General features: G+C 73.6%; 44 protein-coding genes, 1 tRNA gene and 1 pseudogene (2 of these 46 cut by a window edge). 14 read left to right on the top strand and 32 right to left on the bottom strand.

Annotation, left to right across the window (positions count from 1 at the left end; all coding sequences use genetic code 11):
• The 6 genes from AC07GB_RS16610 to AC07GB_RS16585 form a co-directional block, all read right to left on the bottom strand.
• Positions 1-347: the 5' end (the start) of an AfsR/SARP family transcriptional regulator gene (locus AC07GB_RS16610; protein WP_478845907.1), read on the bottom strand. The gene continues 2665 nt to the left of window position 1, outside the view; the window shows 347 of its 3012 coding nt (coding positions 1-347); its start codon is at positions 345-347; its stop codon lies beyond the left edge, outside the window.
• A 272-nt stretch (positions 348-619) separates the two neighbouring features.
• Positions 620-1093 carry a MarR family transcriptional regulator gene (locus tag AC07GB_RS16605; RefSeq protein WP_478845905.1) on the bottom strand — a complete coding sequence of 158 codons (474 nt, stop codon included), beginning with the start codon at positions 1091-1093 and terminating at the stop codon, positions 620-622.
• Between the two features lie 644 nt (positions 1094-1737).
• Positions 1738-3687: a sensor histidine kinase gene (locus AC07GB_RS16600; RefSeq protein WP_478845903.1), complete on the bottom strand. Its 1950-nt coding sequence runs from the start codon at positions 3685-3687 to the stop codon at positions 1738-1740.
• Between the two features lie 61 nt (positions 3688-3748).
• Positions 3749-4513: a response regulator transcription factor gene (locus AC07GB_RS16595; RefSeq protein WP_478845901.1), complete on the bottom strand. Its 765-nt coding sequence runs from the start codon at positions 4511-4513 to the stop codon at positions 3749-3751.
• Positions 4514-4607: 94 nt separating this feature from the next.
• Positions 4608-5054 (bottom strand): hypothetical protein, encoded by a 447-nt coding sequence (locus tag AC07GB_RS16590; protein ID WP_478845899.1) that lies wholly within the window; start codon positions 5052-5054, stop codon positions 4608-4610.
• Positions 5044-8319 carry a BTAD domain-containing putative transcriptional regulator gene (locus AC07GB_RS16585; protein ID WP_478846090.1) on the bottom strand — a complete coding sequence of 1092 codons (3276 nt, stop codon included), beginning with the start codon at positions 8317-8319 and terminating at the stop codon, positions 5044-5046. Before AC07GB_RS16585 ends, AC07GB_RS16590 begins: the two co-directional genes overlap by 11 nt.
• A gap of 577 nt (positions 8320-8896) precedes the next feature.
• On the opposite strand from AC07GB_RS16585, the gene AC07GB_RS16580 reads away from it, so the two are divergent.
• On the top strand, positions 8897-9814 hold the full coding sequence (locus tag AC07GB_RS16580) for an alpha/beta fold hydrolase (protein ID WP_478845897.1): 918 nt from the start codon (positions 8897-8899) through the stop codon (positions 9812-9814).
• 96 nt (positions 9815-9910) lie between these two features.
• Positions 9911-10045, top strand: a complete 135-nt coding sequence (locus AC07GB_RS16575) for a hypothetical protein (protein WP_478845895.1) — start codon at positions 9911-9913, stop codon at positions 10043-10045.
• A 242-nt stretch (positions 10046-10287) separates the two neighbouring features.
• Here AC07GB_RS16575 and AC07GB_RS16570 read toward each other — a convergent pair whose 3' ends face one another.
• Entirely contained in the window at positions 10288-10824 is a 537-nt protein-coding gene (locus AC07GB_RS16570; RefSeq protein WP_478845893.1) for a DinB family protein, read from the bottom strand.
• Positions 10825-10989: 165 nt separating this feature from the next.
• On the opposite strand from AC07GB_RS16570, the gene AC07GB_RS16565 reads away from it, so the two are divergent.
• Positions 10990-12204, top strand: a complete 1215-nt coding sequence (locus tag AC07GB_RS16565; RefSeq protein ID WP_478845891.1) for an RICIN domain-containing protein — start codon at positions 10990-10992, stop codon at positions 12202-12204.
• On the opposite strand, the gene AC07GB_RS16560 is transcribed toward AC07GB_RS16565, so the two are convergent.
• Together AC07GB_RS16560 and AC07GB_RS16555 are read right to left on the bottom strand one after the other, a co-directional pair.
• On the bottom strand, positions 12185-12952 hold the full coding sequence (locus AC07GB_RS16560; RefSeq protein WP_478845889.1) for a class I SAM-dependent DNA methyltransferase: 768 nt from the start codon (positions 12950-12952) through the stop codon (positions 12185-12187). The two genes, AC07GB_RS16565 and AC07GB_RS16560, sit on opposite strands and share 20 nt — an antisense overlap.
• A gap of 37 nt (positions 12953-12989) precedes the next feature.
• Positions 12990-13754, bottom strand: a complete 765-nt coding sequence (locus AC07GB_RS16555) for a hypothetical protein (RefSeq protein ID WP_478845887.1) — start codon at positions 13752-13754, stop codon at positions 12990-12992.
• A 136-nt stretch (positions 13755-13890) separates the two neighbouring features.
• On the opposite strand from AC07GB_RS16555, the gene AC07GB_RS16550 reads away from it, so the two are divergent.
• A complete protein-coding gene (locus AC07GB_RS16550; protein ID WP_478845885.1) occupies positions 13891-14565 on the top strand; it encodes a TetR/AcrR family transcriptional regulator in 675 nt (224 codons plus the stop codon).
• On the opposite strand, the gene AC07GB_RS16545 is transcribed toward AC07GB_RS16550, so the two are convergent.
• From AC07GB_RS16545 to AC07GB_RS16505, 9 genes are all read right to left on the bottom strand, one after another.
• Positions 14542-16092: an AMP-binding protein gene (locus tag AC07GB_RS16545; protein ID WP_478845883.1), complete on the bottom strand. Its 1551-nt coding sequence runs from the start codon at positions 16090-16092 to the stop codon at positions 14542-14544. The genes AC07GB_RS16550 and AC07GB_RS16545 overlap by 24 nt on opposite strands.
• 217 nt (positions 16093-16309) lie before the next feature.
• Positions 16310-16386, bottom strand: a tRNA-Thr gene (locus AC07GB_RS16540).
• Between the two features lie 109 nt (positions 16387-16495).
• Positions 16496-18124, bottom strand: coding sequence for an alpha/beta hydrolase (locus tag AC07GB_RS16535; protein ID WP_478845881.1), 1629 nt, complete (start codon positions 18122-18124; stop codon positions 16496-16498).
• 225 nt (positions 18125-18349) lie between these two features.
• A complete protein-coding gene (locus AC07GB_RS16530; protein WP_478845879.1) occupies positions 18350-19555 on the bottom strand; it encodes a DNA polymerase III subunit delta' in 1206 nt (401 codons plus the stop codon).
• A gap of 182 nt (positions 19556-19737) precedes the next feature.
• Positions 19738-23163, bottom strand: coding sequence for a dTMP kinase (tmk, locus tag AC07GB_RS16525; protein ID WP_478845877.1), 3426 nt, complete (start codon positions 23161-23163; stop codon positions 19738-19740).
• A 156-nt stretch (positions 23164-23319) separates the two neighbouring features.
• Entirely contained in the window at positions 23320-26142 is a 2823-nt protein-coding gene (topA, locus tag AC07GB_RS16520) for a type I DNA topoisomerase (protein ID WP_478845875.1), read from the bottom strand.
• Between the two features lie 336 nt (positions 26143-26478).
• Positions 26479-26676 carry a hypothetical protein gene (locus AC07GB_RS16515; protein ID WP_478845873.1) on the bottom strand — a complete coding sequence of 66 codons (198 nt, stop codon included), beginning with the start codon at positions 26674-26676 and terminating at the stop codon, positions 26479-26481.
• Positions 26677-27424: 748 nt separating this feature from the next.
• A complete protein-coding gene (locus AC07GB_RS16510; RefSeq protein ID WP_478846088.1) occupies positions 27425-28933 on the bottom strand; it encodes a DUF7059 domain-containing protein in 1509 nt (502 codons plus the stop codon).
• 32 nt (positions 28934-28965) lie between these two features.
• On the bottom strand, positions 28966-29565 hold the full coding sequence (locus AC07GB_RS16505; protein ID WP_478846086.1) for a TetR/AcrR family transcriptional regulator: 600 nt from the start codon (positions 29563-29565) through the stop codon (positions 28966-28968).
• 120 nt (positions 29566-29685) lie between these two features.
• Here AC07GB_RS16505 and AC07GB_RS16500 point away from each other — a divergent pair, with 120 nt between their 5' ends.
• On the top strand, positions 29686-30513 hold the full coding sequence (locus tag AC07GB_RS16500; RefSeq protein WP_478845871.1) for a class I SAM-dependent methyltransferase: 828 nt from the start codon (positions 29686-29688) through the stop codon (positions 30511-30513).
• Between the two features lie 86 nt (positions 30514-30599).
• Here the strand turns inward: AC07GB_RS16500 and AC07GB_RS16495 are convergent, their stop codons facing one another.
• From AC07GB_RS16495 to bldG, 4 genes are all read right to left on the bottom strand, one after another.
• Complete coding sequence (locus AC07GB_RS16495; protein WP_478845869.1) at positions 30600-31184, bottom strand: small secreted protein; 585 nt, start codon at positions 31182-31184, stop codon at positions 30600-30602.
• 205 nt (positions 31185-31389) lie between these two features.
• The gene (locus AC07GB_RS16490) at positions 31390-33792 is read right to left on the bottom strand and encodes a sodium-translocating pyrophosphatase (RefSeq protein ID WP_478845867.1); all 2403 of its coding nucleotides are present in this window, start codon (positions 33790-33792) and stop codon (positions 31390-31392) included.
• 886 nt (positions 33793-34678) lie between these two features.
• Positions 34679-35098 carry an ATP-binding protein gene (locus tag AC07GB_RS16485; protein ID WP_478845865.1) on the bottom strand — a complete coding sequence of 140 codons (420 nt, stop codon included), beginning with the start codon at positions 35096-35098 and terminating at the stop codon, positions 34679-34681.
• A 117-nt stretch (positions 35099-35215) separates the two neighbouring features.
• On the bottom strand, positions 35216-35557 hold the full coding sequence (gene bldG / locus AC07GB_RS16480; protein ID WP_030677886.1) for an anti-sigma factor antagonist BldG: 342 nt from the start codon (positions 35555-35557) through the stop codon (positions 35216-35218).
• A gap of 81 nt (positions 35558-35638) precedes the next feature.
• Between bldG and AC07GB_RS16475 the strand changes: the two genes are divergently transcribed.
• Positions 35639-38092, top strand: coding sequence for a DEAD/DEAH box helicase (locus AC07GB_RS16475; RefSeq protein WP_478845863.1), 2454 nt, complete (start codon positions 35639-35641; stop codon positions 38090-38092).
• 234 nt (positions 38093-38326) lie between these two features.
• Here the strand turns inward: AC07GB_RS16475 and AC07GB_RS16470 are convergent.
• The 7 genes and pseudogenes from AC07GB_RS16470 to ssd all read right to left on the bottom strand — a co-directional run.
• Positions 38327-38527 (bottom strand): annotated as a pseudogene (locus AC07GB_RS16470) (Rv3654c family TadE-like protein); the annotation flags it as partial.
• Positions 38528-38703: 176 nt separating this feature from the next.
• Positions 38704-39177: a TadE family type IV pilus minor pilin gene (locus AC07GB_RS16465; RefSeq protein ID WP_478845862.1), complete on the bottom strand. Its 474-nt coding sequence runs from the start codon at positions 39175-39177 to the stop codon at positions 38704-38706.
• Positions 39164-39334, bottom strand: coding sequence for a DUF4244 domain-containing protein (locus AC07GB_RS16460; protein ID WP_478845861.1), 171 nt, complete (start codon positions 39332-39334; stop codon positions 39164-39166). Before AC07GB_RS16460 ends, AC07GB_RS16465 begins: the two co-directional genes overlap by 14 nt.
• A 295-nt stretch (positions 39335-39629) precedes the next feature.
• Positions 39630-40445, bottom strand: a complete 816-nt coding sequence (locus AC07GB_RS16455) for a type II secretion system F family protein (RefSeq protein WP_478845860.1) — start codon at positions 40443-40445, stop codon at positions 39630-39632.
• Positions 40445-41365 carry a type II secretion system F family protein gene (locus AC07GB_RS16450; RefSeq protein WP_478846084.1) on the bottom strand — a complete coding sequence of 307 codons (921 nt, stop codon included), beginning with the start codon at positions 41363-41365 and terminating at the stop codon, positions 40445-40447. Before AC07GB_RS16450 ends, AC07GB_RS16455 begins: the two co-directional genes overlap by 1 nt.
• A gap of 8 nt (positions 41366-41373) precedes the next feature.
• Positions 41374-42543 carry a TadA family conjugal transfer-associated ATPase gene (locus AC07GB_RS16445; protein ID WP_478845858.1) on the bottom strand — a complete coding sequence of 390 codons (1170 nt, stop codon included), beginning with the start codon at positions 42541-42543 and terminating at the stop codon, positions 41374-41376.
• Positions 42540-43691, bottom strand: a complete 1152-nt coding sequence (ssd, locus tag AC07GB_RS16440; protein ID WP_478845856.1) for a septum site-determining protein Ssd — start codon at positions 43689-43691, stop codon at positions 42540-42542. Before ssd ends, AC07GB_RS16445 begins: the two co-directional genes overlap by 4 nt.
• Positions 43692-44204: 513 nt before the next feature.
• On the opposite strand from ssd, the gene AC07GB_RS16435 reads away from it, so the two are divergent.
• Positions 44205-45032, top strand: coding sequence for an HAD family hydrolase (locus tag AC07GB_RS16435; RefSeq protein WP_478845854.1), 828 nt, complete (start codon positions 44205-44207; stop codon positions 45030-45032).
• A gap of 558 nt (positions 45033-45590) precedes the next feature.
• On the opposite strand, the gene AC07GB_RS16430 is transcribed toward AC07GB_RS16435, so the two are convergent.
• Positions 45591-46418: a Fic family protein gene (locus AC07GB_RS16430; RefSeq protein WP_478845852.1), complete on the bottom strand. Its 828-nt coding sequence runs from the start codon at positions 46416-46418 to the stop codon at positions 45591-45593.
• Positions 46419-46519: 101 nt separating this feature from the next.
• Here AC07GB_RS16430 and AC07GB_RS16425 point away from each other — a divergent pair, with 101 nt between their 5' ends.
• A complete protein-coding gene (locus AC07GB_RS16425; RefSeq protein ID WP_478845850.1) occupies positions 46520-47500 on the top strand; it encodes an ATP-binding protein in 981 nt (326 codons plus the stop codon).
• Positions 47501-47557: 57 nt separating this feature from the next.
• Here AC07GB_RS16425 and AC07GB_RS16420 read toward each other — a convergent pair whose 3' ends face one another.
• Positions 47558-48856, bottom strand: a complete 1299-nt coding sequence (locus AC07GB_RS16420) for a polysaccharide deacetylase family protein (RefSeq protein WP_478845848.1) — start codon at positions 48854-48856, stop codon at positions 47558-47560.
• Positions 48857-49150: 294 nt separating this feature from the next.
• Between AC07GB_RS16420 and AC07GB_RS16415 the strand changes: the two genes are divergently transcribed.
• The 6 genes from AC07GB_RS16415 to AC07GB_RS16390 all read left to right on the top strand — a co-directional run bounded on the left by AC07GB_RS16415 (position 49151) and on the right by AC07GB_RS16390 (position 57311).
• Positions 49151-51547 (top strand): bifunctional SulP family inorganic anion transporter/carbonic anhydrase, encoded by a 2397-nt coding sequence (locus AC07GB_RS16415; RefSeq protein ID WP_478845846.1) that lies wholly within the window; start codon positions 49151-49153, stop codon positions 51545-51547.
• Between the two features lie 165 nt (positions 51548-51712).
• Complete coding sequence (gene acs / locus AC07GB_RS16410) at positions 51713-53713, top strand: acetate--CoA ligase (RefSeq protein WP_478845844.1); 2001 nt, start codon at positions 51713-51715, stop codon at positions 53711-53713.
• A gap of 324 nt (positions 53714-54037) precedes the next feature.
• Positions 54038-55435 (top strand): Na+/H+ antiporter NhaA, encoded by a 1398-nt coding sequence (gene nhaA, locus AC07GB_RS16405; RefSeq protein WP_478845842.1) that lies wholly within the window; start codon positions 54038-54040, stop codon positions 55433-55435.
• An 87-nt stretch (positions 55436-55522) separates the two neighbouring features.
• Complete coding sequence (locus tag AC07GB_RS16400) at positions 55523-56023, top strand: phage holin family protein (RefSeq protein ID WP_478845840.1); 501 nt, start codon at positions 55523-55525, stop codon at positions 56021-56023.
• Positions 56020-56967: an alpha/beta fold hydrolase gene (locus AC07GB_RS16395; protein ID WP_478845838.1), complete on the top strand. Its 948-nt coding sequence runs from the start codon at positions 56020-56022 to the stop codon at positions 56965-56967. Before AC07GB_RS16400 ends, AC07GB_RS16395 begins: the two co-directional genes overlap by 4 nt.
• Positions 56968-57122: 155 nt before the next feature.
• Positions 57123-57311 carry a hypothetical protein gene (locus tag AC07GB_RS16390; RefSeq protein WP_478845836.1) on the top strand — a complete coding sequence of 63 codons (189 nt, stop codon included), beginning with the start codon at positions 57123-57125 and terminating at the stop codon, positions 57309-57311.
• 71 nt (positions 57312-57382) lie between these two features.
• Here the strand turns inward: AC07GB_RS16390 and AC07GB_RS16385 are convergent, their stop codons facing one another.
• Positions 57383-57671, bottom strand: partial view of a MarP family serine protease gene (locus AC07GB_RS16385; protein WP_478845834.1) — the 3' end only. Its footprint extends 914 nt past the window's final position; the window shows 289 of its 1203 coding nt (coding positions 915-1203); its start codon lies off the right edge, out of view; it ends in the stop codon at positions 57383-57385.

Below are 57671 nucleotides of genomic sequence, written 5' to 3'. Positions count from 1 at the left end.
TGGGCGGCGCGGGCCGCGGCGGCGTGCCGTTCGAAGACGCGGACGTCGAGTTCGCCGTCGGCCACGAGCAGCCGGTAGCCCGGCGGCATGGCGTGCAGCCGGGCGGGGTCGTCCAGGAGGCGGCGCAGCCGGGTGACGTGGTTCTGGAGCGAGGCGCGGGCGGATGCGGGCGGCTCGGCGCCCCACAGCGCCTCCCTGAGCGCGTCGGCGGAGACCACGCGGCCCGGTTCGAGGAGCAGCGCGGTCAGCAGGGCGCGGGCCTTGGGGCTGCCGAGCGGGCGGGGCTCGCCGCCGGCGTCGTACAGGGCGGGCACGCCGAGGAGCCCGAACCGCAGCTCGCCTGCCATGCGTGCCCTACTCCCCCAGTGCTCGCAGCCCCCGTCGGCTGACACGGCCACGCCAAAACGGGGGCCGTTGGGCACATGTTAGCCATCTGTTGGCGCGGCCTGATCTGATCCCTGCATCGGACCTGGCCCCGCCGGTGCATGCGCTTGGCGCGTGGCTCGGGGGAGTGTCGCCGCCGCGGCCGGGTCCGCCCAAACGGGCAGCCGGGCCTCGGGCGAGGCGGAGTGAGCCTCTCCCCGAGGCGGGGTGGGACTTCCGGAGTCACCCCCTCCGCTCACGCCGCCGCGACCGCGCCGCCCGCGTTGCGGATCAGCCGCTGGAGCACCTTCACCGTGGTGACGTAGTCCGCGTCGTCGATGCCCTCGTGGAGGGCGGCGCGGATGGCGGGTGAGTTGCGCGAGAGGTCGACCCGGGCCCGCTCCCCCTCCTCGGTGAGCCACAGCCGGTCCTCGGCGTCCCGGTCCAGCCAGCCGCGCGCCACGAGCACCTCGGCCTCCGCCGCCAGGTCGTCCTCGGGCCGGATGTAGGAGGCCATGGCCGCCCGCAGCTCGGACACGGTCATGCCCTGACCGTCGGGCGAGATGTCGTCCTCCGACAGGTTGCGCAGCAGCCAGAACTGGGGCTGCGTGTAGCCCTTCTCGGCCTGCCGCGCCCGGGTGAACGCGATGAGTGCCTCGTAGGCGAGACCCGTCCAGTAGGCGGCGGGCTGCCGCGCGAGTCCGGCGTCGGGGTTCTGCTGGGTGGTCATGGGGGTCTCCTCTTGGTGCGTGACGGTCGGGGCCTGCGCGGGGCCGCGGTGCGCGGTGTTGCGCGGGCACACGGAGACCGTAGGACCTCAAGTTAAGTTGAGGGCAAGGGCTGCACTTCCCCCGCCCACCCGCCCCCGCTGGGCCGGCGCCCCACCAGGTCGCCAGGGAGACACCGCCGCGACAGCGGCAGGACCGGTGGGAAACGGCCCGCAGCCGCCAGGCCGGGGACCGGCCAGGCCGCCGGGGCAGGTACGGGCGGGCGGGTGGGAGACACCGCCGCGACAGCGGCGGGACAGACGGACGACGGCCCGCAAGCCGCCAGGCCGGGCCCCGGCCAGGCCGCCGGGGCAGACACGGGCGGGCGGGTGGGAGAGACCGCCGCGGTAGCGGCGGGACAGACGGACGACGGCCCGCAAGCCGCCAGGCCGGGCCCCGGCCAGGTCGCCGGGGCAGACACGGGCGGGCGGGTGGGAGACACCGCCGCGACAGCGGCGGGACAGACGGACGACGGCCCGCAGCCGCCAGGCCGGGGGCCGGCCAGGTCGCCGGGGCAGGTACGGGCGGGCGGGTGGGAGAGACCGCCGCGGTAGCGGGGTGGGGCCGGTGGGTGACAGGCCGCCGGGGCAGGGCCGGCCGAGGGGGCCTAGGTGATGGGGAGGTGGAGGGTGAAGGTCGTGCCGCGGCCGGGAGTGCTTTCCGCGGCGACCGTCCCCCCATGCGCCCGCACAAGGTTCCGCACGATGGCGAGCCCCAGCCCACTCCCCCCCGTGGCCCGCGTACGCGACTTGTCCGCGCGCCAGAACCGGTCGAAGACATGAGGGAGATCCGCCGCGGCGATCCCGGTCCCCGTGTCCGCGACCTCGATGACCACCCGGCCACCGACGACGCGGGAGGTGACCGTGACGCTGCCCCCGGCGGGCGTGTGCCGGATCGCGTTGGAGACGAGGTTCCCGATGGCCTGCCGCAGCCGCAGCGGGTCGGCGGTCAGCCACGGGTCGCCCTCCGCGCGGGCGAGGAGTCGTACGCCCGCCGCGTCCGCCCGCGCCTGGTGCGCGGCCACGACCTGCTCGGCGAGGTCGGCGGCGCACGCGGGCTCGCGGTGCAGCCGCAGCGTCCCGGCGTCGGCGGCGGCGAGGTCCTGGAGGTCGTCGACGATGTGCTGGAGGAGCAGGGCCTCCTCCAGGAGGGAGGTGACCAGCTCGGGATCGGTGGCGACGACGCCGTCCTCGGCGGCCTCCAGCCAGCCCCGGATGTTCGAAAGAGGCGTACGCAACTCGTGGGCGACGTCGCTGACCATCGCCTTGCGCTGCTCCTCCAGGGCCTCGCGGTGCGCGGCCATGTCGTTGAAGGCGGCCGCGAGCTGGCTGATCTCGCCCGCGGAGCGCGCGGGCACCGGCTCGGTGGCCTCGCCGGTCTTCATGCGCTGGGTGGCCGTGGTGAGCGCCCGCAGGGGCCGGGTGAGGCGGGTCGCGGCGAAGGCGGTGACGGCGACGGTCAGGGCGAGCACGGCCGCGGCGAGCCCGACGAGCCGGGCGGTGTTGGCGCCGGAGAGCCGGAAGCCGCTCTCGGAGGGCCGGCTGCCGTCCGGGCTCGTGATGAAGAGCAGCGCGGGCGGCGACACGTACGGGCCGAGCTGCTCGCGGCGCGCGCTGTCCACACAGTTGGCGGCGAGCGCCTCCACGGGGTCGGGGGACGCGGTGACCGAGGGCGCGGGCGCCGGAGACACGCCCTTGTCGGTCGCGGCCTCCTCCGGCACCACGCCCCGCGGCTTCGCGGCGCTGCCCGGATGCGCGATCGCGAACAGCCAGGGGGAGCCGCCGCGCGACATGGCGAGGCCCAGCTTCACGGGCTTGGTGCCCTTGCGGCGCATGCACGCCCCGGCCAGCTCACTGATCTTGTCCAGGGCCTTGCGCTCGGTCTTCGTCGGCTCGTTCAGGGAGACGGCGCCGCACCTGTAGTCGAGGAAGTCGCCGTTGTCACCCGCCGTCTCCAGATAGGGGCGGCCGCTGGGACCCTCCACGCTCTTCACGGACGCACCGGCGTCCTGGGCACACCCGACGACCTTCTCCGCCAGCGCCCGCAGCTTCGCCCGCTCCCCCGCGGGAAGCCGGAACGGCCCCACGGCGCGCGGGTCGATGCGGTCGACGGCGCCGGTGCCGGTGTCGATCCCGGCGTCGCCGCCGAGACCGACCGCCGTGTCGTCGCCGCGCCCCGCGGCCAGCGTCGAGTCGACGGCCAGCGGGTCGACGACCGCCGAGGCCCGCGCGGGCAGCCGGGAGCCGGGCACCGCGCCCTTCCCCGCAGCCGCCGAGTCGGCGATGATCTCGCGGTCCTGCGTGGTCAGGGCGACGCGCCGCCCCGTCTCCGCGGACAGCTCGCGCACCGTGCGGCCGGCGCCGCGCCAGTCGGGCGCGCCCGCGGCGAGGCCGAGGAGGCGGTCGTAGATCCGCGCGTCGTCGGCGAGCACCTGCCCCTGCTCCTGCCGGATGGCCCCGGACGTGGTCTGCGCGGCGAGCCAGGCGGTGGCGGCGATGGACAGCACGGACACGAGCACGGACACCGCGAGCAGCCGGGCGAGGAGGCTCTTGCGCACGGGTACGCGGGTGCGGGCCGGGGCGTCGCCGGGCGGCCCTACGCCGCGCCGCCCGGCCGCCCTAAACCTCACGGCGGGCCGCCGGATCCCGGTACGCGACGAGTTTGTAGCCCACCCCGAAGACCGTGACGAGGCGGTGCGGTGTGCGCGGATTGGCCTCGATCTTCTTACGGAGGTTCAGTACGTGTACGTCCACGGTGCGGACCGATATGTAACCCGACGAGCCGTGGATGCGGTCGAGCAGCTGAGGGCGCGTGAAGACCCGCTCCGGCTCCGCCGCCATCGCCGCGAGCAGCTCGAACTCGCCCGGCGTGCACTCCACCCGCCGCCCGTCCACGGTCACCTCGTGCCGCAGCGCGTCCACGACGAGGCCGCCCGCGCGCAGCACCCGCGCGTCCGCCTCGGGCGGCGGCCGGTGCGCCGCCCCGCTGGCGCGGCGCAGCAGGGTGCGGACGCGGGCCATCAGCTCGCGGGGGCTGTACGGCTTGGTGAGGTAGTCGTCGGCGCCGAGGTCGAGGCCGAGCAGCAGGTCGTCCTCGGTGGAGCGGGCGGTGAGCATGAGGATGGGCAGTGTGCCGGTGCCGCGCCCGGCCCCCTGGGTGCCCGGCGCGGGCTCCGAGCGCAGCACGCGGGTCACGCCGAGGCCGTCGATCTCCGGCATCATCACGTCGAGGATCAGCAGGTCCGGGTCGTGCTGCCGGACCCGCTCCAGCGCGGTGCGCCCGTCGTGGGCGACGCCGACGGTGTGCCCCTCGCGCTCCAGATAGCGGCGGATCAGCTCGGCCTGCTTCTCGTCGTCCTCCGCGACCAGGACAAATGCGCACATGCGCCCGAGCATAGGCGGCGCCCGCCGGATTCCGGTCGCCGCGTCGGCGCCCTGACAGGATCCTCATAACCCGCGGACCTGCGGCGCGTACCTCTCAGGCGTGCGGTACGACGAGGACCTGGACCTCGTCCTCGTAGATCACGCGCCCGGGGTCGGCGGAGCGCACCTCACGGCAGGGCACGCCGTGGGCGGCGAGGAGTTCCAGGTAGCCGGGGACCCGCTGGAGGAGGTGGGTGGCGGTGCTCTTGAACCAGGCGACGGCGCCGGGGTACCGCTCGGGGTCGTAGAGGGACGCGTCGGGCGTCGGGTACGCGGCGTCGTACCAGTCGTTGGCGGCGCGCCAGAAGCGCCGCTGCTCCGCGGTCAGCCTGCCGTCCCTGGCGAGCCCGTTGGCGAGGGCGAACACGCCGGGGAAGTGGCCGCGTTCGTGGCGCCGGGGCGATTCGAAGCGGATGTACGTCACGGGCGGTCCGGCGGAGTTACCTGCGACGTCCGCCGAATCCACCGTTGCGTCCCGCGCGTTCGCGTCCTCAGCGTTCATCGCCGCATCCTCGCACCGCCGCCGCGAGCGCGGCCCGTGCGGTGGCCGCCCAGTGCGGGGCCCCGGCGCGTTCGGCGACGGCGAGGGCGCGGCGGTAGTGGGCGGCGGCCGGGCGGCCCAGGGCCACGGCCAGGTCCCCCAGCTCCTGGGCGACGGGACCGAGCGCGACGAGGCCGCTGCCCGCGCCCGCCAGCTCGTCCTCGGCGGGCAGCAGCCGGCGGTAGGCGTGCGCCGCGGCCGCCGCGTCCCCGGAGCGGGCGGCGGCGCGGGCCCGCAGGCACAGGCGTACGTCGAGGAGTTGCCCCGCGTCGGGCGCGTCGGCCCCGTCCGCCACGCCGAGGCAGACCAGGGCGAGGCGCAGCAGTTCGTCCTCCGGCATGCCGCTCATCCCGCTGCCGCGCAGCCGGCCGGCGGCCGCGCGGTACGCGGCCTCCGCGTCGGCGGCGCGCCCGGCGACGGCGGCGCGCAGCGCGGCGTACCAGGACGTGAACACGCCGACGAGCGGCAGCCCGTACCGCTCGGCGAGCCGGTCCGCGGCGGCCGCGGCGGCGTCGGCGCGGGCGAATTCGGCGCGGGCTGCGTGGGCCTGGACCAGCATGAGGTGGCCGAGGACCTCGAAGCTCACGAGGGCGTGGCGGGCGGAGAGGGCGACCAGCTCCGCGCCGATGCGGGCCCGCTCACGGGCGAGTCCGGGGCGGTGGAAGGTGTGCAGGAAACGGCCGTTGAGCGCGTACGCGAGCAACGCGGCGCCCTGCTCAGGACGCTCGCCCCCGGGCGCGGCGGCCAGCTCCCGCGCGAGCGCCTCCGCCGCCCGGGCCGCGTCGGCGCCCGCCCCCGTGGTGTCCCCGCGCGTCTCCATGGCGACGCTGCTCAGCAGGCGGCAGCGGGTGGCCCGGCGGGCCCGCGTCCCGTCGTCGGGCAGCTCGCCGAAGGCCCACCGGGCGGCGGCCACGACGCGCCGGGACAGCTCCTCGTCGTCGTTGCGGGCCCAGATGCCGGGCACGTCGAAGGCCCCGATGACGCGGGCCGTGAGGCCGGGGTCGCCCGCGGCCTCGGCGGCGGCGAGCGCCTCGGCCCGGTACCGCCGGGCCTCGGCGAGATCCCCGGTGACGGCGAGGCCGCGGACGAGGCCCATGAGCAGGGTGAGGCGCTCGGCGGGGTCGCGCTCCTCGGGGGCGCGGTCGTACGCGTCGAGGGCCGCGCCCCACAGGCGCCGGGCCCGGTGCGGCGCCCCCGCGGCCTCGGCGCGGCGGGCCGCGCGGCTCGCGTGGGTGACGGCGCGGGCGGCCGTCGCGCGCGTGGCCGCGCTGACGTAGTGGTGGGCGAGGGCGTCGTACGCGTCGGGTCGCAGCCGCTCCAGGGTCTCGGCGACCGCCGTGTGCAGCCGGGCGCGGCGCGGCCTCGACAGATCGCCGTACACCGTCTCGTGGACCAGGGCGTGTGCGAACCGCACCTGTTCGGCGGTCTCTTCGGGCGCGGCGAGGAATCCGGCCGCGGTCGCCGCCTCCACCGCGTCCAGGACGACCTCGCCGTCGGGGCCGTCGCCGGCGAGCGCGCACAGCACGTCCAGGTCGGCCTCCGCCCCGACGACCGCGGCGAGCCGCAGCACGGTGCGCGCCTCCTGCCCGAGCGTGCGGAGGCGGGCCCGGACCAGGTCCCGTACGCCGTCGGGGACCCGGGAGAGCGCCGCGGCGCCGTCGGCGGCGTACAGGCGGGCGAGTTCGCGTACGAAGAAGGGGTTGCCGCCGCTGCGGCGGCGCACGGCGCGGGCGGTCGCGGCGTCGACGTCCCGCCCGGAGACGGCCGCCATCAGCTCCCGCACGGCATCGTCGGCGAGCCCGCCCACGCGCACCCGCACGGGCTCGGCCCGCGCCGCGCGCCCCAGGAACGCGCCGAGCGCGGGCGGGACTTCGGTGTCGCGGTACGTCCCGACGACGAGCACAGGTGCCGCGGGCGGCGCCGCCGCGAGCCCGGCGAGCAGGTCCAGGGACTCCTCGTCGGCCCAGTGCAGGTCGTCGAGGACGAGCAGCAGCGGTCCGCCGCGCGCGGCGAGGGCGGTGAGGTGCTCGCCCACCCGCCGGCGCCGCCGCAGCCGCAGCGCGACGGGGTCGCCGCCCCCGGCGGCGGTCTCCTCCAACTCACCTTCCGGAAGGCCAAGTTCCGCAAGGGCCTCCGCCCAGGGCCACCCGGCCGGCACGGCCTCCCCCTCCGGCGCCCGTCCCCAGGCCGCCGTCCAGCCCGCGGCACCGAGGCGCCCGGCCAGGTCACGGGCCAGCGCGGTCTTGCCCGCGCCCGCCTCGCCGGAGAGCAGGGCGAGGGTGAACCGGCCCGCGCGCCCGGCGGTGTGCGCGGCGGCTTCGAGAGCGGCGGTCTCGGCGACCCGGCCGAGCAGGGCCGGGCCCGGCGCGACCGTGGCTGCCGGGTTCGGCGCGACCGGGCCTCTCGCGTCGGGGGCCGGGGCCCGTGCGGTGAGTGCCGTGACCTCCGGGCCGTCGCCCGGCCCGGGCACGGTCTGGGCCAGGATCTCCGCCTCCAGGCGCCGCAGCCCCTCCCCCGGGTCCACGCCCAGCTCCCCCGCGAGCCTCGCGCGCGCCCGGCGCAGCGCGGCCAGGGCGTCCCCCTGGCGCCCCGCCCGGTACAGGGCGAGGGCGAGAAGCCCCCAGGCCTCCTCGCGCCAGGGGTGGGCCTCGGTGTGGGACTCCAGGTCCAGGGCGGCCTCGGCGGCCCGGCCGGAGCCGAGGGCGAGGCGGGCCCGGCGCTCCACGGCGAGCAGGCGCAGGCCGTCGAGGCGGGCCACCTCCGCGCGGGCCCAGTCGGCGTCGGCCCACTCGGCGTAGGCGGGGCCCCGCCACAGGGCGAGCGCGTCGTCCAGGGCGGTGAGCGCCGCCGCGGGCACCGGGCCGCCGCCGTCGATGAGCAGGCCCGCGTCCCGTACGGCCGTCTCGAACCGCCAGGCGTCGACCGCGTCCGGCGCGGCGAGCAGCGCGTAGCCGGGGCCCGCCGTCACCAGGAGACGGGCGGGCGCGCGCCGGGCCCGGCCGGGTTCGAGGGCCTTGCGCAGCGCCCCCACGAAGGTGCGGATCGTACCCACGGCCGTCGGCGGCGGCTCGTCCCACAGGTCGTCGACGAGCCAGCTCACCGGGACGGTCCTGCGCCGGGCGACGAGCAGCCGAGCGAGCACGGCCCGGTGCCGCGGGCCCTTCAGACCGAGCCCCTGCCCCAGACCGTCACACGCGGCGAACGGCCCGAGCACGCGGAACGACACGGCATCGGCGGCGGGGGCCTGGGAGGCCGGGCCTTCGGACGCTGGGGCCTGGGAGGCCGCACCGCCGCACGCAGTGACCTGGGAGGCCACACCGTCGAACGCGGACACCCGAAAAGCCCCGGCACCAGGCACAGGCACCCGGGCCCCCACACCCTCGGGCACGGACACCCCGAACCCCACACCCTCGGGCACGGACACCCCGAACCCCACACCCTCAGGCGCGGCCACCTGAGACGCCCCAGCCTCCGGCACGGGCACCTGGGACGCCCCAGCACCGGACGCGGACACCCGGAAAGCCCCGGCATCACGCGCAGTCGCCTCAAACGCCCCAGCACCGGACGCGGACACCCGGAAAGCCCCGGCATCACGCGCAGTCGCCTCAAACGCCCCAGCATCACCCCCGGCAACCCGAAACACCCCAGGCCCCGCCCCTGGCGACCCTCTTTCCTCCTGCGGCACCTCTTCAACGTACCCGCCGTGACCAGGCGGCTCAGCGCACACCGGGCCCCCCACGAACCCGCCCGGCCCGGCCACGCGCGCTGATCCACCGCTGATTCGCGCCCCGCACGCTGGCCGCATGAACCACAGCACTCACGGCGGCCCCGCCGCCGCACCCCGTATCGAAGGCTTCGCGCAGCACCGCGTCCGCGTCGCCGACGGCGTCCACCTGAGCGCGGCCGTCGGCGGCGACCCGGCAGGGCCGCCCGTCGTCCTCCTGCACGGCTTCCCGCAGACCCACCTCATGTGGCGCCACGTGGCGGCGGACCTCGCGGCCGACCACACCGTCGTCGTCCCGGACCTGCGCGGCTACGGCGCCAGCGACAAACCGGCCGAGGCCCCCGACGGCCAGACGTACGCGAAGCGGACCATGGCGGCCGACGTGGTGGCCCTGGCCCGCGCGCTCGGGCACGAGCGGTTCGCGCTCGCGGGCCACGACCGGGGCGCGCTCGTGGCGATCCGGGCGGGGCTCGACCACCCCGACGCGGTCACGCACCTCGCGTCCCTCGACGTCCTGCCGACGCTCGACATGTGGGACGTGATGCGCGGCACGAGCGCGGCCGTCGGCTTCCACCTGTACTTGACGGCGCAGCCGCCGGGCCTTCCCGAGCGCATGATCGCGGCGGACCCGGACGGGTTCTTCGGGCACTTCCTCGACCTGTGGGCCAAGGACCCGGCCGCGATCCCCGCCGACGTACGGGCCGCGTACCTGACGGCGTGCCGGCAGGCCGTCCCCTCCATCGTGGCCGACTTCCGGGCGTCGTCCTTCGCGGACGTCGAGCACGACACGGCCGACCGCCTCGCCGGGCGGCGGCTGCGGATGCCGGTGACGGTCCTCCAGCAGGACTGGGGCGCGGCGCTCGGCTTCGACGCGGCGGACCTGTGGCGCGCGTGGGCGCCGGACCTCGTCCACCGGACGGTGCCCTGCGGCCACTTCATGGCGGAAGAGTCCCCCACCACGGTCACGCAGGCGATCCGGCGACTCCTCCTACGCTGACTCGCGCGTACGACGGCACAACGCCGGGGCACACGGCCGCGCAGCCCCGACCTACGGCCCCCGAAGGACCACCGGACCGTGCCCTGCGGCCACTTCATGGCGGAAGCGTCCCCCACCGGGCTCGGCCGCGTGTACCTCACGCTCACCACCCCGCTCGCCCCGCGCCCGCTCCCCGGCGCCGTGCGCGCCCGCGCCCCCGCCGACCGGCAGCGCGCGCCGCCGAAGGAGTGAAGGAGTGGTCGGACATCGAGGTCCCCGTGGCGTACGCGCGGGCCGACTCCACCGGGGGGCCTGCGGGCCCGACTGCTCGACAAGGGCAGCCAGGCCCACCGGGACCGGCGAGGACACGACGACGGCGGGCCTCGCGGGCATGCGCGCCGCGGCGGCCTTCCGGACGGAGAAGGCTGCCGCCCAGCAGGAACCGCTGCCCCGGCGCGGACGCGCAGCAGCGACGCCGACCGCCGAAGCAGCGCTCAGCCCGCCGCCGACGCCCCGCGCAGCAGCCGCAGTTGGCCGATCTCCGCCGCGTTCTTCATCAGCTCGGCGTTCACCCAGGCCGCCATGTGGGCCACCGTGTGCGAGGAGCCGTCGCCGGGCGGCCACGGGAAGGGGGCGGGAGCGTCCAGGGCGGCGTCCCCGAGGCCGTCGAGGGCCGCGAGCCACTCCTCGCGCAGCCCGCGCAGCCAGGTGACGGTGGCCGGGCCCGGGCCGGGCCAGGCGATGTCGGCGCGGTCGCGGGGCGGGCGCCCGCGCGCGTGGTCCAGGGTCACGCTCCACCACCAGCCGATGTGCCAGCTCAGCCAACCCACGGTGGGCACGGGAACCGGCTCGGGCTCGATGTCCGCCCAGTCCGGGACCCAGGTCCCGCCGGGGCCGGGCCGGACGGTCCACACGCGGGCGGCGGGCTCCCACAGGAAGTCGGCCTCTTCCAGCCGCTCCAGGTGGTACTCGAACAGGGCCCAGGTCAGCTCGAACTGCCAGCGCAGCAAGGCGCGTCGGGAATCGCTCACCGGCCGACCATGGCACGGCTCCCGCCTGCCCGGAACTGATTATTCACTCCCTGGTTGAGGGGTTAATAACGTCCGAAACCGTGCCGTATCGGGATCACGGTGAACGCTTCTAGGCTGACTCGCGCACCTCCCCGACGTATCAGCCCGACGTACCAGGAGGCCGACGTGACCGTGTTGTCCGAGGGCATCTACCTCATCAGGAACGAGGCGAGCGGTCTGTACGCGACCGTGCAGCCCGGCGCCGGGGCGAAGCAGAGCGCCAAAGTCGTACTGGAGGAACTGCACGGGGACGGCCCGGCGCGCCACGGACAGTTGTGGCACGCCCGGCCGCACAGCGCCCGCGAGGGCGCGTGGACGCTGCGGAACGTGCACAGCACGTACCTGATGGACGTCATGGCGGGCCGGGGCCGCGCGGGCGCCGCGGTGCAGCAGTGCGCGGCGGAGTCGCGCGACGACCTGCTGGCCTCGCAGCTGTGGCGCCCGCTGCCGGTCGGCGAAGACGTGTACACGCTGACGAACGGCTACAGCGACAAGGCCCTCGCCGTGAAGGGCGAGAGCCACGAGGCGAACGCGACCCTGGAGCAGGCCGAGCCCCGGCAGACCGAGGACCGCGGCACGCAGGCGTGGCGCCTGGAGCGGGTGGCGGCGCGCGGCGAGCCGAACGGCTTCGACGCGCTGACCGCGTCGGTCGTCTCCGGCCACGGCGGCGCCATCGGCGCCACCCTCAGCGGCCTCACGGGGCTCGCCAAGGGCGTCCTGGACGCGGGCGGCGGCGTCTTCGAGACCATGGCGAAGGTCGTGACCGACCCCAAGGCCCCCTACGTACGGTTCGACGGCTTCCGCGGGGACGAGTTCATCCGCTTCTCGCAGCGCCACGGCGTCGAGGCGGGCCCGAAGAAGATCAGCGAACAGTTCACCCGGCTGCCCCGGGGCTTCCGCACCGACTACACCGACGTCCTGACCGCGCGCCGCGGCAGCGGCCACACCCACGCGGTCCTCATCCGCGACGAACTCCTGGAGTTCTCCGAGCGGTCGGCGAGCGACACGCCGCGGGTCCTGCCGCGGGAGCTGCGCGAGCGGCTCCCGGTGAAGGCGGCCACCGTCGCCGACGCCAAGGGCGGGACGGTGGCGTTCTTCACCGGCGACACGATCATGGTCACCGACGGCTCGCTGCGCCCCACCGGTGAACTCCGCCTGCCGCACGCGCCGGACGCCTTCCGGACGGACCCCGACACCGCCACCGCCGTCTCCGTCGACGACGAGATGCACTTCTTCCTCGTCAAGGGCGAGGAGTTCGCCGTCGTGAGCGAGGGCAAGCTCGTGCAGGGCCCGGCCAGGCTGACCGACGCCTACCCCTTCCTCACCGGGGTGTGGATGTAGCGCCCGCGGGCGGCCGTGTGGCGAGCACGAACGCCTGCGGGGTCCTCTCCCCGCCCCGCGGCTCGCGGACCAGCTGCCCGGTCGGGGCGAACCCGGCCTCCCGCAGCTGGTCCGCGATCCGCTCGGGCCGCCAGCGGTGGAAGTCGAGGTCGACCCCGTGGCCGAACGCCTCGTCGAAGTGGAGGGGTTCGTCCCCGACCTGGAAGGCGAGCAGGAGCGGGGCGCCTGGGGCGAGCACGCGGTGGAACTCGGCGAAAACGCCCGGCAGATCGCGCGGCGGCACATGGATCGTCGAGTACCACGCGACCACCCCGCCCGCCTCGCCGTCCGGCAGGTCGAGCGCGGTCATCGAGCCCTCCTCGAAGCGGAGGTGGGGGTAGGCGGCGCGGGCCATGCCCAGCATGCCCGGCGACAGGTCGATGCCCCGCGTCCGCACGCCCAGGGAATCCAGGTGCGCGCTGACCTTCCCGGTCCCGCACCCGACGTCGATCGCCTCCCCCCGCACCAGCTCGGCGAACGCGGCGAGCATGGCCCGGCCCAGCGGACAGGTGTCGAGCGCGTCGCGCCACTCCTCGTGGACGACGGCCGCGATGGCGTCGTAGGAGGCACGGGTCCTCGCGAGATACGCCGCTTCGGCCGTGCCGGCCGTGTCGGTCGTGCCAGCCGTGCCATTCGGGTCAGCCGGGTCAGCCGGGTCAGCCGGGTCAGCCGGGTCAATCCTGTCGGTCACATCAGTCGAATCGGTCACGGCAAGGGACCGTAACCGCACCCACTGACAACGGCGGCTACACCTCCTGCGGCGGGACCGTCGGCAGCGGCAGCGGCGGCGACATCGGGTACGCCGACGGCGCCCCGCCCGCTTCGCGGGACCTGGGCAGCCACAGCGAGAGGAGCGCGCTGACCCGGTCGAAGACGGGCCCGGTCCGCAGGGAGCCGGGCAGCAGCGGGCCGAGCAGAGAGGCCCCCGCCAGCTCGTCGGCCTCCCCGGCGATCGTGTGCAGGCCGATCAGTCGGTGCTCGGGCTGGTGAAGCAGCCAGGCGCCGCCAAGGCCCCGGGCCCCGGCCTCGTGCCGCACGCGCGCCCAGACCCGGTCGAGCGCGGCCTCGGCGTCGCCCTCGTAGCGCAGCCGCTCGAAGCGGCTGACGCGGTGCGCGTCGAGCGGCGTGAAGTGGTGCGCGCCGGCGACCCGCCACACGTACCGCTCCACGTTCAGGAAGAAGGGCCGGCTCCAGAACTTCACGCCCGGCTCGAACTCCAGCTCCTGGCTGGTGAACCGCTCGTAGTCGAGCACGTCGGCCCACGTGTCGAAGAGGTACCGGCCGCCGGTGTGGTGCTGCCCGCCGAAGGCGTCGAACCGGCTCGGCATGTACTTCGCGTACATGCCGGGACGCACGTCCATCACGCGCCGCTCCACCTCCTGCTTGTCGACGATCTCCTGTACGCCGACGCCGTCCGCGAGCGGGAAGTCCGAGGTGAACGCGGCCTCCACGGAGAGGGGGCCGACGTCGTAGCCCTTGATCGGGCCGGGTCCGTACGCGTGCGTGGTCATGACGCTCCTCAGGCAGGGGTGGGTGGCGTCCGGCGCGGGTCGCGCCGCCGCCGTACGCCACGACCATATGCCGAGTCCTGAACACTGACCAAACTCCAAACACCGTTCAATCTTTGTCCGCCGTACCATGGTGGGCATGACCAGCTCGAAGGAAGGCGCCAGCAGACGTGCGCGCCACCGCGCCCAGACCACCGCCGAGATCAAGGCCACCGCACTGAAACACCTGGTGGAGGGCGGTGCCGACGCCGTCGCGCTGCGCGGGATCGCACGGGACATGGGCATGGCGCCCGGCACCTTCTACAGCTACTTCGACACCCGCGAGGCCCTCCTCGCGGCGCTCGCCGCCGACGCCTACCGCGCGCTCGCCGCGCATCTGCGGGCGGCCCGTGAGGCTGCCGGGGACCCGGAGGGCCGCGCCGTCGCGCACGGCCTCGCATACCGCGAGTGGGCCCTCGCGCACCCCCAGGAGTTCCGCCTCCTGTTCAGCGGTCGCGCCCCGGGCACGGCGGGCAGCACGGAGGCGGAGTACGAACTGTGCCTCGGCATGGTGGAGGTGGCGGCGAGCGTCTCGGCGGGCCCGGCCGGACCCCCGTACACCTGGGACGACTTCGACCCGGCCTTCACCGAGGTGGCGCGGGCCGCGTTCCCCGACCTGACCCCGGGGACGCTCGCGCGCTCCCTGCGCCTGTGGGGCCGCATGCACGGCCTGGCCACCCTGGAGCTGGACGGCATGCTCGGCCCGCAGGTGAAGGGGCCTGAGCGCCTGTACCGGGAGGAGTTCGCGAGCCTATTCGGCCCGTCCGGCGGCTGAGGGCAGGGCCGGGGGCCGGACCGCACGCCGCAGCACCTTCCCGGCCTCCGACCGGGGGATCTCCGGCCGTAGCTCGATCACGCGCGGCACCTTGAACCCCGCGAGCGCGCCCCGGCAGTGCGCGACGAGCCGCTCCGCGAGCCCGTCGGACGCGCCCGCCTCGGGCCGCACCACGGCCGCCACCCGCTGCCCCCACTCCTCGTCCGGCACGCCCACCACGGCCGCGTCGGCGACCTCGGGGTGCGCGAGCAGCACGGCCTCGACCTCGGCCGGGTACACGTTCACGCCCCCGGAGACGATGAGGTCGGTACGCCGGTCGCGCAGGTGGAGCCAGCCGTCGGCGTCCAGGTACCCGTGGTCCCCGGCCGTGAAGTAGCCGTCGCGCATGGCGCTTCGGGTCTTCTCCGCGTCGTTGTGGTACGCGAAGGGAATCACCGGCCGGAAGTACACCCCGCCCGTCTCCCCAGCGGGCAGCGGTCGCCCATCCTCGTCCAGGACACGAATGTCGACGCCGGTCATCGGCAGGCCGACCGTGCCGGGCCTGGCCAGCCAGTCCGCGCTGTCCACGGCGGTCACCCCGCCCTCCGTGGCCGCGTAGAACTCGTACACCACGGGCCCGAACCAGTCGATGGCGCGCCGCTTCACGTCCTCCGGGCAGGGCGCGGCCCCGTGCACGACGGCGCGCAGGCTCGACATGTCGTAGCGCTCGCGGACCTCGGCGGGCAGCCGCAGCAGCCGGTGCAGGACGGTGGGCACGGTGAACAGGACATCGACGGCGTGCTGGTCGACGAGCCGCAGCCAGTGCTCGGTGCGCGGGCGCTCCGCGAGGACGACGGTGTGACCGAGCTGGAGGGCCATGTTCGCGAACAGGCCCGGCGCCGCGTGGTACAGCGGCGCCGCGCACAGCTGCGTGTACGGCCCCGCTTCGACCCCGCACCGGGCCATGAAGTCCAGCTCGTACGGGCTCGGCCCGGGCGGCGCCGACGACAGCTGCCTGCGCACGGCCTTGGGCCGGCCCGTCGTGCCGGAGGTGTAGAGCATGACGCCGCCCGCGCGCCGCTCGGCCGGGGGTGTGGCGGGCTCGGCGGCGAGCAGCTCCTCGTACGCCACCCAGCCCGGGGCCGTGCCGCCCCACACGATCCGCCGCTCGGGCGGCACCCCCGCCGCGTCGAGCGCGGGCCCGGCGACGTCGAGGAGCCCCGCGTCCACGACGACGGCGCGGGCCCCGCTGTCGACGAGGACGTGCGCGGCCTCGGGCGTGGTGAAGTGGTGGCTGAACGGCGTGAAGTAGAGCCCCGACTGCCCGGTGGCGAGCCGCAGTTCGAAGAAGGCACGGCTGTTGGGGAGCATCGCGGCGACCCCCTGCCCCGGCCGAAGGCCGAGCCGCGCGAGGGCGTGCGTGAGCCGGTGCACCCGGCGCTCCAACTCCCCGTACGTCGTCACCACACCACCGGGCTCCACCAGCGCGACCCGCCCCGGCCACACCCCGGCCACACCCCCGAAGCCGACGACCGCCCGCCCACCCATACGCGCCACCTCTCTCCTGGTCGGCGCATCGTAGGCAGAGCCACGACGGGGCCGTACATGACGCCCTGCCACACGCTTCCCGCCCCGGATCTGTCAACTACACACAGCCGCGACAGCCCCCACATGCGCTACACGCCCCCCAGCCGGACAGGCTATGCCGCCACCCCCTGAGCAACAGAAAACCCCAGGTCACGGGCTTCGTGACCTGGGGTTCCAGTGGAGCCGCCTTCGGGATTCGAACCCGAGACCTACGCATTACGAGTGCGTTGCTCTGGCCATCTGAGCTAAGGCGGCGCGCGTCCCGCACCTATGGTGCGATCAGCAACGTCAGCAAGTCTACACAGTTTCCGGGGGTGCTCCGTACACCCCTCCGGGGCGGGGCCCGGAGGGGTGTGAGCTGGGGTTACGCGCAGCGCTTGGCTGTGCGGGGGGCGTGGCCCTCCAGGAGGTACTTGTTGATCGTGTCGTCGACGCAGCGGCTGCCGCGGCCGTACGCGGTGTGGCCGTCGCCCTCGTACGTGAGGAGGCGGCCGGAGGAGAGCTGGGAGGCGAGGGCCTCGGCCCAGCGGTAGGGGGTGGCGGGGTCGCGGGTGGTGCCGGTGACGAGGATCGGGGCGGCGCCCTTCGCCTCGATGCGGTGGGGCTCGCCCGTGGCCTTCACGGGCCAGTACGCGCAGTTCAGGGCGGACCAGGCGAGGCCTTCGCCGAAGACGGGCGAGGCCTTCCTGAAGGCGGGGAGCGCGGCCTTCACGTCTTCGGGGGAGGTGAAGGACGGGGGGAGGTCGAGGCAGTTCACGGCGGCGTTGGCGTACATGAGGTTCGAGTACGCGCCGTCGCCGTCGCGCTCGTAGTAGCTGTCGGAGAGTTCGAGCAGGGCCGAGCCGTCGCGGTCGCGCAGCGCCGCGTCGAGGGCGTCGCGCAGCTGGGGCCAGGCCGACTCGTCGTACATCGCGGCGATGACACCGGTGGTGGCCAGCGCCTCGCCGAGCGCGCGGCCGCCGGCCGGGCCCGGGTCGCCCGCGCGGAGCGGGGTCCGGTCGAGGCCCGCGAAGAAGGCCTTCAGACGGCGGCCCGCGTCCGCGGGGCTCTTGCGGCCGAGGGGGCAGCCCGCGCGCCGCACGCAGTCCTTCGCGAACGACTGGAAGGCCGTCTCGAAGCCCGCCGTCTGGTCCTCGTTCATCCGGCGCGCCGAGAGGGAGGGGTCCATCGCGCCGTCCAGGACCAGGCGGCCCACCCGGTCGGGGAAGAGCCCGGCGTACGTCGCGCCGAGGAACGTGCCGTACGACGCGCCGACGTACGCCAGCTTGTCGTCGCCGAGGACCGCGCGCAGGACGTCCATGTCCCGGGCCGACTCGACCGTGGAGACGTGCTTGAGGAGGCGGCCCGCGCGCTGCTCGCAGCCCGCCGTGAACTTCCGGTAGGACGCGGTGAGCCGCGTCGTCTCGGCCGCGTCGTCGGGCGTCACGTCCGTCTGCGTGTACGTGTCCATCTGGCGGTCGTTCAAGCAGGTGACCGGCTCGCTGCGGGCCACGCCGCGCGGGTCGACGGCCACCATGTCGTAGCGGGCGCGGACCTTGTCGGGGTAGCCGAGGGCCGCGTACGACTGGAGGTAGTCGATCGCCGAGCCACCGGGCCCGCCCGGGTTCACCAGGAGGGAGCCCAGGCGGTCGCCCGCCTTGCCCGTCGCCCGCTTGCGGGACACGGCCAGGCGCAGGTCGCCCGCGCCCGGGGCCGCGTAGTCGCGTGGCACACGCAGCGTCGCGCACTCGAAGTCGGGCACCCCGCAGGCGCGCCAGCGCGGCTTCTGGTCGTAGTACGACGTCAGCTGCTGCGGCGTGGCGCGGGGCAGCGCGGCCAGGGCGACGTTCGCCGCGGGATCGCCCGAACCGCCCGACGAGCAGCCGGAGATGAGCAGCGCGGCGGCCAGCAGCGCGAGGGCTCCCCGGCGACGGCGGGGCGCCCGGGGGCTGCCTGGGGGGCGGGGGCGGCGGGCGCGGCCGGTGGTTCCCGACACGCGGCTGGTGGTTCCCATTGCGCGAGGGTAACGCTCCGGGGTCGCGCGCTCACCATGCGTGCCCTTTTGGGTGACTGTGGCCTCCGCCGGCCTCGGCGTGCGGCCTCTGCCGCCCCCGATCTGTGTGCCATCCGCCGCCCCCGGCCTGCGGCCTGCCGCCTCCAGCCTGTGGCATCCGCCGCCCCCGGGCCTGCGGCCTCCGCCACCCCCGGCCCGAGACCCCCGCCGCCCCCGCCCCAGCGCTCACCCCGCCCGCAGCGCCACCGTCATCGCCTCCACCGCGAGCAGGGGTGCCACATTGCGGTCCAGGGCCGTGCGGCAGGCGGCGATCGCCTCGATGCGGCGCAGCGTGGCCTCCGGAGACGAGCCGCGTGCCATGCGCTCCAGCATGTCCCGCACCTCCGTGTTGGCGAGCTGCACGCGGGAGCCCAACTGGAGCGCGAGGACGTCCCGGTAGACCCCGGTCAGGTCGATCAGGGCCAGGTCGAGGCTGTCGCGCTGGGTGCGGGTCCTGCGGCGCTTCTGCTTGTCCTCCAGCTCCTTCATCGCGCCCGCCGTGCCGCGCGGCATCCGGCCGCCCTGCGCCGCGCCGAGCGCAGCCTTCAGGTCCTCGGTCTCCTTGGCGTCGACGTCCTCGGCGACCTGCTTGGCCTCCTCGGCGGCCGTGTCGATCAGCTCCTGCGCGGCCCGCAGGCAGCCGCCGATGTCCTCGACCCGCAGCGGCAGCTTGAGCACGGCGGCCCGGCGCTGCCGCGCGCGCTCGTCCGTCGCCAGGCGGCGGGCCCGGCCGATGTGCCCCTGGGTGGCGCGGGCGGCGGCCGCGGCGGCGTCGGGCTCGATGCCGTCGCGGCGTACGAGCATGTCGGCGACGGCGTCCACGGAGGGCGTACGCAGCGTCAGGTGGCGGCAGCGGGAGCGGATGGTGGGCAGCACGTCCTCCAGGGAGGGCGCGCAGAGCAGCCACACCGTACGGGGAGCGGGCTCCTCCACGGCTTTCAGGAGGACGTTCCCCGCGCCCTCGGTGAGGCGGTCGGCGTCCTCCAGGACGATGACCTGCCAGCGTCCGCCGGCGGGTGAGAGCTGGGCTCGGCGGACCAGGTCGCGGGTCTCCTTGACGCCGATGGACAGGAGGTCGGTGCGGACCACCTCCACGTCCGCGTGCGTGCCGATCAGGCTCGTGTGGCAGCCGTCGCAGAAACCGCAGCCGGGCTCGCCGCCCAGTGCGCGGTCCGGGCTCACGCACTGCAAGGCGGCGGCGAAGGCCCGGGCGGCGTCGGCCCTGCCTGAGCCGGGCGGACCCGTGAACAGCCAGGCGTGCGTCATCTTCGACGACTCGGGCGCCGGGGCGCCGGAGGCGACGGCGGTGACCAGTGCGTCGGCGTCGCGCGCGGCGGCCGCGAGCTGGACGCTCACCTTCTCCTGGCCCACCAGGTCGTCCCACACCGGCATGGGTCACCGCCTTTGCCTTGCCTAGCCGTCGCCCGCGCGCACGTCACCCTCGCGACCGCGTCACCGTCACGGCCTCGTCACCGTCACGACGCACGTCGCGCTGTCGGAACTCATTGTGGGGCACGGCACTGACAACCCCCGGCCACACACCCACTGACCAGGCCTTTCGCGCCGTCGTACGGTCAGCGGCGGCGGCGCCTGCCCCGGTCCTCCGGCTCGTCCTCGTGCGACCCGAGGAGTTCGTCCGCGAGCGACGGCAGGTCGTCCATCGGCGTCTCCTCCGCCCACTCGGAGCGCTGGCGGCGCGGGGTGCCGTTCTCGTCGACCTGCGGCAGCTCGCGCGTGCGGTCGTTCGGGCCGAGGTCGTCGTGCGCGGCGGGCCGGGCACGCTCGTCGCGGAAGTAGCCGGGCGGGACGCGGTCCGCCACGTCATCCCGTACGACGGCGTCATCCCGTACGACGGCGTCATTCCGTACGACGGCGTCATTCCGCGCAGCGGCGTCATCCCGTACGACGGCATCGTCCCGTACGACCGCGTCATCCCGCGCCGCCGCCTCATCCCGTACGGCCGGAAGCACGGTCGTCTCGTCCGCCGAGCCGTCCACGGTCACCTGCGGAAGCACCGCCGTCTCATCGGCGGCGCCGTCCACGGTCACCCTCGGGAGCACGGTCGTCTCGTCGGCCGCGCCCTTCGTGGCACGCGGCAACTGCGCCGTCTCGTCGGCGGCGCCGCCGAGCGTCTTCGGGTCCACGATCGGCGTCGTCACGGTGGCCTCGTTGTCCGGCGAGGCCGGCCGCGCGTCGGACGAGGGCCGCTCAGGCGAGGGCGCGGGCGCAGGCGAGGCCGAGGCCGAGGCCGAGGCCGAGGGGCCCTGCTCCGCCGCAGCGGGCTTCTTGTCCAGCGAGGCCCCCGCCTGAGCAGAACCAGCCCCCGAAGGCGCGGCCCGGCCCGGAGCGGGCGGTGCCTCCGACGGCGAGGCCGTCACCGCCGCGGACGCCGCAGCGGAGGCAGCCGCCTCCGCGAGCCGCCGCGCCTCCTCCGCCCGCCGCAGCGCGTCCTCCGCCTTGCGCTGCTTCTCCAGGCGCCTGGCCTCCGCCTCGGCGCGCAGCCGTGCCTCTTCCTCGGCCTTGCGCCGGGCCTCCTCCTCGGCGCGGCGCCGCGCTTCCGCCTCGGCCTTGCGGGCCGCCTCTTCCTCGGCGCGCCGCCGGGCCTCCTCCTCGGCCTTGCGGCGGGCCTCCTCGGCGCGCTGCCGGGCCTCCTCCGCCTGGCGCTCGGCCTCGCGGCGCTGGGCCTCCTCCAGCTCGCGCCGCTTGCGCTCCTCCTCCTCGGCGCGCAGCTTGGCGAGCTGCTCCTGGCGTTCGCGCTCCTTGCGCTCCTCCTCGGCCTTGCGGGCCGCCTCCTCCTCAGCGCGCCGCCGGGCCTCCTCCTCGGCCTTGCGGCGGGCCTCCTCCTGGGCCTTGATCTCGGCCTCGGAGAGCGGCAGGACGACGTCGAGCCGGTGCCGGATGACCGTCGTGACGGCCTCCGGCTCCTGGGCGGCGTCGACGACCAGATAGCGCCCGGGGTCGGCGGCGGCCAGCGTGAGGAAGCCGGAACGCACGCGCGCGTGGAACTCGGCGGGCTCGGACTCCAGGCGGTCGGGCGCCTCGGTGAAGCGCTCGCGCGCCGCCTCGGGCGCCACGTCGAGCAGGACCGTCAGGTGCGGGACCAGACCGCCGGTGGCCCAGCGGTTGATGCGGGCCACCTCGGTGGGCGACAGGTCTCGGCCCGCGCCCTGGTAGGCCACGGACGAGTCGATGTACCGGTCGGAGATCACCACGGCCCCGCGCGCGAGGGCGGGCCGTACGACGGTGTCGACGTGCTCCGCGCGGTCGGCGGCGTACAGGAGCGCCTCGGCGCGGTGCGAGAGGCCTGCCGACGACACGTCCAGGAGGATCGAGCGGAGCCGCTTGCCGACGGGCGTGGCGCCCGGCTCGCGCGTGACGACGACCTCGTGGCCCTTGGCCCGGATCCAGTCGGCGAGCGCCTCGGCCTGGGTGGACTTCCCGGCGCCGTCGCCACCCTCCAGGGCGATGAAGAAGCCGGATGCGGCGGGTGTCTGCTCCGGGTCGTCGCCGCCGCGCAGCGCGTCCCGCAGGTCGTGGCGCAGCGGTACGCCCTGCCGGTCGTCGGCCTTGGCGAGGACCAGCGCGGCCACCGGCAGGAGCAGCGCGCCGACGAGCATCAGCGTGAAGGAGGCGCCCCCGTGGTCGAACACGAACTTGCCGTTGACCATGCGGTGCGGCCCGATGACGGCGGCGAGCAGCGGCGCCACGAGCGCGGCGAGCGCCACGCACAGACGTACGGCCGCCTGGAGGTGCTCGGTGGTGCGGGCCCTGCGGTAGTCCTCGACCTCCTGGTCGAGGAGCGCGTGCCCGGTGTTCGCGGCGACGCCCGCCGCGACGCCCGCGAGCAGCAGGATCAACAGCACGCTCGTCAGGTCGGGTACGAGCCCGCCGGCGAGCAGCGCGACCCCGGTCAGGGCGATGGCGAGCGCGAACAGACGGCGGCGCGACAGCGACGGCAGCAGCGCGGGGGCGAGCCGGACGCCGGCGGCCGTGCCACCGGTCAGCGCGAAGACGAACAGGCCGTACGTGACGGGCCCGCCCTGCAAGTCCTTGGCGTGCAGCACGGCCACCGCGACGGCCGCGGCGACCGCCCCGGCGACGGCGGTGCAGGCGGCGACGAGCAGCGGGATGGCGCCGGTGCGGCCCTTGTCGGTGCCCGTTCCGGTACGGGGCCTGCGCAGGCCCTCCAGGGGGCTGCGGGGGCGCGGCGTCTGCGTGCCGGGCAGCCGGATGGCGTACACGACGGACGCGGACGCGGCGAAGAGTCCGGCGGCGACGAACGCGGCGAGCCCCACCTGGTGCCGCTCGAACCAGTCGACGCCCGAGCCGAGCACGTTGCTCACGAGCCCGACCGCGACGAGCCCGACGGCGGCCAGGGGCAGCGCCGCGAATCCCGTACGCAGCGAAAGGCGCCGCAGCGCGTCCAGGTGGTCGGGCAGCGGGCGCACGGCGGCGCCCTCCGGCGGCGGGTTGGGCAGCAGCGCGGGCGCGGCGCTCTCACGTGCGACCGTCCAGAAGCGCTCGCTGACACCGATGACGAAGGACGTGACCAGGAGCAGCGCGAGCGCGTTGTCCGGCGTCCAGACGATCCACAGGGGCGCGCAGACGAGGAGCGCGGCGCGCACACCGTCGGCGCCGATCATGGTCCAGCGGCGGTCCAGGGGCCCGTCGGGCGAGGTGAGGGTCGTCAGCGGGCCGAGCAGGACCGCTCCGAAGAGCAGCGTCGCCAGGACGCGGGCTCCGAAGACGGCGGTCACGGCGATCGCGACACCGCGGTAGCCGTCGCCGAAGGCTCCCTCGGCGATGGCGGCCTGAAGTCCGAGGACGACGAGGACGAGCAGCGCCAGGGCGTCGCCGACGCTCCCGACGAGGTGCGCGCTCCACAACCGCTTCAGCTGCGGTACGCGCAGCAGGGCACGCACCGCTCGCTCGCGGGAATCCGCTGCCAGGGAGTCGTCGGGAACCGCGGTCATGGCGGGTGGCTGCTCGGCACGCGTCATCCGTCCAGCCTATCTGGAGGCCGGGCCTCACAGCGGCGACGCCCGAACATACGCGCGTCACCCACGGGGAGTACCGGAGGGTCTGCGGGGCGCTCGGAACCACGCGAGCCCCTGACCGGAACGGTCAGGGGCTCGGCGGGAAGCGTCGGCCGACGGTCAGTCGGTGGCCTCGGCGGCGGCCGTCTTCTTGGCGACGGCCTTCTTCGTAGTCGTCGTTTTCTTGGCGGCCGTCTTCTTTGCCGTCGTTTTCTTGGCGGCGGTCTTCTTGGCTGCCGTCTTCTTCGCGGGAGCCTTCTTCGCGGCCTTCTTGGCGGTCTTCTTCGCGGGGCCCTTGGCCCGCTTCTCCGCGAGCAGCTCGAAGCCGCGCTCCGGGGTGATGTCCTCCACGGAGTCGGCCGCCCGCAGCGTCGCGTTGGTCTCGCCGTCCGTCACGTACGGGCCGAAGCGGCCGTCCTTGACGACGACCGGCTTGCCGCTGACCGGGTCCTCGCCGAGTTCCTTGAGCGGCGGCTTGGCGGCGGCGCGGCCGCGCTGCTTCGGCTTGGAGTAGATCTCCAGGGCCTCGTCGAGGGTGATGGTGAAGAGCTGGTCCTCACTCTCCAGGGAGCGCGAGTCCGTGCCCTTCTTCAGATACGGGCCGTAGCGGCCGTTCTGGGCGGTGATCTCGACGCCCTCGGCGTCGGTGCCGACGACGCGGGGCAGCGACATCAGCTTGAGCGCGTCCGCGAGCGTCACCGTGTCCAGGGACATCGTCTTGAAGAGCGAGGCCGTGCGCGGCTTGACCGCGTTCTTGCCGGTCTTCGGGGTGCCCTCGGGGAGCACTTCGGTGACGTACGGGCCGTAGCGGCCGTCCTTGGCGACGATCTCGCGGCCCGTCTCCGGGTCGGTGCCGAGCTGGAAGTCACCGCTCGGCTTGGCGAGCAGCTCCTCCGCGTACTCGACGGTCAGCTCGTCGGGCGCCAGGTCGTCGGGGATGTCGGCGCGCTGGTGGTTCTCGGAGTCCTTCTCGCCGCGCTCGATGTACGGGCCGTAGCGGCCGACGCGCAGCACGATGCCGTTGTCGACGGGGAAGGACGACACCTCGCGGGCGTCGATGGCGCCCAGGTCGGTGACGAGTTCCTTGAGGCCGCCGAGGTGGTCCCCGTCGCCGTTCCCGGCGTCCGCGGCACCGCCGGTGCCCTCGCCCTCGCCGAAGTAGAACCGCCGCAGCCACGGCACGGCCTGCGCCTCACCGCGCGCGATGCGGTCGAGGTCGTCCTCCATGCGGGCGGTGAAGTCGTAGTCGACGAGCCGCCCGAAGTGCTTCTCCAGGAGGTTCACCACGGCGAAGGACAGGAAGGACGGCACCAGGGCCGTGCCCTTCTTGAAGACGTAGCCGCGGTCCAGGATCGTGCCGATGATCGACGCGTAGGTCGACGGGCGGCCGATCTCGCGCTCTTCCAGCTCCTTGACCAGGGAGGCCTCGGTGTAGCGGGCCGGGGGCTTGGTGGCGTGGCCGTCGACGGACATGTCGTCGGCGGACAGCGCGTCGCCTTCGGAGACCTGCGGCAGGCGGCGCTCGCGGTCGTCCAGCTCGGCGTTCGGGTCGTCGGCGCCCTCGACGTACGCCTTGAGGAAGCCGTGGAAGGTGATGGTCTTGCCGGACGCGCTGAACTCGGCGTCACGGCCGTCGGCGGCCCGGCCGCCGATCTTCACGGTGACCGAGTTGCCCGTCGCGTCCTTCATCTGGGAGGCGACGGTCCGCTTCCAGATCAGCTCGTAGAGCCGGAACTGGTCACCGGTCAGGCCGGTCTCGGCGGGGGTGCGGAAACGATCACCCGAGGGGCGGATCGCCTCGTGCGCCTCCTGCGCGTTCTTCACCTTCCCGGCGTACGTGCGCGGCTTGTCCGGCAGGTAGTCGCTGCCGTACAGCTGCGTGACCTGGGTACGGGCCGCCGTGACCGCCGTGTCGGACAGGGTCGTGGAGTCCGTACGCATATAGGTGATGAAGCCGTTCTCGTACAGCTTCTGGGCCACCTGCATGGTGGCCTTCGCGCCGAAGCCGAGCTTGCGCGAGGCCTCCTGCTGCATCGTCGTCGTACGGAACGGCGCGTACGGGGAGCGGCGGTACGGCTTGGACTCGACGGAGCGGACCGCGAAGTCCGTGTTCTCCAGGGCGGCGGCGAGGGCGCGGGCATTGGCCTCGTCCAGGTGCAGCGTGTTCTGGCTCTTCAGCTGCCCGAGGGAGTCGAAGTCGCGGCCCTGGGCGACGCGCTTGCCGTCGACCGTCGTCAGGCGGGCCACCAGCTGCGAGGGGTCGCTCGGGTCGCCGGCGCGGCCGGTGCCGAAGGTGCCCGTCAGGTCCCAGTACTCGGCGGAGCGGAAGGCGATGCGCTCGCGCTCGCGCTCGACGACGAGCCGGGTCGCCACGGACTGCACGCGGCCCGCGGAGAGCCGGGGCATGACCTTCTTCCAGAGGACCGGCGAGACCTCGTAGCCGTACAGGCGGTCCAGGATGCGGCGGGTCTCCTGGGCGTCGACCATGCGCTGGTTCAGCTCGCGCGGGTTGCGGACGGCGCCCTGGATCGCGTCCTTGGTGATCTCGTGGAACACCATGCGCTTGACCGGGACCTTGGGCTTCAGGACCTCGAGGAGGTGCCACGCGATGGCTTCGCCCTCGCGGTCCTCATCGGTGGCGAGGAAGAGTTCGTCGGACTCCTTGAGGAGGTCCTTGAGCTTCTTGACCTGGGCCTTCTTGTCGGCGTTGACCACGTAGATGGGCTGGAAGTCGTGCTCGACGTCCACGCCGAGGCGGCGGACCTCGCCCGTGTACTTCTCGGGGACCTCCGCGGCGCCGTTGGGAAGGTCACGGATGTGCCCGACGCTCGCCTCGACGGTGTAGCCGGGGCCGAGGTAGCCCTTGATCGTCTTCGCCTTGGCAGGCGACTCGACGATGACGAGTCGGCGGCCGCCCTGTGCGGTCTCGCTGGTCGGGGACAACTTCGCTCTTCTCTCCGGTCGACACTCGGTTGGCAGTACGATGCCCGGCGCCCCCTGGGGGGTCGCCGCGACTGCGCTTGCGGTTGCGCTGTCGCTGCGGAGTGTGACGGTACATCCCGCCCCCGTGTCAAACGGGAAAAGCCCGCAACGGCCACTCGAACGGTAACCCGACTACCGCCATTCCTGCCGCCTGGGCTGGCCCCGGGGCCCTGAACCGTGCACTGTGCCCCGGCCCGGGACGACGCCGGAGGCCGCTGGGGAGAGGGTGCCGGGGGCGTAGCCCCCTGATGCGGGAAGGGGCCGGGCCCGGGGCGCCCCGGGCTCCGGCGCTCGGCGTCACACGCGTGTGAAGGACCACACCGCCAGGACCAGGGCACCGCAGCCCGCGACGGCGGCCAGGGTCGCGGCGGCGGTCTGCTGCACGCCGTGCGCCACGGGGGCGCGGTGGGCGACCCGGGCGCCGGTCCACACCAGCAGGGCGGCGCCGAACAGCGCGAACACCGTTCCGGCGAAGATCGCTGGTCCGCTCTCCATGGCCTGTCCTCCCCGTGCCGTCCCGTAGGGCCACCTCTCGGGTGCCCCGGCTGCGGACGCTGGCACGCCCAAGCGGCGGAACCACGAAATCCGGGTGAACGACGGGCGCGCGGCGGGACGACAATGGCTGGTTCCGCACGCGGAAGGGCCGACTCCGGGTGGGTACGGGGATCAGCTCACCGTGGCGACAGGCGCTCGTCACGTTGCGTACAGGAGTCGCTCACGCCGCGTACGTGACCGACCGGGGCCCGTACGAGACGCGACTCCGGCCGGAACTGGCGTCCCTGGGTCCCCTCCGGCTCAACGCGGCTGCCGTCGGAACCGGCGTTCCCTGGGGCTCGGGCGGATCGACGCGGCTGCGGTCGGGGCCGGCGCCCCCGGGGGCCCCTTCGGCTCGACGCGGCTGCCGTCGGAACCGGCGTCCCTGGGGCTCGGGCGGATCGACGCGGCTGCCGTCGGAACCGGCGTCCCCTGGGGCTCGGGCGGATCGACGCGGCTGCGGTCGGGGCCGGCGCCCCTGGGGGCCCCTTCGGCTCGACGCGGCTGCCGTCGGAACCGGCGTCCCTGGGGCTCGGGCGGATTGACGCGGCTGCGGTCGGGGCCGGCGTCCCTGGGGCCCCACCAGCTCGACGCGGCCGCGGTCGGCCCCGGCATCCCTGAGGCCCCACCAGCTCAACGCAGCCGCCGCCGGGCCCGGCGCCCCCATCGCCCCACCAGTCCCACGCGGCCACCGCCAGCCCCAGCGCCCCTACTGCCCCACCGGCTCCAGAAATCCCTGCTCCACCAGGAGGCGGATCTGGGCCGGAGTGCGGTCCCGGAGCGCCACCGGGTCCTCGCCCATGAGCTGGGCGATGGCGTCCAGGATGCGGCCCGCGCCGAGCGAGCCGTCGCACACGCCGGCGAAGCCCGCGCCCACGGTGTCCACGCGGGTGGCCCGCCGCATGCCGCGGTGCTGGCGCAGCACCACGTGCTCCGGGTCCTCGGCGCCGGGCATGCCGACCTGCTCCTGCACCACTTCGGCGGCGAGCTTGAAGTGGTCGGCGAGCAGCGCCGCGTCGTCGTGGGCGCGCAGGTAGTCCTGCCGTGCGAAGTGGGCGCGGACCGTCTCGCCGAGGGGCTGCTCGACGGGGTGCGGCCACTCCTCGATCGTCACGGACGGCTCGGCGGCACCCGACTTGCGCAGCGTGATCCAGCCGAAGCCGACGCCCTTGGTCTTGCGGGCCTCGAACTCGTCGAGCCAAGCGTCGTACAACGCCGCGTACTCCGCCGGGTCGGTGCGGTGGTCCCCGGCGTCGCGCAGCCACAGCTCCGCGTACTGCGTGATGTCCTGTACTTCGCGCTGCACGATCCACGCGTCACAGCCGCGCGGCACCCAGGAGCGGACGCGCTCGGTCCACTCCTCGCCTTCCACGTGCTGCCAGTTGGCGAGGAATTGCGCGTACCCCCCTTCGTTCAGCCTGTCCCCCGCATGCTGAACGATCGAGCGGCACAGATCGTCCCCGCCCATGCCCCCGTCGCGGTACGTGAGCCGCGCGCCCGGCGAGATCACGAACGGCGGGTTGGACACGACGAGGTCGTACGTCTCGCCCTCGACCGGCTGGTAGAGCGAGCCCTCCCGCAGGTCCGCCTCCGGCGCCCCGGAGAGCGCGAGCGTGAGCCGGGTGATGTGCAGGGCGCGGGGGTTGAGGTCGGTCGCGGTGACCCGGGTGGCGTGCTGGGCCGCGTGCAGCGCCTGGATGCCGGAGCCCGTGCCGATGTCGAGGGCACTGGCCACGGGCGTACGCACAGTGACCCCGGCGAGCGTGGTGGAGGCGCCGCCTACGCCGAGCACCACGCCTTGGTCACGGCTGCCGATGCCCCCGGCCCCGCCGACCGCGCAGCCCAGGTCCGAGACGATGAACCAGTCCTCGCCGTCGGGCCCCCCGTACGGGCGTACGTCGACGGTGGCCTTGAGGCCGCCGCCCTCTCCCGCCGCCCGGTCCTCCGCGAGCCAACCGCTCTCCAGGAGAGGCCTGACGGGCAGAACGCGCCCCACGCGCGCGTGCGGCACGGAACGCTGCAACAGGAAGAGCCGTACGAGCGTCTCCAGGTCACCGTCACCCCGGGTGGCCCGCAGCGCGGGCACGGTCTCGCTGCGCGCGAGCGCGGCGTACGCGGGCGCCCCCAGGAGTTCGAGGAGTCCGTCCGCCGTGAAGTCGGCCCCCAGGAGGGCCTCCCTCAGGCGCGCGGTGACGTCGGAACGTTCAGACAAAGGCAGGCCATAACTCACGCCCACATTGTGACCCGTGTTCAGGCTCCTGGTCCGCGCACAACGCCCGCGACGACCGCCCGTACGACTTTCTGGACAGCGACGGGCTCCGGTGGGACGCCCTTGCGGTCGGCGAACAACAGGTGTCCCGCGCCGATCAGCGTGGGCGCGAGCGTGGCGACGTCGGCGTAGGCCGCGAGACGACCCCGTTCGCGCTCGGCGCAGAGGTACGCAGCGACCATGGCGGTGGCCTCCGCCAGCACCGGGACCCCGGTGGGCCGCGTCTGCCGCAGCCGGGCGCGCAGTTCGTCCCGCGAGGTCACGAGGCCGACCATCGCCACGGCGACCGATCCGAACAGCTCCGTCAGGGCCTCGGCGAGGTTGCCGACGACGGTTCCGGTCCCGGCGGACGCACGCAGCTCCGCGGCCTGCCGGTCCACCCGGGCGACGCGGTCCAGGACCAGTTCCGCGAGGAAGGCGTCGAAGTCGGCGAAGTGCCGGTGCAGCACGCCCTTGGCGCAGCCCGCCTCCGTGGTGACCGCCCGGCTGGTCAGGGCGCTCGGCCCATCCCTGAGCAGGACGCGCTCGGCGGCGTCGAAGAGCTGCTCGCGGGCGTCGCGGATGGCTACTCCTGTGGGCACCGGGGCGCTCTCCTCTACTTCTGGGGGCATGGGGTCGCTTATGTGGGCGTGGGCCGCTTCTGTGGGCGGTCGTGTGCCGACCCGTTGACGAGTGGGCGATCGCCCACTCATAGTGGGCACATGCCCACTTTACCGTCGGAGCCATCGGAGCAGGGCCCCCTCATCGAGCCCACTCCCCATCAACACCGTCACGTGGCCGAGTCGTTCGGCACGGACGCCGACCGCTACGACCGGGCCCGTCCCGGCTACCCCCAGGCCCTGGTGGACCGCGTCGTCGCCGCGAGCCCGGGGCCCGCCGTCGTCGACGTAGGCACGGGAACCGGCATCGCCGCCCGCCGGTTCCAGGCGACCGGGTGCCGCGTGCTCGGCGTCGAGGTGGACGCGCGGATGGCGGCCCTCGCGCGGCGGCGCGGCCTGATGGTGGAAGTGGCGGCCTTCGAGGAGTGGGACCCGGCCGGGCGCGCCTTCGACGCGGTCGTCTCCGGCCAGGCCTGGCACTGGGTGGACCCGGTGGCGGGCGCGGCGAAGGCGGCGGGGGCACTGCGGCCCGGCGGCCGCCTCGCGGTGTTCTGGAACGCGGGCGAGCCCCCGGCCGGCCTGGTGAAGGCCTTCACCGAGGTCTACCGCCGCCTGCTGCCCGACTCGCTCGCCGCCCGCCAGTGGACGATGTCCGCCGTGGACGCGTACGCGCACCTCGCCGCGAAGGCCGCCGACGGGATGCGGGCGACGGGCGCGTTCGGCGCGCCGGAACAGTGGCGCTTCGCCTGGGAGCGGGACTACAGCCGAGAGGAGTGGCTGGACCAGGTGCCCACGACCGGCGGCCACACCGGCCTCCCGGCAGCCCTCCTGGAGGAGGTCCTCGCGGGCGTCGGGGCCGCCGTGGACGCGGCCGGGGGCGGCTTCACGATGCGGTACACGACGGTGGCGGCCACGGCGGAGCGCACGTAGGGCCCGGAACCCGGCGCCGACGCGCACGCGAGAGGGGCGCCCCCTGTCCGGGGGCGCCCCTCGTCACGCGTCCGGCCGACGGGCCGTCAGGAGGACGACGGTGAGCTGCCCGCCTTGCAGCTGTCCTGCTCGCGCATGGCCTTACCGACGTCACCGGCCTCCAGCTGCTTCTGGGCGGTGTTCTCGCTCTTGCTGAGCTTGCCGAGCCCCTCGGCGACCTTCGCGAGGTCGTCCGCGAAGGCCGACTGGTTCTTCGTGTCGAGCTTGTCGGTCTGCGTCTTGAGGTCGGCGTACGACTTCGAGAGGCCGTCCAGCTCCTTCACGGCGGCGTTCAGCTTCTTCTCACCGTCGTCGACCGGGGGCGCGCCCGCCTTCTTCAGGGCGTCGCTGCGCTCCTTGTAGGCGTCGGAGATGTCCTTGAACGCCTGCGAGTCGGTCTTCTTCACTTCCTCCGGCGAGCTGTTGTCCGCGGTCTGCTTCTTGATCGCCGCGTTGGCGTCCGCGATCTTCTTAGACTGGGCTTGTACGGCCGTGTCGCAGACCTTCTTGGCCCAGTCGTCCAGCTTCTCGTTGCCGTCGTCGTCCGAGCACCCCGACAGCGCCAGTACCAGTACCGCACCGCCGGACAGTGCGGCCGCGAGCTTCTTGTTCACCGGATTGGTCCCTTCCATGGCTCTCGGCCCCGGAACTTACACGTCCAGCGGTCGCTGACCACACGCCGGGCGTCCGGTACCACCGCTATTGCAGCCATTTGCACCAAGGGGAGCGAGGCGAGAGAAGGCTCACGAGACTCCGCCGGGGACCCGTACACACGCACGAGGGGCGGACGACGCCTCAAAAGGCGCCACCCGCCCCCGTGTTGGGACGTACGAACGGTTACGAGACGACCGCGGGATCGGCCGAGCTGGCGACCTTCCCCGAGTTCTCCTCGTCACCGACGGCGATGCCGCGCCGCTTGGAGACGTACACCGCGCCGACGATGACCGCGATGGACAGGACCGCGATCACCACGCGCATGGTGACGCTCTTGTCCTCTCCGTAGCTGAACTTGACGACGGCGGGCGCGATGAGCAGCGCCACCAGGTTCATCACCTTCAGCAGCGGGTTGATCGCCGGGCCCGCGGTGTCCTTGAACGGGTCGCCGACCGTGTCACCGATCACCGTCGCGGCGTGGGCCTCGCTGCCCTTGCCGCCGTGGTGGCCGTCCTCGACGAGCTTCTTCGCGTTGTCCCACGCGCCACCGGAGTTGGCGAGGAAGACCGCCATCAGGGTGCCCGTGCCGATCGCGCCCGCGAGGAACGAGCCGAGCGCGCCCACGCCGAACGTGAAGCCGACCGCGATCGGCGTGAGCACGGCGATCAGACCTGGTGTGGCCAGCTCGCGCAGCGCGTCCTTGGTGCAGATGTCGACGACGCGCCCGTACTCGGGCTGCTCCGTGTAGTCCATGATCCCGGGGCGCTCGCGGAACTGCCGCCGCACCTCGTAGACCACGGCCCCGGCCGACCGCGACACGGCGTTGATCGCGAGCCCCGAGAAGAGGAACACGACCGCCGCGCCGAGCACGAGGCCCACCAGGTTGTTGGGCTGTGAGATGTCCATCACCAGGTTCATCGGGGCGCCGTCGCCGAGTTTCTGGCCGACGTCGTCGGCCGCCTCGGCGATCGCGTCCCGGTACGAGCCGAACAGCGCCGACGCCGCGAGGACCGCCGTGGCGATGGCGATGCCCTTGGTGATGGCCTTGGTGGTGTTGCCCACGGCGTCCAGGTCGGTGAGCACCTGCGCGCCCGCGCCCTGGACGTCGCCGGACATCTCGGCGATGCCCTGCGCGTTGTCGGAGACCGGCCCGAAGGTGTCCATGGCGACGATGACGCCGACCGTGGTGAGCAGGCCGGTCCCGGCGAGCGCCACCGCGAACAGCGCGAGCATGATCGACGTGCCGCCGAGCAGGAACGCCCCGTACACGCCGAGGCCGATCAACAGTGCCGTGTAGACGGCCGATTCCAGACCCACGGAGATGCCCGCGAGGACGACCGTGGCCGGGCCCGTGAGCGAGGTCTTGCCGATGTCCTTGACCGGCCGCCGGGTGGTCTCCGTGAAGTAGCCGGTCAGCTGCTGGATCAGCGCGGCCAGGACGATGCCGATGGCGACCGCCACGACCGCGAGGATCCGCGGGTCGCCGCTCTTCGCCAGGATCGCCGCGTCGTCGACCCCGTCCAAGTCCGCGTACGACGACGGGAGGTAGACGAAGACGGCCACCGCGACGAGCGCCAGCGAGATGAACGCCGAGATGAAGAAGCCGCGGTTGATGGCGGTCATGCCGCTGCGGTCGGAGCGCCGGGGCGCCACCGCGAAGATGCCGATCATCGCGGTGATCACGCCGATCGCGGGCACGATCAGCGGGAAGGCCAGTCCGGAGTCACCGAACGCGGCCTTGCCGAGGATCAGCGCGGCGACGAGCGTGACGGCGTACGACTCGAAGAGGTCGGCGGCCATCCCGGCGCAGTCGCCGACGTTGTCGCCCACGTTGTCGGCGATGGTCGCGGCATTGCGCGGATCGTCCTCCGGAATGCCCTGTTCGACCTTGCCGACCAGGTCGGCGCCGACGTCGGCGGCCTTGGTGAAGATGCCGCCTCCGACGCGCATGAACATCGCGATGAGCGCGGCTCCGAGGCCGAAGCCTTCGAGCACCTTCGGTGCGTCGGCCGCGTACACGAGCACGACACAGGAGGCTCCGAGCAGACCGAGCCCCACCGTGAACATGCCGACGACACCGCCCGTACGGAAAGCGATCTTCATCGCTTTGTGCGAGACAGCGGTGAGATCCTTTTCCGGCTCGCCTTCCGCCGGTGTCGCTTCCCGGGCCGCTGCGGCGACGCGCACATTGCTGCGCACGGCGAGCCACATACCGATATAGCCGGTGGTCGCCGAGAAGGCCGCGCCGATCAGGAAGAACACGGACCGGCCGATGCGCTGATTCCAGTCGTCCGCGGGCAGCAGCATGAGCAGGAAGAACACCACGACGGCGAAAACGCCGAGGGTCCGCAACTGCCGCCACAGATAGGCATTCGCGCCTTCCTGCACCGCCGCCGCGATCTTCTTCATGCTGTCGGTGCCCTCGCCGGCCGCGAGCACTTGGCGCACGAGCACCCAGGCGACCGCCAGGGCCGCGACCGCGACGGCCGCGATGACCATCACGATGAGACGGTTGTCGTCCGTCAGTACCGGGCCTGCGAGGATTGAGGGGTGGTCGAGCTGATGAGGGGTAGAAAGCCCCGCCATTCGTCCTCCTTGACGCTTGGGCTGAGCTCAAGATGTGGACGGATTGTAGGGAGCCGGACCTGATCAAAACAGTGCGCCGCCAACGGAATTGGCGCGCAGGTGCGTATCTTCAAAAGATCGCGCCTGCCGATTGACCCCGAAAGCGGTAATGCCCCAAAACCATTGACGCCGGGGTTGACCCCCGCTTCCCCTCCCCCGCCTCCATTGATCACCATTCCCTCGCTCACCGATTTCCTCACTTGTCACACAAATGAAAAGCGTGCGCATGTATACGGCGAACTGGTTTCTGTAACGCGGGAGATGGCGGGGAGTGTTTGGTGGGGCGGGGGGTGGGGCGCCCGTCAGCGTGGTGCGGTCGGCTCCGGCCTGGTGGGGCTCGGCGCTCCGATGAGGCGCGGCGCTCCGGCGGGGCCGAGGCATGCTGGCGGGGCCTGGGCGTGCTCACGGAGTCCGGGCCTCCGGTGAAGGCCACTCGGCGGTCTGGCGGGGCTGGGCGTGCCGGTGACGCCCGGGTGTAGCGGGGGAAGCCGGGGCGCGCCGACGGAGTTCCGGCGCCCGACGAAGCCTGAGCGTGCCGGTGAAGCCTGGCGTGCCGCCGGAGTCCAGGCTTCCGGCGAAGGCTGGACGTGCCGGTGAAGCCTGGCGTGCCGCCGGAGTCCAGGCTTCCGGTGAAGGCTGGGCACGCCGACGGTGGTCGGGCGTAGCGGGGAAGCCGGGGCGTCCCGGTGTCCGGTCAAGCCCGGGGGCACCGGGGAAGGCCGAGCAGGAGCCCCGCTGGGGTGCCATGGGGCGCGGGGCCCGGCGGTGGGCGGGGCGCGTCCCGGCCGGGAGGCTCCGAAGGGCGGGTGTCGCGGGTCGGTCCCGCGAGGGTGCTGCCGAGGCGCCGCTAGGGCGTCGTGGGCCAGCTCATGCGGATCAGGCCGCCGGCCTCGTCCGCCGTGACCTCCACGTCGTCGACGAGCCCGCTGATCACCGCGAGCCCCATCTCGTCCTCGCCCTCGGCTTCCACGTCCTCCGCGCCGGGACGGCCGTCCGGTGCGGCCACGGGCACGACGCGCGGCGCCTCGTCACCGACCTCGATGGAGAACTGCTTCTCCTCCTCGACCAGCGCGACGCGCACCGGCGCGGTGATGCCGGCGGCCTGGTGCAGCCCCACGGCACGGGTACAGGCCTCGCCGACCGCGAGCCTGACCTCGTCGAGGACGGCCTCGTCCACTCCGGCCCGTCGTGCCACCGCGGCCGCCACCAGTCGGGCGGTCCTGACGTGCTCGGGCAGCGCGCTGAAGCGGAGTTCAACGGTGGCCATGCATCCCCCTCGGACATACACGCGTGCTGTCGAAGGGCCGGGCCGTCGGCCCGGCCCCCCGCCGTACTGCCACTCCGGGACTGAGCCCGGGACCCCGGACCTGCCGGGGCTTCCGGCTCAGTCGGTGGCCGCGACCGCTTCGTCGACCGAGGTGTGGATGGGGAACACCTTGGTCAGGCCGGTGATGCGGAAGATCTTGAGAATGCGCTCCTGGTTGCACACCAGGCGCAGCGAGCCCTCATGGGCCCGCACTCGCTTCAGGCCGCCGACCAGCACGCCGAGTCCGGTGGAGTCGAGGAAGTCCACTCGCTCCATGTCGACGACCAGGTGGAAACTGCCGTCGTTCACCAACTCGACCAACTGCTCGCGCAGCTTGGGCGCGGTATAAACATCGATTTCGCCACCGACCTCGACGACCGTACGATCGCCGACGGTACGGGTCGACAGAGACAGGTCCACGGATCCTCCAGCACCTTGCTATCGAGCGGTCGCCCCTCGGGACACCTCGGCCCACGCCCCCGGGACGGATCGCCAGCCGCGATGGCATTCAATCACTTACGGGCAGGCGCGCACGACGCCTTCGGACCATTGTCCATCCCGCCAGTGACACACTCGATGCCGATGGCCACCTTTTCCCCTTCCGGAGGACCCTCGGCGGACACCCCGGCCCGCGTCTCCCCGCAGTCGATCCTGGACCGACTGACCACGGGGCCGAGCCGAGCTGCGCGCGTCACTCATACGGAGCACCTGCCCCCGAGGGCGGCCCGCTATGCAGTCTGGCCCGATCGCATCCGCTCCGAGGTCATCGCGGCCGTCAGGGAAGCCGGAATCGAGCACCCCTGGGCCCATCAGGCCCGGGCCGCCGAACACGCGCTTGACGGCGAATCCGTCGTCGTCGCCACCGGCACCGCGTCCGGCAAGTCCTTGGCATATCTCACACCGGTGCTCTCCGCCCTCCTGGACGGCTCCGAGGCCGCGAACGGGCGCGGCACGACCGCCCTGTACCTGGCCCCCACCAAGGCCCTCGCCGCCGACCAGCGCCGTGCCGTGCGCTCCCTGGCCGCGCCGCTCGGCAACGCCGTCAGGGCCGCCGTGTACGACGGTGACACCCCCGTCGAGGAACGCGAGTGGGTGCGCCAGTACGCCAACTACGTCCTGACCAACCCCGACATGCTGCACCGCGGCATCCTCCCGTCCCACCCCCGCTGGTCCTCCTTCCTGCGGGCCCTGCGCTACGTCGTCATCGACGAGTGCCACACCTACCGCGGCGTCTTCGGCTCGCACGTCGCCCAAGTCCTGCGCCGCCTGCGTCGCTTGTGCGCCCGCTACGGCTCCGACCCGGTCTTCCTCCTCGCCTCCGCCACGGCCGCGGAACCCGCCGTGGCCGCGGGGCGCCTGACCGGCCTGCCCGTCACCGAGGTCGCCGACGACGGCTCGCCCCGCGGCGAGGTCGTCTTCGCCCTCTGGGAACCGCCACTCACCGAGCTGCACGGCGAGAAGGGCGCCCCGGTGCGCCGCACCGCCACCGCCGAGACGGCCGACCTGCTCACCGACCTCACCGTCCAGGGCGTCCGCTCCGTCGCCTTCGTACGCTCCCGGCGCGGCGCCGAGCTGATCTCCGTCATCGCCCAGGAACGTCTCGCCGAGGTCGACCGCACCCTGGCCCGCCGTGTCGCCGCCTACCGTGGCGGCTATCTCCCCGAGGAACGCCGCGCCCTGGAACAGGCCCTGCACTCCGGCGAACTCCTCGGCCTCGCCGCCACCACCGCCCTCGAACTCGGCGTGGACGTCTCGGGCCTGGACGCCGTCCTCATCGCCGGCTATCCGGGGACCCGGGCCTCGCTGTGGCAGCAGGCGGGTCGCGCCGGCCGCGCCGCGCAGGGCTCCCTCGCCGTGCTCGTGGCCCGGGACGATCCCCTGGACACGTATCTCGTGCACCACCCCGATGCCCTGTTCCACCAGCCCGTCGAGTCGACCGTGCTGGATCCCGACAACCCGTACGTCCTCGCGCCCCACCTCTGCGCCGCCGCCGCGGAACTTCCCCTCACCGAGGAGGACTTCCCGCTCTTCGGACCGGCCGCCGAGGAGCTGATGCCGCAGCTGGAGGCCGCGAAGCTGCTGCGCCGCCGCACGAAGGCCTGGCACTGGACGCGCCGCGAGCGCGCCGCCGACCTCGCGGACATCCGCGGCGGGGGCGGCCGCCCCGTCCAGGTCGTCGAGGAGGGCACGGGCCGGCTGCTCGGCACCGTCGACGCCTCCGCCGCGCACACGAGCGTCCACGAAGGCGCGGTCCACCTCCACCAGGGCCGTACATATCTCGTGCGGCGCCTCGACCTGGAGGACTCCGTCGCCCTCGTCGAGGAGGCCGTGCCGCCCTACTCCACGACCGCCCGCGACACCACCGCCATCGCCGTCCTCGACACCGACACCGAGATCCCCTGGGGCCCCGGCCGCCTCTGCTACGGCTCCGTCGAAGTCACCAACCAGGTCGTCTCCTTCCTGCGCCGCAAGCTCATCACCGGCGAGGTGCTCGGCGAGACCAAGCTGGACCTGCCGCCGCGCACCCTGCGCACCCGCGCGGTGTGGTGGACGGTCACCGAGGACCAGCTCGACGCGGCCCGGGTCAATCCGGAGATCCTCGGCGGCGCCCTGCACGCCGCCGAGCACGCCTCCATCGGCATGCTGCCGCTGTTCGCCACGTGCGACCGCTGGGACATCGGCGGCGTCTCCGTGCCCCTGCACCCGGACACGCTGCTCCCGACGGTCTTCGTCTACGACGGCCATCCCGGCGGCGCCGGGTTCGCCGAACGCGCCTTCCACACCGCCCGCGCCTGGCTCACGGCCACCCGCGAGGCCATCGCCGCCTGCGAATGCGAGGCCGGGTGCCCGTCGTGCATCCAGTCCCCCAAGTGCGGCAACGGCAACGACCCTCTCCACAAGCGCGGCGCGGTCCGCCTGCTCACCACCCTCCTGAAGGACGCGCCCACCGACTGAGCCCCGCCCAGGAGCGTCGACCGGCTCCTGTCCGGAAAGGTCGGCTGGGTTCTCCCTGGGAAGCCCGGCCGGGTCCTGCCTGGGTGCCCTGAGGGGCCGCGCCCCCTCTGAAGCCGCCGCAGGCCTCACGAGATCCTCAGCCCTTGCGGGCGCCTCGGGCCCCGTCGGCAGTGCGGGTCCCGCCCGTGACCTGACCTCCGTCGTGAACGGCCCGAGGTCCGCCGCCGCCGTCACTTCCGACACGTGGCCCCGGACCTCGCACCGTACGATCCGCGTGCCCTGGGCCCGCGCCACCCGGCCGGCCCGCGCGCAGGCGTCGTCGGGCCCGGCCATCCAGTGGTCGGCCGCCGCGAGCGCGGCCAGGTCCGCGGCGCCGCCCGCGCGGTGCCGGGCGACCATCACCTGCGTCATGGCCAGGAGAGCACCGGTGACCACGCACAGCGCGGCCAGGACGACCACCACCCACACCGTGGCGGCACCCCTGTCGACCTGAGCGGTCCCCGGGCCCGCCCGCACGGCGCCCCGGTCCGCCCGGGCGACACTCCGGCCCGCCCGCACGGCGCCCCGGTCCGCCCGGGCGACACTCCGGCCCGCCCGCGGCTCCACCCGTCTCACCTGCCCACCCCCACCGTCTCCTCCGCCAGAGCCACGGCTTCCGCGCGCATCCGCAGGCCGAGCCCCAGGGGCCGGGGCCCCGGTGACGGTGCCACCACCTCGACCCGCACCAGGTCCCCCTCCCTGCGCACGGCGACCTGTGCCCCGCGCGGTGCCGCCTGCCGGGCCGCCGCCACGGCCGTGCCCGGCGGGTCCTGACGCGCCATCGCGCGGGCCCCGGCCCGGGCCGCGTCCACGCACTGGATCTGCGCGGACGCGGCCATGAGCACCCACAGGAGGCCCATCGTGAACAACACCAGGGTCGGCAGGACCACCGCCGCCTCCGCCGTCACGAACCCGGCGTCGCCCCGCTCCCCGGGCCCGCCCGGGACGGCCCGTCCACCGGCCCGGGCGAGGGCTCTTCCACCAGCCGCTCCGCCGCCACGGCCGGCGACGCCGTCCCCGGCCTCCTCCACCTCAGAACTGGACATGGAGCGCCCTCTCCACCACCGCCTGCAACCCGGCGCGGACGGGACCGCTCGTCACCACCTTGTAGAGCAGCCCGGCGAAGCCCACGGCCGCGATCAGCCCCATCGCGTACTCCGATGTCGCCATACCGGCGTCCCGCGCTCCGGCGCGCCTCCCCATCCACCCGCGGGACACCCAGGCCCGCGCCGCTCCCCGCCCTCGTCCCGGCTTCCGGCCGCGGCCGCGGCTGCTCCCCCGGTCCTGTCCTCGACCCTGTCCCCACATGACAACCCCCATGAGATGTCCACTCGTTGAGATTCGAGATTTCTTGTCGTTGCTCGCAGCCGCTTCTCGTGCTGGGCGCGGCAGCGAGGTCCTACGTCCACTCAGGGCGCGGCTGCCAAGCCCTTTGCCGCTCCAGGCCCGGCAGCCAGGCCTGCGGCTCGTCCCGTGTGTCACAGCAACGCCCTCCGTCTCAGCGGGCGCTCAGCAGCGCTCCCCCGAGTCCCATGACCACCGGCACCACGCCGAGCACGATGAACGCGGGCAGGAAGCACAGCCCCACCGGTGCCGTCATGGAGACCGCGGCCCGGCGAGCCCGGGCGGTCGCCTCACGGGCTCTCTCCGCCCGGCAGTCCGCGGCGAGGCGGGCCACGGGTCCGGCCGCGGGCGCCCCGGACTCACCCGCCCGCTCCAGAAGGCGGGCCAGCGCACCAGCTCCGGGCACGGCGCCCAGTTGCCGCCAGGCCTCCGCGGGCTCGCCGCCGAGCCGCACCTGTGCCGCGCCCCACGCGAGCCGCTCGCCGACCGGCCCGCGCAGCGACTCCCCGACGGCCTGCGCTGCCACGACCGGCCCGGCACCGGCGGCCACGCACGCCGCCACCAGGTCGGCGGCCAAGGGCAGTTGCCGCGCCGCATCGGCCGTGTCGAACTCCGCCGTCTGCCCGCCGCCCCGCCCTGCCCGCGCCAGGGCACAGCCGAGACCCACGCCGACCAGGAGCCCCGTCACCCCGCCGATCAGCGCCCAGCCCGCGGCTGTCGCGCCGGCCACGGCGAGCCTCGCGCGGACGGCGTCCCGCCGCCCGGACAGCCGCCCCGGCCACCGCCCGCGCCACTCCGGCTTCCGTGGCCAGGCCCGGCGCTGCCGCCGCTGCCCGCCCAGAACCGCCACCAGGCGTCTGCCCAGGGCCCGTTCACGCCGAGCCGCAGCCGCCGCGAGGACCAGCCACAGCATCGCGACCGCCGAGCACATCGCCACCCCCAGCCTGTGGACAACCTCGGATTGGCCCATCACCCCTCCGCCTTTCGCACGATCCGCAGCGCCCACCAGGCGCCCGCACCCTCCAGGAGCCCGCCCACGACGAGGCACCCGATCCCCGCGCCCGTGTGCAGCAGCACCCGCAGCGGTCGTGCCCCGAGGGCGCCGCCCATCAGCAGGCCGAGCGCGGGCAACCCGGCGAGCAGCACGGCTGTGGACCGCGCCCCGGCCAACTGGGCCCGAAGGTCCGCCCGTTGATCCCGCTCGGCCCGCAGAGCGCCCTCCAGGCGCTCCAGGCCCGTCGCGAGCCCCGCGCCCCGGTCGACGGCGACCCGCCAGCAGGCCGCGAGTCCCAGGAGTCCCTCGGCACCGGGCTCCCGGGCGGCCGCGCGCAACGCCGCCGGCACATCCCCGCCGAACCGCGCCGCCGCCAGCACCCCGGCCCACTCCCCGCCGAGTCCCTGATCCACGGCCCGACCGGCGGTCGTGGCCTCTGCGGCCCCCGCGTCCGCCTGGCCGGACGCAGCGCCTTCCATGGCCTCCGTGGCCGTCCGCAGCGCCTCTCCCGGCTGCTGCCCCGCGCGCACCTCGCCGGCCAGCGCCCCGCACAAGGCGATCACCGCGGCTGTGCGCCGCTCCCGCTCCCGGCGGGCCTCCCGGGCTCTGCGCAACCGCCCGGCCAAGGGCACGCCGACCGCCCCCGCGACGAGCGGCACCACCGATGCGCCCAGGGCCGCGACCACCGAGCCGCCCGCCAGGACCCACACTTCAGGCCCCACTCGGCCACCCAGGCGCTCACGCACCCCGGCAGCAGCCCGGCGCCATCCAGGCCGGCCGACCACCGCCCCGGGCGCCGCGAGTGCCAGCCTCGCCCGCCTCAGCTCCCGAGCCCGGGAACGCCCGCCCAGGAGCCACACCGATCCGCCCGCGCACAGCGCCGCGCCCCATGCCATCGCCGCGCTCACGCGGTCCCACCCCGGCTCCCGAGCAGGGCGCTCAGCCGCCGCCAGCCGCGCTCCTGGAGGAAGCCGCGCTCGCCCCACCGCAGCGCGGGCACCGTCGTCACAAGGCCTGTGGTGTCCCGCTCCAGGACGTGCACCTCGGCGATGCGGCGGCGCCCGGCCCGGTCCCGGGCGAGATGGATGACCACCGAGAGCGCGGCCGCCAACTGGCTGTGCAGAGCGGCGCGGTCGAGCCCGGCAGCCGTGCCCAGGGCTTCCAGGCGGGCCGGGACGTCCGCGGCGGCGTTCGCGTGGAGCGTGCCGCAGCCGCCTTCGTGGCCCGTGTTGAGCGCGGCCAGCAGGTGCACCACCTCCGCGCCCCGCACCTCGCCCACGACGAGCCGGTCGGGCCGCATCCGCAGGGCCTGGCGCACCAGGTCGTCGAGGCCGACGAAGCCCGCGCCCTCCTGATTCGCCGGGCGGGTCTCCAGGCGCACCACGTGCGGGTGCTCGGGGCGCAGCTCCGCGGAGTCCTCGGCGAGCACGATCCGCTCCCCGGAGCCGACCAGGCCGAGCAAGGTGCTCAGGAGCGTCGTCTTACCGGTGCCCGTGCCGCCGCTGATCACGTACGACAAGCGGGCGTCGAGCAGGGCGCGCAGCACGCGCTCGCCGCCGGGTGGCACCGTGCCCGCGGCGGTCAGCTCCGCGAGGGTGAACGCCCGTGGCCGCACGACCCGCAGTGACAGACACGCCGAGCCGACGGCGACCGGCGGCAGGACGGCGTGCAACCGGGTGCCGTCCGGCAGGCGGGCGTCCACCCAGGGCCGTGCGTCGTCCAGGCGCCGCCCCGCGACCGCCGCGAGCCGCTGGGCGAGCCGCCGCACGGCCGCCGCGTCCCGGAACGCCACGTCCGTGAGCTCCAGGCCGCCGCCCCGGTCCACCCACACGCGGTCGGGCGCGGACACCAGCACATCGGTGACCGAAGGGTCCGCCAGCAGGGGCTCCAGCGGGCCCGCGCCCACAAGCTCGGAGCGCAACTGCTCGGCCGCCCCCAGGACTTCGGTGTCCCCCAGGACGCGTGCCTGCGCCCGCAGGGCTTCGGCGACCCGGGCCGGGGTCGGCTCCGTGCCGCTCGCGGCGAGCCACTGCCGAACGCCGTCCAGCATGCGCGCGCCCACGACCGCATTCATACGCGCCCTCCGGTGGCGTCGGCCGGAAGCTGCTGCCAGAAGGCGGAGCAGAACCGGGCGAGCGGTCCGCGTGCCAGGCCGCCGGGTGGCCGCCCGCCGTCCTGGGCCGCCACGAGGCCGTGCTCCCAGGGCAGCTCCCCGACGAGCGGCAGCTGAAGGAGGCGGGCGACCTCGCCCGCGTCGAGCCCGTCACCGCCGTCGAGCGCGGCGGGCCCGGACCTGCCGGTGGCGGTCACGACCCTCAGGTCCCTCAGCACCATGCCCACCGCCGACGCGACACGGCGCGCCCCGGCCACCGCGCGCAGCTCGCGCGGCACCACCAGGAGGCCGAGGTCGAGCTGCGCCAGGGCCTCCCCCACCGTCTCGTCCACGCGACGCGGCAGATCCACGACCACCACACCGCCGCGCCTGCGGGCCGCGGCGAGGACGGCCCGCATCGCCTGGGGAGCCACGGCCACGGTGTCGCCCCGATCCCAGCTGAGCACGCGCAGGTCGTGCAGCCGGGGCAGCGACTCCTCCAGGGCGCCGCCGCCGACCCGGCCGCGCGACTGGGCGAAGGCGGGCCAGCGCAGTCCCTCCGCGGTCTCACCGCCGAGCAGGACGTCGAGCCCGCCGCCCAGCGGGTCGGCGTCGATGAGCATGGCGCGCCGCTGGGCGCGGGCCGCCGTGACGGCGAGGGCGCAGGCCAGGGTGGAGGCCCCGGCGCCGCCCCGGCCGCCGATGACGCCGATGGTGAGCGCGGGCCGCCCCACGCCCTCGGCCACGTCGGCGATGCGGTCGACCAGCCACTGCTCGCTGTCCGGCAGGACGAGGACCTGCTCCGCGCCGATCTCCACCGCCCGCCGCCACACGTCGGAATCGTCCTGATCCCGCCCAACCAGCACCACTCCGCGCCGCCGCGCGGCCCCGCGCACCCGGTCCGCCGCATCGTCCCCGACCAGGACGAGCGGGGCCGATGTCCAGATGTCCCTGCCTCCGCCGCGCTCCGGCACCCCGTGATGCACCTCGGGCCGCGCGCCCGCCGCGGCGCACAGCCGCAGCAGGTCATCCAACAGGTCCGCGTCCTCCGTGACGATCAGCGGTGCGCCGGGACGCCCCTCGGACGGCGGCGACGCGTCGCCCGCAATGACTCCGGTCACGATCTCCATCCCCCTCACGCTGCAAGTCCTTCGAATGCGCGCCGTGCGCATCCGGATCCGGCCCGTGAAGCCCGGTCAGTGGAATCCGGCCATGAACTTCACGAGCGGAATCAGCGTGCTGCGCTCCCGGAAATCGTGTGGATCTTGGTCAATAACTGTGGAGAAGGCGGTGCCTGTGAATATCTCCGTCACCCATACCGGTGAGGCCCCGAACGACTTCCGCAGCGCAGCGCTACGACTACGCAGAGTGATGAATCTTGGGCAGGACTCAGCGGCGCCGCAGCGGCCCATGACGGCGCCCGGCGATCATTAAAGATCGGGAAACGAGGAAGAAAACCCACCTGGACATGCGACGACCCCCGCCGGGGGGGAGAGCGGGGGTCGTCCCCTCGGTCCGACTCGGGGGGGGAGGAGCCAGACCGGGTTAGCACGGTCGCGAACGATCCGTGACTTCCATGGTGTACCCGAGAGCCTTCTCAGGCAAACCCACGCGCCTCAGCTTACGCCGAATGGTGGGCGCCTATGCTCGGGCCCGTGGAAAACCACTCCTTGCCTCGCACGGCCGCCTTCTTTGACCTGGACAAGACGGTCATTGCGAAGTCGAGCACCCTCACCTTCAGCAAGTCGTTCTACCAAGGCGGCCTGATCAACCGCAGAGCGGTGCTGCGTACCGCGTACGCCCAGTTCGTGTTCCTGGCCGGCGGCGCCGACCACGACCAGATGGAGCGCATGCGCGAGTACCTGTCGGCGCTCTGCCGGGGATGGAACGTGCAGCAGGTCAAGGAGATCGTCGCCGAGACCCTGCACGACCTGATCGACCCGATCATCTACGACGAGGCCGCCTCGCTCATCGAGCAGCACCACACCGCCGGGCGGGACGTCGTCATCGTGTCCACATCGGGCGCCGAGGTGGTCGAGCCGATCGGCGAACTGCTCGGCGCGGACCGGGTGGTGGCCACCCGGATGGTCGTCGGCCCCGACGGCTGCTTCACGGGAGAGGTGGAGTACTACGCGTACGGGCCGACGAAGGCGGAGGCGATCAAGGAGCTGGCCGAGTCGGAGGGGTATGACCTGGAGCGCTGCTACGCGTACAGCGACTCGTTCACCGACGTGCCGATGCTCGACTCCGTAGGGCACCCCCACGCCGTCAACCCCGACCGGGCGCTGCGCCGTGAGGCACTCGCGCGCGAGTGGCCGATCCTGGACTTCCACCGCCCCGTGCGGCTCAAGCAGCGGCTGCCCGCGCCGCCGCGCCCCGCGCTCGTCGCCGCGGCCGCGGTGGGGGCCGCGGCGGCCACCGCGGGCCTGGTCTGGTTCGCCACCCGCCGCCGCACCGCGGCAGCCGGCTGACCCACCTACCCGCCGCCGCACCGCGACAGCCGACGACCCACCTACGACACCGGGCCCCTCGCCCCCCAGGACGCGACAGGACCGCGCGAAAGGGACGCCAAGGGCTCGCGCGACGGGGCAGGCAGGCACGCGCGCGTAGGGATGCCGTCGAGCATCCGGGGGCACGCGGAAGGCCGCGCCCGATTCACCCTTGTTTGAACCTAAAAGTAAAGAAGTGCGGTCAGGGCTTCCGCTTCCCCGAGGACAGTAGTACAAAGGAGTCAACGGCCCGCGAGACCAAGGACATCCGAGAGGATTACCTTCAACCGCAGAATTGGCCCCACGGACCGAAGCATGGACACCGAGCACCCACGCGACGTCGACCCGTCGATTACGGGCCAGCCGCACCAGGTGACGGGCAAAGTTCCCGACCTGATGGGCACATGATTCGAGGACGCTTGGTAACCCGGTGAACATGCCAGCGGCGGTACGAGATCTCGTACCGCCGCAACCCTGTTTAGGGGTCGGCCACCTCAGAAACGCGCCCCCTGGAGCCCTCGCAGGCTCTCCGAGGCCCGCTCAGGCCGCACCCCGCTGCAACGCCTCGCACACCGCCGTCGACTCCCTGGCGCCCAGCTCAACGGCCTTGCCGCAGTGGTCGATCCAGGCCGCGACCCCCTCCGGCGTGCCCGACGCGTAGCCCGCCAGCGCCGCCGCGTAGGCCTCGCGCCCCAGCTCCGCGTGGCCCGCCTCGGCCGGGCAGACCGACTTCGGGTCGAGCCCGCTGCCCACCAGGACGATCCGCTCGGCCGCGCGCGCGACCAGGCCGTTGTGCGAGCCGAAGGGCCGCAGCACCGCGAGTTCGCCGTGCACGACGGCCGCCGTCACCAGGGCAGGCGCCGAGCTGCCCGCCACGACGATGCCCGAGAGCCCCTCCAGGCGCCCCGCGACCTCGTCGGCGTCCGGCGGCGCCGACGCGATCACGGGCCCGCCCAGAGGCTCGTCGACCGGTTCGCCCACGACCCGCGGACGGCCCGCCGCCTCGTCCGAGTCGGCCGCCGCCACCAGATGCAGCCGCGCGAGGACCCGCAGCGGCGACTGCCGCCAGATCGAGAGCAGCTGCCCCGCCTCGGCCGTGAGACGCAGCGCGGCACCCATCACGCGCGCTTCGGCGTCACCGCTGAAGTCACTGCGCCTGCGTACCTCTTCGAGCGCCCATTCGGCACCGGACAGCACGGCGGAGCCACGGGCGCCGCGCAGCGCGGCCTCCGACGTGATCTCGTTGCTGCGGCGGCGCATGATCCGGTGTCCGTAGACGCGGTCCACGGCCTTGCGCACGGAGTCCACGGCCTCCGGGACGCCGGGCAGGGCGCCCAGGGGAGCCAGCGGATCGGGTGTCGTACTCATGAGTACGACCCTACGCACTTCCGGCCTCCGCCCCACGAAGGAGTGGTCTTCTTCACTCAAGGGCCGGTACGCGGCGGGGCCCGCCACTACGCTAACCGACCATGAAAATCGCTTTCGTAGGGAAGGGTGGCAGCGGCAAGACCACGCTGTCCTCGCTCTTCATCCGCCACCTCGCCGCCACCGGCGCGCCCGTCGTCGCGGTGGACGCCGACATCAACCAGCACCTCGGGGCCGCGCTCGGCCTCGACGACGAGCAGGCCGCCGAGCTGCCCGCCATGGGCGCGCGGCTGCCGCTGATCAAGGACTATCTGCGCGGCGCCAACCCGCGCATCGCCTCCGCCGAGACGATGATCAAGACGACACCGCCCGGCGACGGCTCCCGGCTGCTGCGGCTCCGCGAGCAGAACCCGGTGTACGACGCGTGTGCGCGGCCGGTGGAACTCGACGGCGGCGCCGTGCGTTTGATGGTCACCGGGCCGTTCACCGAAGCCGACCTCGGTGTCGCCTGCTACCACTCCAAGACCGGAGCGGTGGAGCTGTGTCTGAACCACCTGGTCGACGGCCGTGACGAGTACGCCGTCGTCGACATGACCGCGGGCTCGGACTCCTTCGCCTCCGGGATGTTCACCCGCTTCGACATGACGTTCCTCGTCGCCGAGCCGACCCGGAAGGGGGTCTCCGTCTACCGCCAGTACCGCGACTACGCACGCGACTTCGGCGTCGCCCTGAAGGTCGTGGGCAACAAGGTCCAGGGCCAGGACGACATCGACTTCCTGCGCGAGCAGGTCGGCGACGACCTCCTGGTGACCGTCGGGCACTCGGACTGGGTGCGCTCCATGGAGAAGGGCCGCCCGCCCCGGTTCGCCCTCCTGGAGGAGGTCAACCGCAGCGCCCTGCGCACCCTTCAGGCCGCCGTCGACGCCACGTACGAGCACCGCGACTGGGAGCGGTACACGCGCCAGATGGTGCACTTCCACCTGAAGAACGCGCAGAGCTGGGGCAACGCCAGGACCGGAGCCGACCTGGCGTCCCAGGTCGACCCCGACTTCGTCCTGCGCGAGGAGGCGGTCGCCACGGCGTGAGAGACCCGCGCCCCCGGACCGCCTCCCAACGCCACGCGGACAGCAGGCGCAGACCGCCTACCTCTTGGCCGGTTCGGCCCCCGGGACCCCCTTGGGCGCCGGGGCCGGGCGGGCCGAGAGGAAGGCGGGCCAGCCCTCCTTGGGGGCCTTGCCGACGCCAAGCTCGGTGAGTTTCGCGAGAACCGTCGGGTCCTGGGCGTCCAGCCAGTCGGCGAGCTGCCGGAAGGACACGCACCGCACGTCCCTCTTGGTGCAGACCCGCTCGATGGTCTCCTCGATGGCGCGCATGTACGTGCCGCCGTTCCAGGACTCGAAGTGGTTGCCGATGATCAGGGGCGCGCGGTTGCCGTAGTAGGCGCGATCGAAGCCCTTCAGCAGGCCGTCGCGCATCTGGTCGCCCCAGTACTCATGCTGGGACGGATCGCCCTGGGAGGTCGAACCGGACTGGTTCACCATGAAGTTGTAGTCCATGGTGAGCGTCTCGAAGCCGCGCCCGGGCACGGGCACGAGCTGCATCGACAAGTCCCACAGGCCCTCCTTCTTCTTGGGCCAGAGCTGGTCGTTCACGCCGCTGGTGTCGTAACGGAAGCCGAGATCGCGTGCCGCCCGCATGAAGTTCGTACGGCCTTCGAGGCAAGGCGTGCGGGCGCCGATGAGTTCCTTGTCGTAGTCGAAGGGCAGCGGCGGCGCGTTCTTCAGGCCCGCGTTGGTCTTCCAGGCCTTCACGAAGGACTTGGCCTGCCGGATCTCGCTCTTCCAGTCACGCACCGACCACTCGCCGACGCCCCGGCCGGCGCCGCAGAAGTGGCCGTTGAAGTGCGTGCCGATCTCGTTGCCCTCGAGCCAGGCGCCGCGGAGCTGGTCCACGGTGTCCTTGATTCCCCGGCGCTCGTTGAAGCCGATGTCCGAGCTGCCCGCCAGGTGCTGCGGCGGCTTGTAGAGCGCGCGCTTCTCCTGCGGAAGCATGTACACGCCGCTGAGGAAGTAGGTCATCGTGGCGTTGTTGCGCTTGGCGACCTTGCGGAAGTGCGAGAACAGCTTCTGACCGTCCTCGCCCGCGCCGTCCCAGGAGAAGACCACGAACTGCGGCGGTTTCTGCCCCGGTCTCAGCCGTTCCGGCCGGGGCAGCAGCGGCTGCTTGCCGGTGAACGCGGTGGAGCCGTCGCCGATCAGCCGCACCGGTGACTTGGCCGGGCCGGCCGGCTTCTTCGCGCCGTGCGCGCCCTCGCGCGCGCTCTTCTTCGTGTCGGACGCGTGCGTGCCGGACGCGCCACTCCCGCACCCGGCCAGGGCCGCGACGCAGACCACGAGGGCGGCGAGCCCGGCCGCGGCGGCAGTCCTCTGGTTGGCGGCCATCCGCCCACCTACTTCCGTACAAATAGGGACAGAACCCCAGCAACTTCGCACGGAGGTACGGACGCGGTATTACGACAAGCCGATGAATAGGCTTAATCACTCATTGGGGTGATCAGTTGCCCCATTTGCACGGAAAATCCTGCCGTGACCTTTACTCTGCATTACGATTCGTTTACCGAGAGTTGAGTCATCCCGCCGCTGCAACGCCGTGACCCACGGCCGCGACCCGCCCTCCGGCAGCCCGTCGGAGGCCCACCTGTTCCGCGACCGCGCCGCCCCGGAGGAGACGGGAAAATGTCTGCCAGCGTCCCCCCACGCGCCATCGACTCCGCCCCAGCCGCAAGTGCCCGGCAGCCGCACGCGCCGCCGCCGCGCCGCGCCTTCCGCATCGCGGGGGCCGACCTCTCCGCGTCGATCGCCGTGTTCCTCATCGCCCTTCCCCTGTCCCTGGGCATCGCCCTCGCCACCGGGGCACCCCTCCAGGCCGGGCTCGTCGCCGCGGCCGTCGGCGGGATCGTCGGGGGCCGCCTCGCCGGTTCGCCGCTCCAGGTCAGCGGCCCCGCCGCCGGACTCACCGTCGTCACCGCCGACCTCATCCAGCGCTACGGCTGGCGCACCACCTGCGCGATCACCGTCCTCGCCGGCATCACCCAGGTCGGCCTCGGCTGTCTGCGCGTGGCCCGCACGGCCCTGGCCGTCAGCCCCGCCGTCGTACACGGCATGCTCGCCGGAATCGGCGTCACCATCGCCGTCGCCCAGCTGCACATCGTGCTCGGCGGCACCCCGCAAAGCTCCGTGATCGCCAACCTCCGCGCGCTGCCCGCCCAGTTGACCGAGCTGCGCCCGGCGGCCCTGTCGATCAGCCTCCTGACCTTCTTCCTCCTGCTCGTCTGGCCGCGCCTGCCCGGGCGCGCGGGCCGCGCCGTGCGCGTGCTGCCCGCGCCCCTGGTGGCCGTCGCCGCCGCCACCGCGCTCGCGGGCTTCGCCACGCTTCAGCTGGACAAGGTCGACCTGCCGTCCTGGCGCAGCCACGCCCTCGTGGGGCTGCCCGAAGGGCCCGCGCTCGGCCTGGTGGCCGCCGTGCTCACGATCACGCTGGTGTGCAGCGTGCAGTCACTGCTCGGCGCGGTCGCCATCGACAAGCTCACCTCCGGCCGCCCGGACCCCCCTCCCGGAGTGGGCCGTTCCGACCTGGACCGCGAGCTGCGCGGCCAGGGCGTGTCGAACATCGTGTCCGGTGCCCTCGGCGGCCTCCCGGTAGCAGGAGTGGCGGTCCGCAGCGTGGCGAACGTCCGCGCGGGCGCCGTCAGCCGGAACTCCACGACGCTCCACGGCGTTTGGGTAGTAGTAGCCTCCCTGCTGCTCGTGCCCGTCCTGGAGCTGATCCCGCTCGCCGCCCTCGCCGCCCTCGTCATGGCCGTCGGCATCCAGATGGTCAGCCTGAACCACATCCGTACGGTCACCCGGCACCGCGAGATCCTGGTCTACGCGGTCACCACCCTCGGCGTGGTCGTGCTCGGCGTCCTCGAAGGGGTCGCGCTCGGCGTCGCCGCGGCCGTGGGCGTCGCCCTGCACCGCCTCGCCCGCACCCGCATCACCTGCGAGGAGGACGCGGAAGGGGTCCACCACGTCCATGTCCGGGGCCAGTTGACGTTCCTCGCCGTGCCCCGGCTCAGCCGCTGTCTGCACCACATCCCCCACCGGGCCCACGCCGTCGTCGAGCTGGACGGCTCCTTCATGGACCACGCGGCGTACGAGACGTTGCAGAGCTGGCAGGAGGCGCACGCCGCGCACGGCGGCACGGCCGAGATCACCGGGCGCGGCGGCCAGCGGATCGCCGAGCCCGCGCGGATCGCCCACTGCAGCTGCCGCCCCTGGACACCGTGGCGCAACCACCACTGCGAAGCTCCCCCGCAGCCCCCCTCGGGCGAGCGCCACGACCACCCCCACCACCAGCACGAACTGGCCCAGGGCATCAGCGCCTTCCAGCAGCACACGGCCCCGCGCGTGCGCGGCGAGCTGGCCCGGCTCGCGCGGGAGGGGCAGCGGCCCGTGCAGCTGTTCCTGACGTGCGCCGACTCCCGGGTCGTCACCTCCATGATCACGTCCAGCGGCCCGGGCGACCTCTTCGTCGTGCGGAACGTGGGCAATCTGGTGCCCCTGCCCGGCGCCGAGAGCGGTGACGACTCGGTCGCCGCCGCGATCGAGTACGCGGTGGACGTCTTGCAGGTCAAGTCCATCACCGTGTGCGGGCATTCGGGGTGCGGGGCCATGCAGGCGCTGCTCAGCTCCCCGCCGTGCGGGGCCCAGACGCCCCTCAAGCGGTGGCTGCGGCACGGCCTGCCGAGCCTGGAGCGGATGGCGGCGTCCAGCACGGCCGAGCCGCCCGGCAGGATCCACCCGCGCCTCGCCGGCCGGGCGCCCGCGGACGCGGTGGAGCAGCTCTGCCTGACCAACGTGGTCCAGCAGCTGGAGCACCTGCGGGCGCACGAGGCGGTCGCGCGGCGGCTGACCGAGGGCACCCTGGAGCTGCACGGCATGTACTTCCACGTCGGCGAGGCCCAGGCCTATCTGCTGACCGAGGGCACGCCCGGCGCCAACGGCACCCGCTCCGGCGGACAGCCCCTGCCGCACGAGGTCTTCAGCCAGGTGCGCCCCGCGCCCCGCGCGGAAGCCACGCCGACGGGCTGAGACAGGTGGCCTCCCGCCCCGGCGGGAGGCCACGGCTCCGGCGGGAGGCCAGGGCCCCACCCCCAGGAAGCCCCCTACGTCAACCACCCCCGACCTGCTACCCCCTACAGGTCTAAACCAATTATCGGCAAGCCCTTGTCACCAGGGCCGAGTGTCTGATGAGCTGTGGCTTGGGACACAACGGACACCCTGAGAAAGGGAGATGTCGTGAGCAACGAAAGCCTGGCCAACCTCTTGAAGGAGGAGCGTCGCTTCGCGCCGCCGGCCGATCTGGCCGCGCGGGCCAACGTCAGCGCGGAGGCGTACGAGCAGGCCAAGGCTGACAGGCTCGGCTTCTGGGCCGAGCAGGCCCGTCGGCTGACCTGGGCCACCGAACCGACCAGGACACTCGACTGGTCGAACCCGCCGTTCGCGAAGTGGTTCGAGGACGGCAAGCTCAACGTCGCGTACAACTGCGTGGACCGCCACGTCGAGGCGGGCCACGGCGACCGGGTGGCCATCCACTTCGAGGGCGAGCCCGGCGACAGCCGGGCCATCTCCTACGCCCAGCTGAAGGACGAGGTGAGCCGCGCCGCCAACGCCCTGACGGAGCTGGGCGTCGGCAAGGGCGACCGGGTCGCCGTCTATCTGCCGATGATCCCCGAGGCGGTCGTGGCGATGCTGGCGTGCGCCCGCATCGGCGCCGCGCACTCGGTGGTCTTCGGCGGCTTCTCCGCCGACGCGATCGCGGCCCGCATCAAGGACGCCGACGCCAAGCTCGTCATCACCGCCGACGGCGGTTACCGCCGGGGCAAGCCGTCCGCGCTCAAGCCCGCGGTCGACGAGGCCCTGAGCCGCGCGGAGGGCGTCGACAAGGTCCTCGTCGTACGGCGCACGGAGCAGGAGGTGGCCTGGACCGAGGGCCGCGACCTGTGGTGGCACGACGTGGTCGGGCGCCAGTCGGCCGAGCACACCCCCGAGGCCTTCGAGGCCGAGCAGCCGCTCTTCATCCTGTACACGTCGGGCACGACGGGGAAGCCGAAGGGCATCCTGCACACGTCGGGCGGCTATCTGACGCAGGCGTCGTACACCCACCACGCCGTCTTCGACCTCAAGCCGGAGACCGACGTCTACTGGTGCACGGCCGACATCGGCTGGGTGACGGGCCACTCGTACATCACGTACGGACCGCTGTCGAACGGCGCGACGCAGGTGATCTACGAGGGCACCCCGGACACCCCGCACCAGGGCCGCTTCTGGGAGATCGTGCAGAAGTACGGGGTGACGATCCTGTACACGGCGCCCACGGCGATCCGTACGTTCATGAAGTGGGGGGACGACATCCCCGCGAAGTTCGACCTCAGCAGCCTGCGGGTGCTGGGGTCGGTGGGCGAGCCGATCAACCCCGAGGCGTGGGTCTGGTACCGAAAGCACATCGGCGGGGACAACTGCCCGATCGTGGACACCTGGTGGCAGACCGAGACCGGGGCGATGATGATCTCGCCGCTGCCCGGCGTCACGGAGACCAAGCCGGGCTCCGCCCAGCGCGCGCTGCCGGGCATCGCCGCGACCGTCGTCGACGACGAGGCGAACGAGGTGCCCGACGGCGGTGGTGGCTATCTGGTCCTGACCGAGCCGTGGCCGTCGATGCTGCGCACCATCTGGGGCGACGACCAGCGGTTCATCGACACGTACTGGTCGCGCTTCGAGGGCAAGTACTTCGCCGGGGACGGCGCGAAGAAGGACGAGGACGGGGACATCTGGCTGCTCGGCCGGGTCGACGACGTGATGCTCGTGTCCGGGCACAACATCTCCACCACCGAGGTGGAGTCGGCGCTCGTCTCGCACCCGTCGGTCGCCGAGGCGGCGGTCGTGGGCGCGGCCGATGAGACCACGGGACAGGCGATCGTGGCCTTCGTGATCCTGCGGGGCACGGCCGACGCCGAGGACGAGGGGCTCGTCGCGGACCTGCGCAACCACGTGGGCGCGACGCTCGGCCCGATCGCCAAGCCCAAGCGGATCCTGCCGGTGGCCGAGCTGCCCAAGACCCGTTCCGGGAAGATCATGCGGCGGCTCCTGCGGGACGTCGCGGAGAACCGCCAGCTCGGTGATGTCACCACGCTGACCGACTCCTCCGTGATGGACCTCATCCAGTCCAAGCTTCCGGCTGCCGCCAGCGAGGACTGAGTCCTTCACTGACCTCGCCGCGATGGGCCGTCGGTTGACTGCGGGTCCGTTGTGGCTGGTCGCGCAGTTCCCCGCGCCCCTTGGCGGCACTGCACCGAAGGCGACCCCAGGCACCCGGCGCACCCGCGCCGGGTGCCTTTTCGCGCCTGCCGAGCAGGACGTTTGTCCTTAAAGTGGCTTTCGCCGGATACCCCGCCGCGCCGGCCCCAAAGCGATTAGGTACGCTAAGGATCAACGTCAACAACGCGACAAGAACCATCAGGTGCGCCGGGAAGTCTGGTCGGCATGTGCTCAGCCCTGCCTACCCGACGGAGGTCGACTCCCGTGGCCGCGCCCACCCCCAGCAACCGCAAGTTCCTCGGACGCCTCTCCCTGCCCGAGCACACCTTCGTCGCCAACGCGCTGCGTACCGAGACCGTCGGCGGCGTCCTGCTGCTCGTCGCCGCCGTCGCGGCCCTGATCTGGGCGAACACCCCGCTCAAGGAGAGCTACGAGAGCGTACGGGACTTCCATCTGGGGCCCGGCTCCCTCGGCCTCGACCTCTCCGTGCAGCACTGGGCCGCCGACGGGCTGCTCGCGATCTTCTTCTTCGTCGCCGGGATCGAGCTGAAGCGCGAGCTGGTCGCGGGCGACCTGCGTGACCCCAAGGCCGCCGCGCTGCCCGTCATCGCCGCGATCTGCGGCATGGCCGTACCGGCGCTCGTCTACACCCTCGTCAACGCCGCGGGCGGCGGCTCCGCCGACGGCTGGGCCGTGCCCACCGCGACCGATATCGCCTTCGCCCTCGCGGTTCTCGCGGTCATCGGCACCTCGCTGCCGTCGGCCCTGCGCGCCTTCCTGCTCACGCTCGCCGTCGTCGACGACCTCTTCGCGATCATGATCATCGCGGTCTTCTTCACCAGCGACCTGAACTTCGCCGCGCTCGGCGGCGCCGTCATCGGCCTCGCCGTCTTCTGGCTGCTCCTGCGCAAGGGCGTGCGCGGCTGGTACGTCTACGTGCCGCTCGCCCTGGTCATCTGGGGTCTGATGTACAACAGCGGCGTCCACGCCACCATCGCGGGCGTCGCCATGGGCCTGATGCTGCGCTGCCACCGGGAGGAAGGCGAGGGCCACTCCCCCGGCGAGCACATCGAGCACCTCGTGCGCCCCGTCTCCGCGGGCCTCGCGGTGCCGCTGTTCGCCCTGTTCAGCGCCGGGGTCGCGGTCTCCGGGGGCGCCCTCGGGGACGTCTTCACACGGCCCGAGACCCTCGGCGTGGTCCTCGGCCTGGTCATCGGCAAGACCATCGGCATCTTCGGCGGCACCTGGCTCGCCGCCCGCTTCACCCGGGCCGAGCTGAACGACGACCTGGCCTGGCCCGACGTCTTCGCGGTCGCCTCGCTCGCCGGCATCGGCTTCACCGTCTCGCTGCTCATCGGCGAACTGGCCTTCAGCGACGACCCGGCCCTCACCGACGAGGTCAAGGCGGCGGTCCTGGTCGGCTCACTGATCGCGGCCGTGATCGCCACCGTCCTGCTGAAGCTCCGCAACCGCAAGTACCGGACGATGTGCGAGGACGAGGAGCGTGACGAGGACCTCGACGGCATCCCGGACATCTACGAACAGGACAATCCCGATTACCACCTGCGGATGGCGGAGATCTACGAGAAGAAGGCCGCCGAGCACCGCAGGCGGGCCGAAATGTCAGCCGGATCGGGCGATCCGGACCACGGTCCGGCATGATCTGTCCAGAACCTTCCGCGCGGCGCCGGTCCCCGGGCGGCAGGATTGCGCACGCTGACCGGCAGACAGAGAAATGAGGAATTCGCGATGAGCGCACCCGACGGTCCCGTCGGCACCGAACGCAGCCTCGGCCAGCTCGTCTCCGCGGCGAGCAAAGAGATGTCGGAGCTGGTGCACGACGAGATCGCGCTGGTCAAGGCCCAGCTGACGCAGGACGTCAAGCGTGGTGCGATCGGCAGCGCCGCGTTCATCGCGGCCACCGCCGTCCTCATCTTCTCGCTGCCGATGCTGAGCTTCGCCCTGGCCTACGGCATCCGCACCTGGAGCGGCTGGAACCTCGCGATCTGCTTCGTCCTCTCCTTCGCCGCGAACGTCCTGGTGGCGGGGGTGCTCGCCTGGATCGGCGTGATCTTCGCCAAGAAGGCCGCCAAGGGCAGGGGCCCGCAGAAGGCCGCCGCCGCGGCCAAGGAGACGGCCGCGGTGCTTGGGAACGTCAAGCCGCATCCGCGCCCCGTGACCCCCGTGAAGAGCGCTCTTGAGCTGGAGAAGGGTGAGCGGGCCGACGCTGTGGCACGCTCGACTTCATGACGGACCCCGCCAATCCCCCTCAGCACGCCTCCGCGACCGCGTCGGCCGTACGCATCGACGGCCCCTGGACACACCGGGACGTCGCCGCCAACGGCGCCCGCTTCCACATCGCGGAGCTGGGTGAAGGACCGCTGGTGCTGCTGCTCCACGGCTTCCCGCAGTTCTGGTGGGCCTGGCGGCACCAGCTCGTCGCGCTCGCCGACGCGGGCTTCCGCGCGGTGGCGATGGACCTGCGGGGCGTCGGCGGCAGCGACCGCACCCCGCGCGGCTACGACCCGGCCAACCTGGCCCTCGACATCACCGGCGTGGTGCGCTCCCTCGGCGAGCCCGACGCCGCGCTCGTCGGCCACGACCTGGGCGGCTACCTCGCCTGGACGGCCGCCGTGATGCGCCCCAAGCTGGTGCGCCGCCTCGCCGTCACCTCGATGCCGCACCCCCGGCGCTGGCGTTCCGCGATGCTGCGGGACATGAAGCAGACCGCCGCCGGGTCGTACGTGTGGGGCTTCCAGCGGCCGTGGGTCCCGGAGCGTCAGCTGGTCGCGGACGACGGGGCCTTGGTCGGCCGTCTGGTGCGGGACTGGTCGGGGCCGCGCCTCCCGGACGACGAGGCCGTGGAGACGTACCGGCGCGCGATGTGCATCCCGTCGACGGCGCACTGCTCGATCGAGCCGTACCGCTGGATGGTGCGGTCCATGGCGCGCCCCGACGGGATCCAGTTCAACCGGCGCATGAAGCGGCCGGTGCGGGTCCCCACGCTCCATGTGCACGGGTCCCTCGACCCGGTGATGCGCACCCGCAGCGCGGCCGGATCCGGCGAGTACGTCGAAGCGCCGTACCGCTGGCGGCTGTTCGACGGCCTGGGGCACTTCCCGCACGAGGAGGACCCGGTGGCCTTCTCCAACGAGCTGGTGAGCTGGCTGAAGGACCCCGAGCCGGACCGCTGACCGGCCCCCGCGGCCCCGGTCCGACGGCCCCCGCGGCCCCGCCGTCACCCGGATGCGGGAACGCCAGTGCTACGAACGCCAATTGCCCGGCGCATAGGCCAATTGGGGCCTCTGTGCGCGGTTACCGACCTTGAGGCACGGGCACACGTCCGGGTATGGGCTGGACGCACGACTACAGTGACGTAGCACGCAAGCGCCGCACGGCCACCGTGGTGAACAGCCACGAGGGGGGCGGCCCGCACGACCAGGGGCCCGCGGGGACCGCGCAGGCCATCGGCATCCCGCGCATCCTGCGGCGCCGCGCGCGCTGGGTCTCGGCCCGGTTGCGGCACACGCGCGACTGACCCGCCCCCCGGCTCAGCACCGTCGGCCGCGACCGCTTCGGTGTGCCGCCGCGACCGCTTCCCGTACGCCGCTACAGCGCGCACCCCTGGCTGTCGACCTCCTGGTTGGCGCTGCGGCCGCGCTCGATGTCCTCGCGGACCTCGTCCGCCGTCAGGGCGTAGCCGGTGTCGGGGTCGTCGAGCGACTTGGCGAACACGACACCGTAGACCTCGCCCTTCGGGGTGAGCAGTGGGCCGCCGGAGTTGCCCTGACGGACCGTGGCGTACAGCGAGTACACATCGCGGCGGACCGTGCCCCGGTGGTAGATGTCCGGGCCCTTGGCCGTGATGCGGCCGCGCACGCGCGCGGGACGCACGTCG

This window comes from Streptomyces sp. NPDC045778, assembly GCF_056431945.1.
The sequence above is the reverse complement of the archived record's forward strand: the minus strand, read 5'-3'. Positions and strand labels throughout refer to the sequence as shown.

Excerpts from the sequence above, each read along its gene's own strand:
- AC07GB_RS16605 (WP_478845905.1), bottom strand. The coding sequence starts at position 1,093 with ATGACCACCCAGCAGAACCCCGACGCCGGACTCGCGCGGCAGCCCGCC.
- AC07GB_RS16595 (WP_478845901.1), bottom strand. The coding sequence starts at position 4,513 with ATGTGCGCATTTGTCCTGGTCGCGGAGGACGACGAGAAGCAGGCCGAG.
- AC07GB_RS16590 (WP_478845899.1), bottom strand. The coding sequence starts at position 5,054 with ATGAACGCTGAGGACGCGAACGCGCGGGACGCAACGGTGGATTCGGCG.
- AC07GB_RS16580 (WP_478845897.1), top strand. The coding sequence starts at position 8,897 with ATGAACCACAGCACTCACGGCGGCCCCGCCGCCGCACCCCGTATCGAA.
- AC07GB_RS16575 (WP_478845895.1), top strand. The coding sequence starts at position 9,911 with ATGGCGGAAGCGTCCCCCACCGGGCTCGGCCGCGTGTACCTCACGCTC.
- AC07GB_RS16555 (WP_478845887.1), bottom strand. The coding sequence starts at position 13,754 with ATGACCACGCACGCGTACGGACCCGGCCCGATCAAGGGCTACGACGTC.
- AC07GB_RS16550 (WP_478845885.1), top strand. The coding sequence starts at position 13,891 with ATGACCAGCTCGAAGGAAGGCGCCAGCAGACGTGCGCGCCACCGCGCC.
- AC07GB_RS16545 (WP_478845883.1), bottom strand. The coding sequence starts at position 16,092 with ATGGGTGGGCGGGCGGTCGTCGGCTTCGGGGGTGTGGCCGGGGTGTGG.
- AC07GB_RS16535 (WP_478845881.1), bottom strand. The coding sequence starts at position 18,124 with ATGGGAACCACCAGCCGCGTGTCGGGAACCACCGGCCGCGCCCGCCGC.
- AC07GB_RS16530 (WP_478845879.1), bottom strand. The coding sequence starts at position 19,555 with ATGCCGGTGTGGGACGACCTGGTGGGCCAGGAGAAGGTGAGCGTCCAG.
- tmk (WP_478845877.1), bottom strand. The coding sequence starts at position 23,163 with ATGACGCGTGCCGAGCAGCCACCCGCCATGACCGCGGTTCCCGACGAC.
- AC07GB_RS16515 (WP_478845873.1), bottom strand. The coding sequence starts at position 26,676 with ATGGAGAGCGGACCAGCGATCTTCGCCGGAACGGTGTTCGCGCTGTTC.
- AC07GB_RS16500 (WP_478845871.1), top strand. The coding sequence starts at position 29,686 with ATGCCCACTTTACCGTCGGAGCCATCGGAGCAGGGCCCCCTCATCGAG.
- AC07GB_RS16495 (WP_478845869.1), bottom strand. The coding sequence starts at position 31,184 with ATGGAAGGGACCAATCCGGTGAACAAGAAGCTCGCGGCCGCACTGTCC.
- AC07GB_RS16490 (WP_478845867.1), bottom strand. The coding sequence starts at position 33,792 with ATGGCGGGGCTTTCTACCCCTCATCAGCTCGACCACCCCTCAATCCTC.
- AC07GB_RS16485 (WP_478845865.1), bottom strand. The coding sequence starts at position 35,098 with ATGGCCACCGTTGAACTCCGCTTCAGCGCGCTGCCCGAGCACGTCAGG.
- AC07GB_RS16475 (WP_478845863.1), top strand. The coding sequence starts at position 35,639 with ATGGCATTCAATCACTTACGGGCAGGCGCGCACGACGCCTTCGGACCA.
- AC07GB_RS16465 (WP_478845862.1), bottom strand. The coding sequence starts at position 39,177 with ATGTCCAGTTCTGAGGTGGAGGAGGCCGGGGACGGCGTCGCCGGCCGT.
- AC07GB_RS16460 (WP_478845861.1), bottom strand. The coding sequence starts at position 39,334 with ATGGGGAGGCGCGCCGGAGCGCGGGACGCCGGTATGGCGACATCGGAG.
- AC07GB_RS16455 (WP_478845860.1), bottom strand. The coding sequence starts at position 40,445 with ATGGGCCAATCCGAGGTTGTCCACAGGCTGGGGGTGGCGATGTGCTCG.
- AC07GB_RS16450 (WP_478846084.1), bottom strand. The coding sequence starts at position 41,365 with ATGGCATGGGGCGCGGCGCTGTGCGCGGGCGGATCGGTGTGGCTCCTG.
- AC07GB_RS16445 (WP_478845858.1), bottom strand. The coding sequence starts at position 42,543 with ATGAATGCGGTCGTGGGCGCGCGCATGCTGGACGGCGTTCGGCAGTGG.
- ssd (WP_478845856.1), bottom strand. The coding sequence starts at position 43,691 with ATGGAGATCGTGACCGGAGTCATTGCGGGCGACGCGTCGCCGCCGTCC.
- AC07GB_RS16435 (WP_478845854.1), top strand. The coding sequence starts at position 44,205 with ATGCTCGGGCCCGTGGAAAACCACTCCTTGCCTCGCACGGCCGCCTTC.
- AC07GB_RS16430 (WP_478845852.1), bottom strand. The coding sequence starts at position 46,418 with ATGAGTACGACACCCGATCCGCTGGCTCCCCTGGGCGCCCTGCCCGGC.
- AC07GB_RS16425 (WP_478845850.1), top strand. The coding sequence starts at position 46,520 with ATGAAAATCGCTTTCGTAGGGAAGGGTGGCAGCGGCAAGACCACGCTG.
- AC07GB_RS16420 (WP_478845848.1), bottom strand. The coding sequence starts at position 48,856 with ATGGCCGCCAACCAGAGGACTGCCGCCGCGGCCGGGCTCGCCGCCCTC.
- AC07GB_RS16415 (WP_478845846.1), top strand. The coding sequence starts at position 49,151 with ATGTCTGCCAGCGTCCCCCCACGCGCCATCGACTCCGCCCCAGCCGCA.
- AC07GB_RS16400 (WP_478845840.1), top strand. The coding sequence starts at position 55,523 with ATGAGCGCACCCGACGGTCCCGTCGGCACCGAACGCAGCCTCGGCCAG.
- AC07GB_RS16395 (WP_478845838.1), top strand. The coding sequence starts at position 56,020 with ATGACGGACCCCGCCAATCCCCCTCAGCACGCCTCCGCGACCGCGTCG.
- AC07GB_RS16390 (WP_478845836.1), top strand. The coding sequence starts at position 57,123 with ATGGGCTGGACGCACGACTACAGTGACGTAGCACGCAAGCGCCGCACG.